Genomic DNA, 57671 nt, shown 5'->3' with positions numbered 1-57671 from the left:
TCCGGTGGGATCGCCGGCCAGCACGAGGCGATCGACACCCCGCAGCTGCTCGACGACGAGATGGCGGCTGTCATCCGCGTCGCGCACGACTGGGGGCGCAAGGTCACCGCGCACGCCGGCCCGGCCGACTCGGTCCGCCGTGCCGTCGAGCTGGGCCTCGACTGCGTCGAGCACGGGTACGAGCTGACCGACGACGTCACCCGCCTGATGGCCGAGCGGGGTGTCTGGTACGTGCCGACGATCGTGGTGAGCCGCTGCGAGCAGTTCTTCCGCGACTCCGGGGTGCCCGGCTGGCTGATGGACCGGGCCCTCGCGGCCGGCCCCCGACACTGGGAGAGCCTCCAGCACGCCATCCGCAACGGCGTGCCGATCGCCCTGGGCAGCGACATGCCCCCGCACGCCGGCTACGACGAGACCACAGCGACCATCCGCGAACTGGAGTTCATGGTGGACGCGGGGATGCCCGTCGCGGACGCGCTCAAGGCCGCCACCACCCGCCCCGCGCAGTGGCTGGGCCGTGCCGACACCCTCGGCACCGTCGAGGCCGGTAAGCACGCCGACCTGCTGGTGCTGCGCGACGACCCGACCCGTTCGGTCTCCGCGTTGCGCACCCTGCACGCGGTGCTGAAGGGCGGGGTGGCGTACCGCGACGACCACGGCCGGCTCGGCGTACCGCGATGAGCAGCATCACCCAGGTCGCCGACGGGTACCTCGACGCGCTCGCCGAGCTGGACCCGCAGGCGGCCGAGGCGGTGGGGCGTACACCGGTGTCGCACGTCCCGGATCTCTCGCCGGAGGGTTTCAACGCCCGCGCCGAGCTGGCGCGACGCACCGCGACGGCCGCCGCCGCGGCGACCACGCACGACCCCGGCGAGCGGTCTCTGGCCGACGCCCTGCTCGACCGGCTGGCCAGTGAGGTCGACCTGTACGACGCGGGCTTCACCACCCGACTGCTCGCCCCGCTGGCCACGCCTGTGCACCTGCTCCGGCAGCTCTTCGACAACCTGCCCCGGCACAGCGAGGACGACTGGGCGGTGGTCGCCGACCACCTGCACCAGGTGCCCGACGCCCTCGACCGGTACGCCGCGACGCTGCGCCGATCGGCACAACAAGGACAACTGGTCGCCCGCCGTCAGGTGCTGGTGGTCGCCGACCAATGCACCTCCTGGGTCACCGCCGACTTCTACGGGCGGTTGGTCGACGGCTGTCCCGACGACCCGCTCGCCGCCCGGCTGCACCGGGGCGCACGGCTGGCGACCGCCGCCACCGCCGGTTTCGCCGCGTTCCTCCGCGCCGAGCTGGCACCCGCCGCGTCCGCCGTGGACGGTGTGGGCGACGACCTGTACCGGGTCACCGCCCGCAGCTTTCTCGGCGCGACGGTCGACCTCGACGAGGTGTACGCGTACGGCTGGGCGGAGTTGGCCCGCACCGCCGCCGAGCTGCGGACCGTCGCGGGCGAGTTGGGCCACTCGCGGGTGGCCGCCGCGCGGGCGGCCCTGGACGCCGACCCGGCCGGTCGGGTGGCGGCCGGGCCCGCCCTGGAGGAGTGGCTGCGCCAGCGCACCGAGCAGCTGACCGATGCCCTCGACGGCACCCACTTCGACATCCCGTCCGCCACCCGCCGGGTGGTGTGCCGGATCAGCCCCGCCACGTCCGGGGTCATGTACTACACGCCTCCCGACCCGGCGTTGACGCGTCCCGGCGCGATCTGGTGGTCGGTGCCCACTGGCGAGTCGACAGTGCCGGTGTGGCGGCACGTCGGCACGCTCTGCCACGAAGGGCTGCCCGGCCACCACCTGCAGCACGCCGTCACCCTCACCACCGCCGCCCTGCACCCGTGGCAGCGCACCCTCTGCCAGGTGCACGGGTACGCCGAGGGGTGGGCGCACTACGCCGAGCGCCTCGCCGACGAGATCGGCCTGTACGCCGGCCCGGCCGAGCGGCTCGGCATGCTCGACGGCCAGATGTGGCGGGCCGCCCGGGTGGTCATCGACCTGGGTCTGCACCTCGGGCTGCCGATCCCGGCCGGCAACGGTTTCACCGAGGAGCGCCACTGGACGCCCGCGCTCGCGGTGGACGTCCTCACCCGCGTCGCCGGCCTGGACGCCGAGACAGCGCGCTTCGAGGTCGACAGGTATCTCGGCTGGCCGGCGCAGGCCCTGGCCTTCAAGGTCGGCGCGCGGCTGTGGCAGCAGGCCCGCCGGGACGCCGAGCGCCGCGAGGGTGCGGCCTTCGACCGGAAACGCTTCCACCACACCGCGTTGGCGCTCGGACCCATGGGACTGGATCCGCTCCGCGCCCGCCTGGCCGACCTGCCCTGACCCCCGCACCGCCGTACCCGATCGGAAGTGACAGCCGATGAGCGATGAGCTCCGCACCACAATCACCGACCTGTACCGGTCCCTCGGCGACCGGCAGGCCTTCGACGCGCACCTGCACCCCTACCTGACGTTCTGGGAGTCCGACGCCGACGGCCTGCTGTCCGGCCTGCCGGCGCTCGACGACCTGCGGGACCGGCGGGCGACCCGTGCGACGGGGTCGGCGCCGACCTCGGTGGCGCCGGAACACCTGCGTGCCGACGCCTGGGGCGACACCGGTCTGGTCCGCTACGTGCTGCGGGCCCGCTTCGCCGACACCCGGCCGGACGAGTGCTTCCGGGTGACCGACGTCCTGCGCCGCGAGGACGGCTCCTGGCGCATCGTGCACCACCACGCGGAGGCCGTGCGATGAGCACCGAGGAACCCACCACCGACCTGTACGACCTGCGGGTCGTTGTGGAGCGGATCGAGGGCCGCTCGGTGTGCGGCCTGAAACCGGGCGACCACATCGACCTGACCGGCTCCAACCGGCTCACCATCCCCGCCGGGGGGCACTTCTGCCTCTACGCCCTGGCGGCGTGTTTGCCGTTGCTGCCGGCGAAGCAGCGGGCGCTGGCCGAGGGCGACTGGATGGCCCGGGACAGCCACGTCGCCTGCCCGGACCCGGACGAGCGGCTCATCATGCGCATCGAGCGGACCGGCCTTCAGCGCATCCCCACCGAGGAGCTGACGTGAGCGCTGGGCTGGTCGGCATCGGCCTACAGTCCGACAAGTCCGCCGACGAGTACGCGGAGCTGGCCGAACTGACCGAGCGGCACGGCTTCGACGTGCTGTCGGTATTCGGCGACCTGATGTACCAACCGCCGATCTTCCCGCTGCTGGTGGCGGCCCGACATACCCGGCGGATCCGCCTGGGCGCGGCGTGCCTCAACCCGTTCACCATGCACCCGGTGGAGGTCGCCGGTCAGGTGGCCGCACTGGACCTGGCCTCGCAAGGTCGGGCCTACCTGGGCCTGGCCCGGGGCACCTGGCTCAACGAGATCGGCGTGCCGCAGGTCCGTCCGATCCGGCGCATCGTCGAGACGGTCGCCGTCGTGCGGCTGCTGCTCGCCGGCGACGACAGCGGTTTCCAGGGCGGGGAGTTCACAGTCGCGCCGGGCACGTCACTGCGGTACACGCCGGCCCGTGCCGACGTTCCGGTCCTCGTCGGCACCTGGGGGCGGCAGACCGCCCGGGCAGCGGCGGGCTTCGCCGGCGAGGTCAAGGTCGGCGGGTCGGCAAACCCGGCGATGGCCCGGATGATGCGCGCGTGGCTGGACGACGCGGCGGTCGCCGACCGGGACGGCACGGGTGTCGTGCTCGGCGCGGTCACCGTCGTCGACGAGGACGGCGCGCTGGCGCGTCGGGTGGCCCGCCGGGAGGTGGCCATGTACCTGGCGGTGGTCGCCGCCCTCGACCCGACGATCGAGGTGGACCCGGAGCTGCTGACCCGGATCCAGCAGCACGTCGGCCGCCGGGAGGACGACCTCGCCGGCGCGCTGATCGGCGACGACCTGCTCGATCTGTTCGCCTTTTCCGGCACGCCCGAGCACGTCGCGGGGCAGGCCGCGGCGGTGTTCGACGCCGGGGCGAGCCGGGTGGAGTTCGGCACCCCGCACGGGTTGACGCCGCGCGGCGGCATCGACCTGCTCGGCAGGCGGGTGCTCACACTGTTACGGGCGTGAAAACCTCCTCGTCGAAGGCTCCCCGTGGATCGTTCACCTGCATATGATCTTGGCGGAGCCGCCCGAAGAGGCGGTTTCGTCCACATTAGACGAGGAGCAACATGCTCAGGAAAACGCGATGGCTGTTGGCCGTCGCCGTCACGGCCACGACGCTGACCGCCCTACCGGGCGGCGCCGCCACGGCCGGACCCAGCGACATCGGTCAGACCGGCACACCCGCAGCCACTGCCGACGGCAAGACGCACACGGTCACCCTGCTGACCGGGGACGTGGTGACCGTACGAGACACCGGATCCGGCTGCCCACAGGCCACGATCCGGCCGGCCGACGAGAACGCGGTGATCCACCAGAGCTGCGGCCCCGACGGTCACCTGCACGTCATCCCCGCCCGCGTCGCGTCCCAGCTCGGCTCGGTGCTCGACCCCGACCTGTTCGACGTCACCACGCTGATCGCCGACGGCTACGACGACGACAACGCAGCCGAGCTGCCGCTCATCGTGCAGCCCGCCACCGCGTCCGCGCGGGTGGCAGCGCTCGGTGACGTGCTGTCGCTGCCCAGCATCGGTGCGGTCGCCGGCCGCGTACCCAAGAAGAGCCCGGCCACGGCGAAGCTCGCCACCAACTCACTGCTCGCCGGCGCGAAGAAGGTCTGGCTCGACCGCAAGGTCCGGGCCACCGCCCTGACCGGCGGTGGGCGACCGGCCGGCCTGGACCGCAACCTGGGCCAGATCGCCGCGCCGGACGCCTGGAAGGCCGGCTACACCGGCAAGGGCGTCCGGGTAGCGGTGCTCGACACCGGTGCCGACTTCACCCACCCGGACCTGGTCGGCCGGGTCGCCGACCGGGCCGACTTCACAGTCGAGGGCGGTGACGCCGTCGACCACAACGGCCACGGTACGCACGTCGCCTCGACCATCGCCGGCACCGGCGCGGCCGCCCACGGTCAGCGTCGCGGCGTGGCGCCGGACGCCAAGCTGGTGGTCGGCAAGGTTCTCGACGACAACGGCTTCGGCGACGACTCCGGCATCATCGCCGCCATGGAGTGGGCCGCCACCCGGGCCGACGTCATCAACATGAGCCTCGGCGGCAGCGACCCGGACGACGGCAGCGACCCGCTGTCGCTCGCCGTCGACGCGCTGAGCAAGTCCACCGGCGCGCTCTTCGTCATCGCCGCCGGCAACAGCGGCGGCGCCATCTCCTCGCCGGGCTCGGCCGCCAGCGCGCTGACAGTCGGCGCTGTCGACCGCAACGACAAGCTCGCCGACTTCTCCAGCCGCGGCCCGCTGGTCACCAGCAACGTGGCCAAGCCGGAACTGGTCGCCCCCGGTGTCGACATCGTCGCCGCCCGAGCCGCCGGCACCAACCTTCAGGACCCGATCGACAGGTACTACGAGGCGATCAGCGGCACCTCGATGGCGAGCCCGCACGCGGCGGGCGCCGCCGCGCTGCTCGTCCAGCGCCACCCGGACTGGACCGGTGAGCGACTCAAGGCCGCCCTCGTCGGCGCCGCCGACCCACTCAGCGGCATCGGCCCGTACGCCGTCGGCGCCGGCCGGCTCAACGCGGCCCGGGCCCTCGGCGGCCCCACCAGCAACCAGCCGGTGGTCAATCTCGGCACCTTCGCCCACCCGCAGTCCGGGACCAGCGAGACGAAGCTGGGCTGGACCGGTGAGTCGACGGCCGTTCTCGACCTCGACGTGTCGGTCGTCAACCACGACGGCCAACCGGTGCCGCGTGGCGCGGCGTCGCTGTCGACGAGCCGGCTGACACTCAAGCGCGGCGCCACCGCCGCGGCGACCCTGCGGGTCAACCGTGCGGCGCTGGCCGCCCGACCGGGCTTCTACCTGGCCACCGTCACCGCCCGTTCCGGCCGCAAGCTGGTCGCGACGACCCCGGTGAGTTTCTACGTCGAGCAGCCTAGCTACGACCTGACGATCCAGACGAAGCCGCTGCCGGGCCTGAAGGACGGCGCGGAGAGCTGGATCAACCTGATGGTCACCAACCTCACCGACCCGGTGATCTACTACGGCGGTGCGGGCGGCACGCCCGGAGACACCTTCACGCTGCGGGTGCCGGCCGGCCGGTACGCGATCCTCGGCTCGTCCGTCGCCTACTACGTCGACAGCGACGTGCTGGAGACGACGCTCGCCGCCGAGACCGACCTGGAGGTGCGCGCTGCCCGAAGCGTGATTCTCGACCCGGCGCGGGCCAAGCCGGTGACGGCGACTGTCGACGGAGTGCCCACCACGCCCACCCGGACCGACCTCACCAACGTCCAGACCGCGCCGAACGGCCTGTCCTGGTGGCACCAGATCAGCGGGTACGGGGCCAAGACGACGGTCCGCACCACGGCGCTGCCCAAGCCCACCGTCGGCTCCCGGCGCACCTGGGCGGCGGTCAACCTGGACTCGCCCGCCGGCACCGCCACGCCGTACCGCTACAACCTGGTGCACGAGTACGCGGGCGGCGTGCCGGCCGACCCCGCCTTCCGGGTGAACAAGGCCGAGCAGGCCAAGCTCGCCCGGATCGAGGAGCGCTTCCACCAGATGGACTCGGAGGGGATGGTCACCCAACTGATCCGCGGCGGCTTCACAGCGGACGGGGTGCCGGTGACGCAGACCCACGAGGGGAACCTGCCGCCGTACCGCACCGACTACCTCTCGGCCGGCTACCGCTGGGCCGACGAGGGTGTCTACGGTGGCCTGTCGGCCCAGGAGGCCCCCCGCACCTACCAGCCGGGCAGCCGTCAGACCAAGGTCTGGGCGCGGCAGCCGCTGCACTCCGGCTGGTACGACGACCCGGCCGGCGTGGACCACAGCTGCGCCACCGCGCCGTCGCGGACCCGGGGCAACCTGCACATCGACCTGGTGTCGCTGACCGACCAGCACCAGCGGGCCGACTGCCTCCAGGGCTCCGCGATCGGGGTGAACCGCAAGCTGTCGTTGTACCGCAACGGGAAACTGGTCGAGGAGCGGGACCGCCCGCTGGCCGACTTCACAGTGCCGCAGCAGGTGGCCGACTACCGGCTGACCCTCGACGTCGACACGAGCCTGATCCTGCCGATCTCCACCACTGTCAACACGTCGTGGACGTTCCGGTCGGCCGGACCTGACGGCACCGGGAGCGTGCCGCTGCCGCTGCTCGCTGTGGACTACGCGCTGCCGATGGACACCAACAACCACGCCACTGGCGGAACTGCGGAACTGGCCGTGCGGCAGATGCGGGGCATCAAGGCGCAGAAGGTGACGTCGTTCCAGGTGTGGACCTCGACTGACGACGGTGCCACCTGGAAGTCGGCCCGGGTCACCGGCAGCGGCGACAGCTACCGGGTCGCTCTGCCGACGGCCGTCGCCGGGCAGCCCGTGTCGTTGCGGGTGAAGGCCGCCGCCAACGGCGGTAGCGGAATCGACCAGACCATCATCCGGGCGTACCACGCCGGCTGACAGTCGACGCTGTGGTGCGGCCCGGCTCCGGCCGGGTCGCACCACAGTGCCGTCGGAGCGGTGCTCATCTCGGGGTGGCTCGTGGCGCTCTCCTGGCGAACACGCGACGAGGTTGCCTGACCGTTGAGGCGGTTCTCGTCGTAGGCAGGTGACAGCATCACGTCATGGCCACAGCGAAGCAGCCAGCAACCGTTCCGACCGCGATCAGCGTCGACGACTTCCTGGCCGCCAACCCCGACGAACGTAGGCGGGCCGACACGGGGCGGCTCCGCGCGATCATGGGTGAGCTGACCGGGGAGCCGGCGGTGATGTGGGGCCCGAGCATCGTCGGCTTCGGCAGCTACCACTACACCTACGCGAGCGGGCGTAGTGGCGACGCGGCCCTGGTGGGGTTCTCGCCGCGCAAACAACACCTCGTCCTCTACCTCACCGGCGACGGTCTCGAGGAGCGGGACGCCGCGCTCCTTGCCCGGCTCGGCCCGCACCGCGCCGGAAAGGGGTGCATCTACCTGAAGCGGCTCGACGACGTCGACGAGAGCGTGCTGCGGCAGCTGGTCGAGCGGACCGTCCAGGCGCACAGGGGCGTCGACCGGGCCAGCCGCCGATGAACCGCCGACGTCACTGGCCCTCCCAGACCGCCTTCGCCCCGGAGTCGCCGGTGCGCACCACGTAATACACGGTGACGGCGGCGGCCACCAGCGACAACACCTGCAACGCCAGGGTCAGCGGCCGACCCTGCCGTCCGTCCGCGCTGGCGTCGGCGGCCCTCGGCGGGACGAGCCGGACCAGCGCCAGGGCCACCACCCCCAACCCGATGCTGGCGTAGAGCGTGATGTCACCGAACTCCTGGTGTGCCTCCAGCTTCGGCAGGAACTCGGGGGTGACCCGGTTGGCGGCGCGCAGCCGCTCGAGGAAGGCGTCGCCGGAAAGCTTCGTCAGCAGGGCGGCGACCGGCGCGCCCACGGCGAGCAGCCCCAGCACCCACCGGGTGTGCGGCCGGATCGGCGGGACGAACGCGTAACCGACAGTCAGCAGGGCCAGCAGCGGCACGAACGCGACAGCGGCGTGCAACAGCAGAGGGTGGGCCGGGATGCCCATGAACTCCTCGAACATCGGCGTCTCCTCAGGTGACATCGGCCTGGACGTTGATCGTCCACAGAGGGACGCTATCGGTACCACGCGGGCGTGTCATCCCCGTCGATCGCTCAGGTCGCCGCCGCGCGTACGCCGAGGCCGACCAGGAGCACGCCGGTCAGCCGATCGAGCAGTCGTCGCACCGATGCGGTGCGCAGCAACCGGGCGGCGGCACCAGAGACGACCGTCCAGCCGGCGAGCCAACAGGTGGCCAGCGCGGCGTGCGCCGTGGCGAGAAGCACCATCGGCACCAGCACCGGTCGGCCCGGTTCGAGGAACTGTGGTGCCAACGTGAGGTAGATGGCGGCGGCCTTGGGGTTCAGCACGTTGCCGAGCAACCCTTGCAGGTACGGGTGGTCCACGCGCCAGGGCAGCCTTCGGGCGGAAACCGTCGGTCGCCGTCCCGCCTCCGTGCGACGGCGCGACGCGGACCAGAGCATCCAGAGCCCGAGCCCGACCAGATAACCGGCCCCGACCAGCTTGACCACCCAGAACGCCTGCGACGAGCGAAGCACCAGCGCGGCCAGGCCGACAGCGGCCAGTGTGGCGTGCACGTAGAGCCCGGTCACCGTACCCAGGATCACCCACCAGCCCTGCCGCCGCCCGCCGCTGGCGACCCGCGAGACGACCAGGGTCAGGCTCGCGCCCGGTGTGGCGGTGATCGGCGCGACGGCGAGCAGGAAGCCGAGCACAGCGACCCCTCGCATGCTCAGACCACCACCCGGTAGTGGGTGGTGAGCAGCCCGGCGTCGTCGTACACGTGGAACGCGACGCCGGGCGGTTGGGTCTGGGTGGTCAACAGGCCCTCGCCCTCCCACGGCATCCGCAGCGTGGAGACCACACCGGGGGCGATCCGCAGTGGACAGCCCGCGAAGGTGCTCGCGGCGGCGGTGTGGACAGCTCGTCGGTGAGCCAGGCCATCGTCTCCTCGTCCAGGTGACCGTCGTCCGCGCCGGGCACTGAGGAGTCGGCGAGGAGGAAGACCGCCCCGGCCACGTCGTGGCGGGCGTTGATCGGGCCGGTGCCGCCGCGGTCGTCACCGAGTAGACCCTTGCGGTACGCGTCGCGCACATCATGGTTGCCTGGACAGAGCATGACCGGCAGCGGGGAGTCGAAGAGCTTCGCGGCGGTCTCGTACTCGGCCACCTCGCCGTGGTCGGCGATGTCCCCGGTGATCAGGATGGCGTCGACAGGTCGAGGTAGGCCGTGCAGGTAGTCCATCACCCGGGCGGTCCGCTCGGCCGACCGGGGATGGCTGTCGAGGTGGGTGTCACTGAGATGCGCGATGACCAGCACGAAGGATCTCCTAACGGCTATCAGTGTCGAAGCCGTTAGGGACGCTACTCCGGGCCGGGTCGGCCACCGCAGCGTGACAGCCGCCGCGGTCAGCTCCGCGAGCGCGGCAGGCAGTCTTTCTTGTACTTGAGGCCCGACCCACACCAGCAGGCGTCGTTGCGCTCCGGCGGCCAGGCGATCCGTGCGCTGGGCCGCGCCGACACCTCGGCCGCGTAGCCGGCCCGGACCGCCGCGTCGGCCGGATCGCCGCCGCGTCGACCGGCGAACGCGGTCAACCCGGCCACTGTCGCACCGAACACGCCCAACCCCGCCTGACCGGCACCCCGCAACCGAACCAACTCCGTCTCCAACCGGCCCCGGTGAGCGTCCCAGTCCGGCCCGTACACCTCGGTGAGGGCGGGGTGCTCGGCGAGCAGGCGATCGAACTCGGCCCTTGGCCAGAAGAGCAGATCCGACTCGGCGTCCCGACGCTCCCCGGCCCGACGCACGAGCTGGGTCTCCAACCGGTCCGCCAGGTCGTCCTGCCGGTCGTGCGGCAGGTTCAGATTCCGGCGTACCCGATGCCGTTGTTGCAACAGGAAGAAGGTGACACCGGGCGCGTCCGGCGGACCGAGATCGACGACCGGGTCGATCGCGGTGCTGGCCGGTCCGGACGCGGCGGTCGCGCGTTCGTCGAGCACTCTGTCGGCCGCCTCGCTCAGCCACGTCTCAGCGGTCGCCGAACGCCCACCGGCGTCCAACGCGGCACTGACGTAGGCGGGGGCGTCGGGCTGCACGAGCAGCAACGGGCGCAACGCGGTCAACTCCGCCATCGCCTCGTCGTCGCGCCCACCGGCCCGGAACAGGGCGCGGGCCCGCAGCGCGCGGGCGAACCCGGCCCGAGGGTCGTCGCCGGACGGGTACGCCGCCAGGGCCTGCTCCGCGTACCGCAGCGCGGCCTCGGGCCTGGCCCGGATCTCCGCGATCTCGGCGGCCAGCGTGAACGCGTCCCCGGCGTCGTCCGGATCCTCCAACCGGCCCTGCTCGGCGGCCTCCGCGAGGTTGGCGGCGACACCGAGCGGATCGGCCGTCCCGAGCGCCGAACGGCGAAGTTCGGCGAGGTCAGCCTTGGTGAGTATCTCTCTCGTCGGCACGATCTCACGGTACGTCGGGGTGCTGATGGTATGCGGGCAGATCACCTGTTACGCCGCTCTCATGCCGCCTCTCATGCCGCCCGCGGGCGGACTACGACCACGCGCCGGCCGCCGCAGCCTGGACGGCGTAGCTGTCGAAGTCGAGCGGGTCCCGTCCGAGAACCCGACGTACCCCGTCGGTCGGTTCGGCGAGATGGCCCGCCCGCATCCCGGCGAACAGAGCGTTCAGCGCCGTGGCCGTCTCCTCCGGATAACCCTCAGCGAGCAGTTCCGCGTGGTACTGCTCCGGGGTGAGCTCCAGGTAGCGGATCGAACGGCCGCTCACCCGGGCGATCGTCGCCACCGCCGCGGCGAAGGTGAGCGCACGAGGACCGGACAGGTCGTACACCTGTTCGTGGTGACCGGGCGACGTCAACAGCGTCGCGGCCACGTCGGCGACGTCCTGAGCGTCGACGAACGGCTCCGGCGTGGTGCCCATCGGCAGGGCCAGCCGACCGTCGAGCAGTGGTTGGCGCCAGAGATCCTCGCTGAAGTTCTGACTGAAGTTGTTCGCCCGGATGATCGTCCACTCGATGCCGGATTTCCGCACCGCCTCCTCGGCGGCGAGCATGCCGGGGGAGAAGTCGCCGATCTGGTCGATCCCGCGCCCGGACAGCGCCACGAACCGGCCGACACCCGAGTCGACCGCCTGGGTCACGAAGTCGGTGGCCAGCGCGGGGTCCTCCGGCGCCAGCAGGTAGACGGCCGAGGCGCCCGCCAGGGCAGGTCGCCAGGTGTCCCGCCGCGACCAGTCGAACCGCACCTCACCGGAGCGAGAGGCAGCCCGGGCGTGCCGACCCGCCGCCCGCAGCGTCTGGACCAGCCGACGACCGGTCTTGCCGGTGCCGGCCATCACGAGTATCGAAGGTGCGTCAGTCGTCATGACCACGAGTCAACGCGCCCGGTCGAGGGCGGGACATGTCCTGTCGTACGCCAGGCATGTCCGATCGTCCGCGGTCCATCCTCCGCGATCTATCGTCGGTGACATGGACCCGTTCGACAGTCTGCTGCGCGGTTTGCACGCCAACGGCGCTGCCTTCGGCCGGTCGGTGCTGACGCCGCCGTCGGCGCTGCGGTTCACCGACGGCGCCCCGCTGACGCTCTGCGTCCCGATGCGCGGCGAAGGCTGGATCTCCCACCCGGAGAGCGACAAGCCTCGCCTGGTCCGGGTCGGCGAGGCGGCCACCGTGCGTGGGCCCGCGCCGTTCGTGTTCTCCGCCGAGCCCCGGTCGAGCTTCGAGCCCGGGGAACTGCGAGACGTCCGGCGCGGCCAGACCGGGGTGGCCGACCCGGTCGGCGCGGACCTCACCGAGCGCCTCGTGCTGCTGGTCGGGGTCTACCACGTCCGGCGTCGGGTGCCCCAGCGGTTGCTGGGCGCGCTGCCGCCGGTGCTCGTCGTGCCGGAGGACCAGGACTGCGCCGCGCTGCGCGACTACCTGGACGCCCAACTCGACGCGGGTCGGCCCGGACGCCAGGTCGTGCTGGACCGCCTCCTGGACTGGCTGTTGGTGTGCACGGTGCGCGACTGGTTCGACCAGCCGGAGGCCGCGGCCCCCGGCTGGTACCGCGCGCTGAGCGACGACACTGTCGGCCCGGTGCTGCGCGCCATGCACGACGCGCCGGGCCGGCCGTGGACCCTGGCCAGCCTGGCCGCGCAGGCCGGGGTGTCCCGGTCCACACTTGCCAAACGGTTCACCGCGATGGTGGGCGAACCGCCGCTCACCTACCTGACCGACTGGCGCATGACACTGGCCGCCGACATGCTCGCCGAATCGACTGCGACCGTCGCCGCCGTGGCACGTCACCTCGGGTACGCGGACGCGTTCGGCTTCAGCGCGGCCTTCAAACGCGTGCACGGCATGAGCCCGAGCGGGCATCGACGGGTCACCCGGGTCGACGCCACGGCGGCCTGAGCGGCTGCTCTTTCAGGCCCAGAGCCGGTCGACGAGTGGTCGCAAAACCAACTAACTACTGTCATCTGCCGTCAACCCGTCGTCGGTAGCGTCCGGTCGCCAGTTTCCCGACCAGATCGCACAAAGGCGGAGTTATGGGCACAGTGGATCGCCGTACGTTCCTCAAGGCGATGGGAGTTCCCGCGATCGGCGCGGCGCTCCCGTTGGACCTCAGCAAGGCGCTCGCCATCCCGGCGAACAACCGGACCGGCACGATCACTGACGTCGAGCACGTCATCATCCTGATGCAGGAGAACCGCTCCTTCGACCACTACTTCGGCACCATGCGCGGCGTACGCGGATTCGGTGATCCCCATCCGGCGACACTGCCGTCCGGCAAGGACGTGTGGCACCAGCCCAACGGGGCCGACGAGCTGCTGCCCTTCCGCCCCGAGGTGAAGGATCTCGGCCAGACCTTCCTGCCGGACCCGCCGCACGGCTGGAACGACGGGCACGCCGCCTGGAACGACGGCCGGTTCGACAAGTGGGTGCCGAACAAGGGCGTCACGGCGATGACCTACCACACCCGCCAGGACCTGCCGTACCACTACGCGCTCGCCGACGCCTTCACAGTCTGCGACAGTTACCACTGCTCGCTGATGGGCCCGACCGACCCGAACCGTTACCACATGTGGAGCGGCTGGGTCGGCAACGACGGCAAGGGCGGCGGCCCGGTCATCACCAACGCCGAGGCCGGCTACGACTGGTCCACGTACCCGGAGCGGCTGGAGCGCAACGGCATCTCCTGGAAGATCTACCAGGACGTCGGCACCGGCCTCAACGCCGCCGGGTCCTGGGGCTGGACGAACGACCCGTACATCGGCAACTACGGCGACAACTCGCTGCTCTACTTCCACCAGTACCAGAACGCGCAGCCCGGGACGCCGCTGGCCGACAGGGCCAAGACCGGCACCGAGGTCAGGACCCAGGGTCGCGACCCGGAGGCGCTGCTTGCCGACTTCCGCGCCGACGTCGAGGCGGGACGCCTGCCGGAGGTCTCCTGGATCACCGCGCCCGAGGCGTACACCGAGCACCCGAACTGGGAGCCGGCGTACGGCTCCTGGTACATCTCGCAGGTCATCGACATCCTCGCCTCGAACCCCGAGGTGTGGAGCAAGATGGCGCTCTTCATCACCTACGACGAGGAGGGCGGCTTCTTCGACCACGTGGTCCCGCCGACGCCCCCGCAGACCCGCGAGCACGGTCAGTCGACGGTGCCGACCACCAACGAGATCTTCCCCGGCGACGCCGACCACCCGGCCGGGCCGTACGGCCTCGGCATCCGGGTGCCGATGGTCATCGTCTCGCCGTGGACGCGCGGCGGGTACGTCAACTCGCAGGTCTTCGACCACACCTCACTGATCAAGTTCCTGGAGGCGCGGTTCGGGCACGGCCGGCCGGACCTGATCGAGAAGAACATCACCCCGTGGCGGCGGGCCGTCGTCGGCGACCTGACCACCGCGTTCGACTTCCGGCACCCGAACCGCTCGCGCGAGGTCAGGTTGCCCGACACCGAGGACTTCAAGCCCGAGGACTTGGTCCGGCACCCCGACGAGGTGCCGGTCCCGCCGGCGGACCAGCGACTGCCGAAGCAGGAGCACGGAGTACGCCCGGCGCGGCCGATCCCGTACACCCTGCACGCCGACGGGCGCCGCGGTGACGACTCGTTCCGGATCGACTTCCGCAACTCCGGCGGGGTCGCCGCTGTCTTCCAGGTCCGCGAGGCGGGCAGCGCGGACGCCCCACGCAGCTACACCGTCGAGCCGGGCAAGCACCTGACCGACACCTGGCCGGTCACCCCCGATTACGACCTGTCGGTACACGGACCGAACGGGTTCTTCCGCCGGTTCACCGCCGGTCGGTCCCAGCTCGACGTCACCCCCGCCTACGACGAGCACGACTACAAAGTGGCCCTGACCCTCAAGAACCGAGGTTCGAAGCGGGTCGAGGTGACCGTCCGGGACGGGTACAACACCCGGCCGGTCAAGCTGTCGCTGCGCCCCGGCGAGACCGAGCGCGTCACGTGGGCGCTCGCCCGCACCCACGGCTGGTACGACCTGACGGTCTCCGTCGCCGGTGACGCCGACTTCGCGTACCGCTGCTCGGGTCACGTCGAGAACGGCAAGGACAGCATCAGCGACCCGGCCCTCGGCGGGCTCGTCTAGGGCGCTCCGACCCGGCGCGGGATGACGCGCGCGGTGGTCGGCGGGGCCATGGTGGTGAGCGTCATGACTCAGCGGTATGTCTATACCCCAGAGTCATAACGCTCATCACGGCCTCCGCCCGTCGGGACGTCCACTGCCGGTGCGGCTACGGCGCGGGCGACGCGGTCGCCGAGCCGACGTAGATGGTCGACCAGCTCCACCGGCTCGTGAACGGTGAAGTCGCACCCGAGCAGCGTGAGCCGGAAGGCGAGCCAGTCGACCGTGTCTTCCGGGCTGTGCCATCGGCACGACGCGTCGTCGAGCGGCTCCAACTCGCCGGCGTGGTCGCCCAGCCGGGCAGTCGCCTGCCCAGCCGGCATCGCGAGCGTCGCCACCGCCCGGAACACCGGTGCCAGGCTGTAGAGCTGGTCGGTCACGAACGCGGACGCGTCGTCGGTTGGCAGCTCGCGGGGCGCCACCCGTACCCCGGTTGTGGTGGCGTGTTCGATGCGGTCGACGCGGAACGTGCGCCAGTCCTCGCGCTCGTTGTCGTAGGAGACGACGTACCATCGATGGCCCACCACGACGAGCCGGTGCGGTTCGACGAGCCGCCGGCTGACGCCGCCATCGCCGTCGCGGTAGTCGAAGCGGACCCGCTCGTGTGCCGAGGCCGCTGCCGCGAGGACGATGAGCTGCGTCGGATCGACAAGCGACACCGCCGCCGCGGTCGACGACACGGTGGCCGCGGCGAGGGTGCCGACGTGGCGGCGCAGGCGCGGCGGCAGCACCTGCTGCAGTTTGGTGAGCGCCCGCACCGACGCCTCGGCGATGCCGGCGACCGGTTGCCGGGCTGCTGTGTGCAGGCCGACGGCGATCGCCACTGCCTCCTCGTCATCGAGCAGCAGCGGAGGCATCGCCTTACCCGCGACCAGTCGGTAGCCGCCCAGTACGCCCAGGCTGGCCTGGACCGGATAGCCCAGCTCACGCAGCCGGTCGATGTCGCGGCGCACGGTCCGCGGGGTGACCGCGAGACGCTCGGCGAGTTCGCTGCCGGGCCATTCGCGGGGCGTCTGCAGAAGGGAGAGCAGTCGTAACAGGCGGGCCGGTGTGTCGCGCATGCTCCCATGATGCGTGTCGATCTAGGACAGGTACCAGCCTAGATCGGGTCTACCGTCGTCCATCTCAGTGCGCCAAAGCCGCACCTGAAGAAGGAGACAAACCGATGAAGGTCGTTCCCGACGGATACCACACCGTGACCCCCTGGATCATCTCGCCGGGGAGGACGGGCGCACTGATCGATTTCATAGTCGGCGTCTTCGACGCCACCGAACTGGCCCGCATGGAGGTGGACGGTGTGATCGGCCACGCCGAGGTCCGTATCGGGGACTCGGTCGTGATGATGTTCGACAAACCTCAGTGGCCGGCCACACCCGCCTTCCTGCGTCTCTACGTCGCCGACGACGCCGAGGTGCTCAGCCGGGCCGTCGAACGCGGAGCGAACGTCGTCACCGAGCCGACCGAGCTCTTCTGGGGCGACCGGGTCAGCCGCTTCCGCGACCCGCTCGGCAACCTGTGGTGGATCCACCAGCGCGTCGCGGAGCCCACCGAGGAGGAGATGGGTCGACGGCTCGACGACCCCGAGTTCGCCAAGGCAATGGAGTACGTCCAGAGTGCCGAGTTCGCTCCCCACGGCTGACGTTGCTGTAGAGGTCACCAGGGCCTCGCCCCGGATGGCCGGGTCGGGTCCGTCAGAACTCCTCGTACACCGCCGGGTCCTGATCCGAGAGCCGCCCGTCCGAGCGGCCCAGCGCGGTGATGGCCTCGACCTGCGCGTCGGTGAGCTTGATGCCGAAGACATCCAGGTTCTCGACCTGCCGCTGCGGGGAGGCGGCCTTGGGCAGCGGGATCACCTGACGGGCCACGTGCCAGGCGAGGATCGCCTGCGCCGGGCTGACGCCGAGCGCGGTCGCGATCTCCACGACGACGGGGTGCTGCTGCAGGTCGTTGCCATGGCCGAGCGGGCTCCAACCCTGCACCAGGATGCCGTTCTCCCGGTGGTAGTCGATCGCCTCCTGCTGCGGAAAGTACGGGTGCACCTCGATCTGGTTGACCACCGGGGCGACCCCGGTCTCGGCCACCAGCCGCTCGATGTGCTCGGGCAGGAAGTTGGAGAGCCCGATGTGCCGAACCAGCCCACGCTCACGCGCCTCGATCAGCGCCCGCCACGCCTGCACGTACAGGTCGACCTTCGGGTTCGGCCAGTGGATCAGGTACAGGTCGATGCGGTCGAGGCCGGTGCGGAACACACTCTCCTCGATGGTGGTCAGCGCCTCGTCGTAGCGGTGGTGCCGTCCCGGCAGCTTCGAGGTGACGACCAGCTCGTCCCGCACGTCACCGGCCGCACGGGCCGCCCGGCCGACAGCGCCCTCGTTCTCGTAGTTCACCGCCGAGTCGATCAACCGGTAGCCCGCCCGGATCGCCTGACCGATCGCGTCGACACCCGCCGAGCCGTTGAGCCGGTACGTGCCGAGCCCGATCGCCGGCAGGGTGGTGCCGTCGGCTGCCGCAAGATGGGGAATCGTCATGATTGGGACCCTACCTGCACGAGCTGCGCGCCGACGGTGGCTCAATGTCGAGCGCACGCGACGGAACGAGCAACCCGGAAGGCAGAAGACGGCGGGATTCAGCAGACGCGCGTCCGCCAGCTCACCTTCGTCACGGTCATGGGGACGTAGAAGAATCCGTCACCAGGAGGAGCGCAGTCCGTGCCGGTGAGAGTCATTCCTTGGGTAGTGAACGACCAGCTTATCTCGGCGTTCCGGTTCGTGTAGTTGTAGTAGTTGAAGCCCGTGATGTTGCCGCTCCACTCCGTCGTGGTCACCAGGGACGGAGTCGCCGTAGGAACCCCGTTCGGGTGATCCCAGTGGGGCCAGACGCAGAATGTGCCCGGCTGGCAGTTCCCGGGCGGGTAGACGCCGGCCCCCGACTGGGGTGCCGCCGAGGCAGGGGGGGCAACAGCCAGCACACCTGCGATGACGCCGGCGATGGCGAAGGGTTTCAACAGCACGGCTACCCACTTCCATTGATAAAAATGAATTAACTCAAGCTACCGGCGGAAATTTGCACCGTCAAGTACCTGCGCTGCCGCCCAGGCGGACGGCCGCATCGTTCGCGTGTGGACAGTGCGTCACGACCGCCGCAGCTTGCGACGACAGCAGGACTGCCGGTCGGCAGCCAGGGGTCAGGGCGACGAGCTGCTCCCGCACCGCAGGCCGTGGCGCCTACGGCCACTGACGGCAGGGCGCCAGCAGGGGGACCGGCCGCCGGCCGATCCGGCCACCTCCGAGCGCCCCCGCGACTCGGGTGGCAGGCGACCAGCTCGCAGCCAGCTCTGCGTTCGGGCCGCTCGGCGATCAGCGGCGGGTTGGTTGACACGGGGAACATAATCGATGCAAGTAAATATATGCCTGGGCTGAACGAGCTCCGGTCCCGTCCCTGAACACCGTTAGGAAGGGAAGCTCATGCGCAGATTTACCAGCCGAATCGCTGCGGGTCTCGCCGCCGCCCTGGTCACCACACTGGCCGTGACGACACCGGCGTCGCCCGCAGCCGCTGTCGAGACGCTCAAGGTTCCCGACACCGGCCTCGTCTTCTACCAGGCCTACACGCAGATCATCGTAGGCAGGCAGGCCACGCCCGACGGTATCTGCCGCCCGGTCCCGGCCGAGGCGATCTGGGCGATCGGCTGGAACGGCTTCGGTTCCGTCTCTGGCTACCGGACCTCCGACTGCACCGGCGCTGCGTCCGAGCTCAACAACTTCCACAGCTGGCCGTACGAGGGCTACTACCTCTCCTACCGGGCCGGTTGACCAGCTTTCCCGGTGGTCGTTCGCGAACGGCCACCGGGAAAGCACCGAGCCGGAATTGCCCGGATCGCCCCGCCGGTCGAGCAGGCGACGCCGGGACGTTGCCGGGCCGGCCAGAGTGGCATACGTCTGGCCGGCGATGGTGCCGCTAGTTAGGAGGCCTCGTCGGGGTCGTAGTGCTCCGGGTCGGGGATCCGGGTTCGGCCAGTGGCCAGATACAGATCGATCCGGTCGCGGCCGGTTACCGGGTGATCGCCCGCTCAGTCGAGGAACCGCCGCCCAGCAGCGGGTCGGTACGCCGCTCGGTCTCGGGCAGATTCATCGCGGCGGTCAGGAGATTGGCGAGCCGACGGCTGTCGTCCAACCCTTGCCCCTTGCCGGCCCAGTCGTCGAAGGTGAGCCTGATGTTCTCGTCCGTCGTGATGATGTCCAGGACTGGGCCTCGCTTGTCGCGTTCGCAGAACCGCACGTAGCGAACGTCCGCTAGAGGGAACTCGCGCTCGATCGTGCCTTGTTTGCGAACCGAACTCTGTGCCGAGATGAAGAGACGTGCGGGTGTCACTCCCAGGTAGGCGTCCTCGCCGACGAGGCGGTCGAGGTTGACATCGGCGATGGCTAGCAGGGGTTCCTCGCCAGGCACGACCCATCGGAGGATTCGCAGCACCTCATCTGGCACAGCCTCGGCGAAGACGGTGAGAGGCGGATCCAGCGGAGCGGTCTGGGTGTGCACACGGTTGCGAAGAATTGCCACCCGCTCGGCCAACGCCTCGGCCATGTCGACAGCGGATTTGATGTCCTGGCGCTTCGCGGTGAACGGCAGACTGAACTCGGCCGGAAGCTCGGCGATCAGACGACATTGACGTTCAAGACCGGCAAGCAGATCCGCCACGTCCTCCATGACTTGGGTGTGCTCACGCTGAGTCTCGGCGACCAACTCGGCCAGCAGGCCCTCGTTCTCGGCGGCATGGGCCTCGTCGCGGCTGATGTGTCCCGCGCGCAACACCTGGAAGCGATACCAGGACCACTCCGCCATGAGCATGCCGTGAGCGTCGGCGAGAATCTGGTCGACGTTCTTCTGAACGTAGGTGCGACGGCTCTGCCCGTCAGTATCGAGCGCCGTGATGTGCCGGCGGACGAGCGACGTGAAGAGGTGCCGTTGCTTGCGTAGGTCCGCGTCCCTGGTCGCGATGGAGGCGAAGACGTGGTCGTTGACGCCGCTGGCCGCCTGGGCCTCACGTACGGCGCGCAGCGTCGTCTCATGCAGGCCGAGCAGCGTCGCCCACTGATCCTCGTGCAGCGCCCGAAGAACGTCGCGAGTCAGTTGGACGTTCTCGTCAAGTCGACGTGAGATCGACGCCAGTTGCACCTGCAGTGCCAGGAGTGCGGCGGCCGGCCCGAGAGCGCTGAGGATGGAGGCGGTCTGCGCCCCTGTCACGGGTGCCCAGCGCACCAGGTTGGCGATCTTCCCGTTGGTCGTGACGAGAGCACCCAGGTTCCAGCCGCCTGACGTCATCGGTTGCGCGGTCTTGAGCGCCTCCAACGTCTCGGGCGCCAAACGCACGAGCCCCTGCACCGTGGTCGCACCCTGTGCACCCTGCGCCGCGAGATTGCCGATGCCCGAGGCCATCGCGAGCTTGTCGGTAAGGCCTTGCTTTGCGTGAGCGCTCATCATTTCGAAAGGGATCACGTCGAAGCCGATGGGCGGCTGGTCCCCGAAGAGCACGGCCAATCCCGGCTCGATCTCGACGAGGCTGACGGTCGGCTCGTCGTCGGGGAGAACCGTGGCGTCGAGGGTGCCGTTGTCAACGAGTGTGGAGAGTTCGTTCTCGGATGCCTCGGCTTCGGGTGCCATCCCACGTCCTTCATGATCGACAGCAAGAGCATCACATTACGTGTCAACGTGGTCACCCTGGCTCATCCGGAGCGGTACCTCATTTCGCGTAAGGTCCACACGCGAGTGACTGAACAGATCACCTGCGGGTCGTGGGCTCCAGTTGTGCGAGCAGGGTGCTCACCTCGGTGTGTAGGCGCCGCAGCTCTGCTGCGCCAGGGGCAAGCTCGTAGCAGTGGTGGTGCGTGGCGGCGGAAAGCGTCACCCAGGCGAACGCCACGCGACGAGCGGTCTCGCGGCCCGGACCGAGCCGGCCGCGCAGCATCAACTGCTTCGCGCGGCCCTGCCGGCACGCCGCCACGGCCGGCTGCACCCGCCGCCAGTAGCCGTCGACACCGCCTTCGAGGGCGAGCCGGATCAGGCAGGCGCAGGCCCGCGGCCACCAGCCCGCGGTCACCGCCGTGGTGCCGAGCAGCCCGGCCCCGCGCAGCAGCTGATCGGCCGCCGCCAGGCAGCGCTGTGGCGTCGGCGCGGTCACGACAGCGCCGCCACGAGGAGGCGGGCGTCCGCGACCAGGCCGGGCAGGTCGGCCAGGTACGCGCCGTGCACACCCTCCCGACATGCCTGGTACGCGTTCACCGCACGTCGTCCGTGCCGGCGGCCCAGCCAGCCGAGCACGTCACCACCCTTCTCGGCGTCGTCGAACACCGCCAACGCGACGGTGGTGGCGACCCGTCGGGATGCCTCCTCGATCGCCTCCTCGATGTCGGTGTGCCGAACGCCTCGGGCCACCCGGTTCCGCCAGACCGAGCGATGGCATGCCGCCTCGACGGCAGAGCGGCACAGCTCCGCGACCACCGGCCCGCGCACGTCGGCGGGGATCTCCTCGTTACGCGCCAACGCGTACGCGTCGTCCAGGTAGCGGGTCACCGGGTCGGAGCCGGGCCGCAGCGTCACCACCGACTTCTCCGCGCGGGTCACCTCGATGATCCGCGCCTTGCCGAGACCGAGACGGCGGACCGCGTCCGGCAGCCGGGTGTCGTGGGTGAAGACGACCACCTGCCGCTGCTCGGCCAGCTCGGCGAGCACCCGCGCGAGACCGTCCACCTTCGACGGGTCCATGCTCTGCACCGGGTCGTCGACCACGATGAACCGGAACGGGCTCTCCGGGGCGCAGCTTCGGGGCAGGAACGTCGCCAGCCCGAGCGCCTGCATCTCACCCTGGCTCATCACACCCAGCGCCGTGCCGTTGTCGACCCCGTCCACGCTGACCGGGAAGACCACCCGCCGCCGGGTGTTCGCGCCTTCCAACGTCATCGACCCCAGCTCGACGTTGCTCTCCTGCCGCAGCTGCGCCCAGATCCGCTGCGAGTGCCCGGCAAACGGCGCGACCCGCTCGCTGCGAATCTGCGCACCGGCGTCCTTCAACCACGCGCGTGCGGCCTTCAACCGGGCCAGGGCCGCCTCCCGCGCCGGCAGACCGCCGACGGTGGCCACCCACTCGCGCACGTCGGCCGCCGCCGCCCGCCAGCCAGTGTCGCGCTGCCGCAGAAACCCCTCGGCGTACGCGCGGGCCGCGTCGACCGCCGCCACCACCGCCGGGTACCGGGCGGCCAGGTGGTCGGCCAGCTCGGCCGGCTCTCCGGGTACGCGCCGCAGCGCGGCAACGGCGTCACGCAGCACCCCGGCCGTCGGCTCCGACCCGGCGCCCCCGGGCACAACGAGGTCGTCGATCAGGTGGTGCGTCTGTCGCAGCAGAGCCGTCAGCCGGGTCGTCGCCGTCTGGGCAGCGACGCTGCGCTCTCGAAGCTCGCTGAGCGACTCTGCGGCGGCGGCACGCCAGCCACCGTCGAGGGAGCCGGTGGCGCAGACCGGGCACGACCCGTCGCCCTCGTCCTCGTGATGTTCGAGGGCGAGACGGAGCAGTTCGGCGCTCCGTAGCGCGGCCCGGGACCGACCACCGTCGTACCGCCGGGCCTCGACCGCCGCGTCCCGCAGCTGATCGGCGAGCCTTGTCACCTCGTCGACCGGCGGCGGGGCGAGGGCGGCGAGCTCCCGACAGAGCAGCACCTCCCGGTCAGTGGTCGCCTCGTCCGGTTCGTCGAGGATCGCCGTCACCGCGCCGAGGTCGACAACGCCCCGGCCACGCAGCAGCACGGCGGCCCGCCGGGCCCGCTCGTCCGCGATCCCGTCGAGCGTGGCGACCAGGGTGGCACGCTGTGCGCGTACCTCCTTGATGCTGGTGTCGTGCGGCCGGGCGGCGCGCAGCAGACGCTGGTCGGCGTCGGTGAGCGCGTCCAGCCCGAGAATCGCGAAGAGCGCGTCGAAGAGCTGACTCTGTGTTCCGGCGGCGAGCTTGCCCAGCTCGGCGGCAGTGAGGAACGGCCGGTACAGCTCCAGCGAGCGGGCCAGACCCAGCTCGGAGAGGTCCGCGTGCCGGCCCCGTGCGCTGGTGACGGTCACCTCGGCGTCGGCCAGTTCCGCCCCGACCGGCCAGGCGCGGTTCACCCGGGTCGGCGTGGCCACCCCGTCGACGCGCAGCTCCACACCCACCCAGCACGGGTCCGGGTTGTGCAGGTTGCGCCACCCGGTACGCCAGACGCTGGTCTTGTCGGCCCACCGGGCGCTGTCCCCGGTGAGGGCGAGTTCGGCAGCCTCGGCGAAGCTGGACTTGCCGGAGCCGTTGCGGCCGACGACCAGTGTGAAACCCGGCCCGGGGCCGATCTGGATGGTCCGTTCCGGGCCGACGCCACGGAACCCGGCGACGGTCACCGACTTCAACCAGATCCGTTCCGCCGGACCGTCGTCGGTGGGGGAGCGGGGGTCGAGCCGGGTGGGAGTGCCGGCGAGTGCCGCGGCCAGGTCGTCCTCGCTGGTCAGCGCGGCAAGGACCAGTTCGGCGGTCTCGGTGGGTACGTCGCCTGCGTCGGCGAGGCGGTCGAAGATCAGGTCGATCAGGGGCGCGGTGGTCTGTGCGGGCTGGGTCATTGTCGTCTCCAGGCGTGTGGTGTCCGCGGGCCGACGGCGCGTCGGCCCGCCCGGGGTGAGCGGTGGATGTCGGTGCTGCGGCTCAGCGCGCGGGGCGCCACTCGCCGCAGTTCTGGGAGCTGAAGGCGTAGTCGGAGGAGCGGATCGTCACCTGCACTCGGCGGGCGCTATTGGTGAAGTAGTTGTCGATCGTGTGGCCGGAGCTGTCCTGCCGTTCCCAATAGCAGCCGTCGACATCCGTGGTGACGTACGTGCCGGGCTTGATCTCCTTACCGACGCGGAACGTGCCCTCGCCGAAGATCCGACCCTGGGCTGCCAGGTCCGCGTCGACCTGCCCGCGCTTCACCGTCTCGCGCCACTTCTTCGCGTACGGGTAGCTGGGACAGAGCAGGAGGGCTGCGTTGATCTCGGGGATCTGCTCGCTGCTGGCGGCGAAGCCAGCTTCCAAGTACGTGTCCTCGGGGTCGACGGCGGCACACATCTCGTACAGGGTCGCGATATCCCCGTCGTCGTACTTGGACGTCGTCAGCGCGGCCTTTTCGGTGTCGGTTACGGGCTGGATCTCTGTCTGGGCATCACAGGACGTCGGCTTCGCCGCCCACACCTCGCTGAAGTCCGGCCGGCCGTCCTTGCCGGGCCGCACCGTGAGCAGCGCATCCCAGTCGTTACCCGTGTCGCACTCAAAGCTGACCGGCGGCTGCTGCGGGGTGTTCTTCGGGTCGTCCGGATAGGAGTCGCTGGAGTCGGGGATAGCGTCGCCGTCCCGGTCGGAAGGAGGAAGCGTTGGCGACGTACTGGAGGAGGCGGACATGCTCGGCGTGGCGGTCACCGGCGTGGCGGTGGAGCGCTTCTCGTCGCCGCAGCCGGTCAGCATCATGGCCAGTAGGGCAGTGGTGAGCAGCGCGCCGGACGCGCGGACAGCTCGGTGCAGGCGGATGGTGCAGGCGAGCGCGTCGTACGGCTCAGAACGGGCCATTGTCGTCTCCGCAGGGAGGAAGGTCCGCGGCCTGGAACCAGGCGGACTGAGTGACGGGGAAGTCAGACGCTTTCGAGCTGATGACGTAGACGAATCAGTAGGCAGGGGTCAGCACCAATCGGCGTTCTGTCCTCCGCAGAGGGCTAGGTGCCCCGACCGGCGCTGTGAACAGGCGGGCTGTGAACAGCCGGGGCGGGCGTGGGTTGCCCGCCCCGATCGGTGGGGGGAGAGGTCAGCCGAGGGCGACGTCGACGCCGCCGGAGAACATCGAGTCGTGCAGCTCGAGCTTGGTGAGCTTGACGTTCTTCGGGATGTCGAAGACCACGACGCCGTTGACCTGGTTGCCGGGGTTGATGTCGTTGAGGAACGTCTCGGCGTTCTTGTTCGCGTAGATCGCCGCGCCGGTGTCGGCGGAGTACTCGGTGCCGTCGGCCGCGTACGCCTTCTGGCTGCTGCCGTCGAGCATCTGCGCTTCCTTGCCGATGTTCTTCACGATGAGCGTGACCAGGCAGAACTGGCCCTGCGCCTTCGCGCCGAGCAGGTCGCTGCCGATCTTGGCGACGCCGCACTTGGACGACTTCACAGTGAACTCGAACTTGCCGTCCCGGGCCGGTTCGCCCACCTTCGCGGTCTTCGCCGGAGCGTCCTCACCCTTGTCGTTGGCGCTGGAGCTCGTGGGCTTGTCGGCGGCGCCGGAGCCGCAGCCCAGGGCGATGAGGCCGGTGGCGAGCAGAGCGAGAGTGGTGGTCTTGCGCATCGTTGTCCTCCTGAAGTGAGTGTTGCGGGGTCAATGAGAGCATCGTCCGACAACACTGTCAACAGACAATCTCGTGCTTGACAGGTGTGCGAGACTTTCGGCGTGGAGAACCCGACCATCACGGCAGCGGAGATCGCCCGGCTCGCCGGTGTCGGTCGCGCTGCGGTCAGTAACTGGCGTAAACGGCATCCCGACTTCCCCGCCCCCGTGGGCGGAACGACGGCGAGCCCCGAGTTCGACCTGATCCAGGTCGAGCAGTGGTTACGCACCCAGGGCAAGCTCCCCGAGCTCGCCACCGTCGACCGGCTCTGGCGACACCTCGCCGCGGCCAGCGACTCCCCGGCTGCCGGCCTCGCCGCCGTCGGCGCCCTGCTGCTGGCCCGTCAACGCGGCTCCCGCAGCGCCAGCATCGACGCCCAACTCACGCCGCTGCTGCCCGACGTCGACGCCCTTGCCGACGAGTTGGGTCCGCAGGGCGCGTTCGACGAGCTGTGGCAGCGGTTCTCCGCACCAGGGCCCGGCCGCCCCTTCGCCACCCCCGACGATCTCGCCGACCTGATGATCGGGCTCGCCAACGTCGGCGGCGGCTCAGTGCTCGACCCGGCCGCCGGCTCCGGCGCCATCCTGCGAGCCGCCGTCCGCGCCGGCAGCACCTCGATGTACGGGCAGGAACTCGACGACGAGTTGGCCCGGCTCGCCGGCCTGTGGCTGGCCCTGCACGACGTACCCGGGGAGGTCAGCGGCGGTGACTCGCTGCGCGCCGATGCCTTCGCCGGCCGCGCCGTCGACGCCGTCGTCTGCCACCCACCGTTCGGCGCGACCAACTGGGGCGACGAGGAACTCGGCCACGACCCTCGCTGGATCGTCGGCACCACACCCCGTACCGAACCCGAGCTGGCCTGGGTGCAACACGCCCTCGCCCACCTGCGGGTCGGCGGGCACGCCGTCCTGCTGATGCCACCCACTGTCGCCAGCCGCCGCGCCGGCAAACGCATCCGCGGCGAGCTGCTGCGCCGAGGTCACCTGCGCGCCGTCATCGCGCTCCCACCGGGGGTGGCGGCGCCACACGGCGTACCCCTGCACCTGTGGGTGCTGCGGCGGGCCGCGACCGACGCGCCGCCACCACCGCGGGCGCTGCTGATCGACGCCGCAACCGGCGACCTGGCCGACACCGCACCGCGCGTGCTGGCCGCGTGGCGGGAGTTCGTTGCCGCCCCCGACGGCGACGTCGAGGAGGCCGGCTTCGCCCGCGCGGTCCCGGTCATCGAACTGCTCGACGAGGAAGTCGACCTCACCCCCGCACGCCGGCAGCCCGCCGTCGTGGGCGAGGCCTCCGGAGAGCATCTGGTACGCACCAGAGAACGACTGGCCGCCATCGTCGGCGAGCTGCCGGCGCTGCTGCCGCAGGTCACACCCGCGCCCGACGGGCCGGACGGCCTCTTCCTCACCGTTGGAGAGTTGGCGAAGACCGGGGCGCTGCAACTGATCGGTCCGGTCCGCGCCGGCACCTCCGCACCCGCACCCGACGGGCCGCCGGTGCTCACCGTGCCGGACGTGCTCGCCGGGTCGGAGGCGTCCGGTCGGGGCGACGACCGGTTCGGGCAGGAGATCCCTCTGGCCGTGGGCGACGTGGTGGTGCCGATGATCGCGCGGCAGCTCACCGCACGGGTGGTCACCACCGAGGGGATGCTGTTGGGGCGCAACCTGTACCTGCTGCGACCCAACCCGGCGGCGCTGGATTCGTGGTTCCTGGCCGGGCAACTGCGGACGTCGGCGAACGAGAAACAGTCGTCGAGTCTCTCGGGCACGATGCGGTTCGACATCCGACGGGCGCAGGTGCGGAGGCTGTCGCTGGACGAGCAGCGGGCGCACGGGGACGCGTTCCGGCGTCTTGACGCCTTCGAGTCAGCTATCCGGCAGGCCGCCTCACTGGGGGCGGAGCTGGCGCAACTCACCGCCGACGGCCTGGCACGCGGGTCAATCCGTCCGGACAACCCACGGTGACCCCACACTGCGGGTTGTCGCCTCCAGCGCTGCCCGCACGTCGTCGGATATCCGACGACGGCGCAGTGCTTCGGTGACATAGGCGGAAACCTGGCGGGCCGGGAGTGCATAGCGATGCTCGGCCACGTCATCAGGGACGGAGATCGTTACACGCCGCTCATGCTCGCGAACCTAGCGAGACAGGAACGCTCCGTCAGCGACCGTCCGCTGACAGTCGGTTGATCATCTCCACCGAGTGGGGGACCCCGACGGCGCCGGCCAGCAGCAATACTCCTGACTTAAGGCAATCGAAAGGAACCTGGTGAGTACCAAGCACCAAGAGCTCGCGAAATTCATCTGGGATGTGGCCGAGCTGCTCCGCGGCGACTACAAGCAGTCCGAGTACGGCCGGGTGATCCTGCCGCTGACCGTGCTGCGTCGGCTCGACTGCGTGTTGGAGCCGACGAAGGACGCGGTGCTTGCCCGGCATGCGCAGCTCAAGGACATGGGCGTGCAGAACATGGACCCGGTGCTGCGCAAGGTCGCTGGGCTGTCGTTCTACAACACGAGCGAGATGTCCTTCCGCAAGCTGCTCGGAGACCAGGACCACGTGGCGCTGAACCTGCGCGCCTACATCGGCGGCTTCTCGCCCGGTGCGGTCGACGTGCTGGAGAAGTACGGCTTCGATACCCAGATCAGCCGCCTGGCCGAAGCCGGCCTGCTCTACCAGGTGGTCGCGAAGTTCGCCGACATCGACCTGCACCCGGACGTGGTCTCCAACCATCAGATGGGCTACGTCTTTGAGGAGCTGATCCGCCGCTTTTCCGAAATCAGCAATGAGACCGCCGGAGAGCACTTCACCCCGCGCGAGGTCATCAAGTTGATGGTCAACCTGCTGCTCGCTCCGGACGAGGACGACCTGGTTACCCCGGGCATCGTCCGCAAAATTTACGATCCGGCCTGCGGCACCGGCGGCATGCTCAGCGAGGCCCAGGACCACATCCAGGCCCATAACCCGCAAGCCACCGTCGAGGTGTACGGGCAGGAGCTCAACGGCGAGACGTACGCGATTTGCCGCTCCGACATGATGCTCAAGGGCGGCGATCCGACGAAGATTGCCTTCGGGAACTCGTTCAATCAGGACGGTCACGACGACGAGCGCTTCGACTACATGCTCGCCAACCCGCCGTTCGGCGTGGAGTGGAAGAAGGTCGAGGCGTTCATCAAGGCCGAGCACGCCCGCGGCCACGCTGGCCGGTTCGGGGCCGGGCTGCCCCGGATCAACGACGGTTCGCTGCTCTTCCTCCAGCACATGATCTCGAAGATGAAGCGCCCCGAGGACGGCGGCAGCCGGCTGGCGATCGTCTTCAACGGCTCACCGCTTTTCACCGGCGCGGCCGGGTCGGGGGAGTCGGAGATCCGCCGCTGGATTCTGGAGAACGACCTCTTGGAGGGCATTGTCGCGCTGCCCGACCAGCTCTTCTACAACACCGGCATCTCCACCTACTTCTGGATCCTCACCAATCGGAAGAATCCTGCCCGCCGACGCAAGGTCGTGCTGCTCGACGGCCGCGACTACTGGACCAAGATGCGCAAGAGCCTCGGCGACAAGCGCAAGATACTCACCGACGAGCACATCGCCGACCTGACGCGCGCCTACGTGGATGCGCTGTCCATCGCGGACGACCCGGAGCACCCGCAGCACGCCAAGGTGAAGGTCTTCAGGACCACCGACTTCGGCTACCAGCGCATCACCGTGGAGCGGCCATTACGGCTGCGCTTCGAAGTCACGGAGGAGACGGTCGCGTTGCTCGCGGAGGCGCGGGCGGTGCTTAAGTACGCAGAGCGGGAGTCGCTGCTGGCGGCGGCGAAGTCGCTGATCGGGTTGAAGGCGGCGACCCGTGCGGTGTTCGCGATGAAGCTGGTCGGGCTCGGCAAGTTGCCGACGGCGGTGGAGAAGGCGGTGTGGGAGGCCTTCTCGGTCAGCGACCCGGAGGGGGAGGTGCAGACGGACCGCAAGGGCAAGTGGCTGCCCGACGCCGACCTGCGCGATAACGAGAACGTGCCGCTGGTCGAGGACATCCACGACTACCTCAAGCGGGAAGTGCTTCCGCACGTCCCCGACGCCTGGATCGATGACACAAAGATTAAGATCGGGTACGAAATCCCCTTTACCCGCCACTTCTACGTCTACGAGCCGCCGCGACCGCTCGCCGAAATCGACGCCGAGATCAAGGCACTCGAGGCGGAGATTCAGGCACTGCTTGCCGAGGTGACGGAGTGAGCGTTGTTCGTCTCCGGCACGTTGTCGATGTTAATCCCGCATGCCCAGGCTTCGACAGGCTTCCCTCGGACGAAGAGTTGACCTTCCTGCCGATGGAGGCGGTCTGGGCTGACTCAAGGCTAGATGTGAGTCGCGTCAGACTGAAGAGCGCCGTCGCTACTGGCTACACTCGCTTCCAAGACGGAGATGTGCTGCTTCCCAAAATCACCCCCACCTTTGAGGCGGGGCGCTCCGTCTTGATTTCAGGTCTCCGGAATGGCGTAGGTGCGGGGACGACAGAGCTTCACGTGCTTAGGCCCACCCGGCAGATCGAGCCTAGGTTCCTAACCTATGTAACACAGAGTCAGCCGTTTCTGAAGCTTGGCGAAGCGGAGCTGTACGGCGTTGCGGGACAGAAGCGAGTCCCTGACGACTTCGTCCGGGACTTCACTGTGGATTTACCATCCATCGAGGAGCAGCGGCGCATTGCCGATTTTTTGGATGCGGAAACAGGACGCATTGATAGGGTCCGTGCAGCACGTAGTCGGACCAAGGCACTCTTCCAGCTGAAGCGCGAACGAATTATAGAGCGCCTCATCGCCCCAGGTGGGGGCACTAGCGATGGACTCATCCCCTTGAAGCACCTAGTCGAAACTGTCACCGTTGGAATCGTGGTGACACCGGCTGCATGGTATGTGGAGAACGGTGGCGTACCAGCGCTACGGGGTACCAACGTCAAGCCAGGAAGGATTGACGCAAAAAATCTTGTCCAAATCAGCCCGGAGGGGCACCTCGCGCACCATAAGAGTCGGCTGAGATTAGGCGATTTGGTTGTAGTGCGTACCGGTCAGGCGGGCACCGCCGCGGTCGTGACCCCCGAGTTCAATGGCGCTAACTGCATCGACCTAGTTATCGTAAGGCCCGGGCCTTCCCTCGTTCCCAGGTTTGCCGAGTACCTGCTGAATTCCAGTTACGCGAAGCGGCGAGTGGCGGAGTTTTCGGTCGGCACCATTCAGTCCCACTTTAACGTCGCTGCCATGAAAGCGATGCCCATACCCCGACACTCGGTGGTCCAGCAGCGGCGCATTGTTGCGGAAATAGACAAGGCCCTGCAGCCGATCGACAAGACAATAAACCGCATGGAGGAACAGGACCGACTGCTGGCTGAGCGGCGTCGGGCGCTGATCACGGAAGCAGTAACTGAGCGGATCGGCCTCACAACGGTATAAGGGGGTCTCGCATGAGCGCTTGTGACGTCAGCGGGGTTGGCGCTGATTCCATGGTGGCGGGTCTACAGGAGAGGCGACTTCTATCGCAAGGATGGGGAGGAAATCGTGAGTTTTAGTGCCGCTCGGCTTACCTGCTTCGCCCTAATCTCTGCTCTTGAGGAGGACCTGCGCCTGGAGATCGAGAGTCTTCATGGGGGCCAAGGAGTAGACGCGATCTTGCCGCCCGTGATTGCTTCTAAGGCCCAAGAGCGGCGAGCTAGGGATCATGGGAAGGCGGCTGCTCGATCGGAAGTTGCACTCCTGCCATATCTTGACTTCGCTGACAGTTATGAAGTCCTGCTTGGACGAAGAAGTGACTTAGCGCCGGCCGTTTCGGAGAATCTGGCCCATCTTGCGCCTGCCCTTGGCCGTATTGCGGCGATCCGAAATCGAGTCGCGCACACTCGACCAATGGAGATTGACGACCTTCCAGCTCTGCTTGATGTAATTGGCAGGCTGGCTGATCGGAGTGGGAACCACTGGACGACCATTGCGGAGACCCGTCAGAGACTCCAACAGGATCCTGCCTACGTCCTTGGACTGAAGATCGACTTGCCCATCGATCCGACACGGAGTCCTCAGCACAATTTGCCTGTGCCGGATTTCGACGAGACGGGGTTCTTCGGTCGCCAGCAGCAGCTGATCCGAATTAAAAGAGCCATTAAGGGCGCGTACCCTGTCGTTTCCGTTCTTGGTGAAGGAGGGATTGGGAAGACTTCTCTTGCGCTGAAGGCTGCCTATGATCTCCTTGACGACGAAGCCGTGCAATTTGACGCATTCGTTTGGGTCAGCGCCAAGGCGACCGTCCTGACGCCGAATGAGATTCGACGTATCAGTGGTGCGATCAAGGACTCATTGGGGCTATTTACTCGAGCAGCAGAAGAGCTTGGTGTTCTCGCGCCTGGCACTGATCCCGTCGAGGAGGTGCTCAACTACCTTGAGAACTTCCGCATCTTACTTATTCTCGACAATCTTGAGACGGTGCTGGACCAACGACTCCGAAACTTTCTTCTAGATTTGCCGCTTGGCAGTAAGGTCATAATCACAAGCAGGATCGGACTCGGTATCGAGAATCCTGTGAGTTTGGGAGCTCTGTCTGAGGATGAAGGTGCCCGCCTCCTGCGTGCTGTTGCAGGAATCCGCGGAGCGCGCGTCCTTACCGAAATGCCGAACGAAATGATTCAGGCTTTCGTGAAGAAGATGGGCGGGCACCCTGCCTATCTTAAATGGTTTGTTGCCGGGGTCCAAGCAGGCAAAAGGCCGGAGGATCTTGTCTCCGACAATGCGTTACTTTTGGATTTCTGCATGTCAAACGTCTACGGCTACCTGAAGGCGGACGCGCAAAACGTACTCCGCTGTATGCAGGTCCTGCCAGGTGCTCGCAATCAGGGCGAACTCGCATTCTTAACCGAGTTTTCGGCCACTCGTATGCAGGCAGCGTTGCTCGAGCTAATCACGACGAACTTTGTCCAGATGCGAAGCCAGAGCACGAACGCTTCTGAGATCGTTGACACGACTTACCAGCTAACGGACTTCGGTAAGCAATATCTGGATAGTCGGCACCCTGTGTCTGGGCGCGACAGGGCCGAGCTTATTCGGCGTCACCAACAGCTCCACAGCGTTGGTGCCGACCTCCGTGCGGAAGGCTCGGCTAGCCCTTATTCGCCGGAAACAGTTGATGTTCGGGGGACCGGTGACTTCAACGTTGCCCGCTTGCTACGGGACGCGCTCCTGGCGGCGGCCCGTGGGAACACGGATGAGGGCTTGTCGAACTGCCGCGAAGCGCAACTCCTCGCTCCTACGTATCACGAGGCGTGGCGGGTAGAAGCCCATATTCAGGTACTTCGCAGTGACTTCGGTGCGGCGCGAGCCGCCTATGAAAGGGCCCACGAGCTGGCTCCACTGTCGCCGACCCTCAACTACTTCTTTGGCAGCTTTCTCCTCGACCAAGGGGATAATCCCGCTCGAGGGCTTGAGCTCCTCCAAGCTGCAGCACGCGTAGATAACGCCCATACCGCGATCATTAATCAGATCGCGTGGGCGCATCTCCGGTTGGAGGACTATGCCTCTGCGATTCAAGTTACCGAGCACGCTCTCTCGACCGGTTCGCCGTACCAACCTGACTTGGTGCCGTCCGTCATAACCGCTTTCCGGGCCGCAGTCTATTGGGCAAACTCTGACCGCGATAAGGGAGACCTCGATAGCTCGCTGCATGCGTTGGAGGTGGGCGCCGAGTTGGCCAAGGTTGCGCCCGCTGGCCTTTTGGTGGACGAATCGCGTGATCGTATGGTTCAACTAGGATTGATTGGGGCTGAAATAGCAAGACTGTCCGATGAAAACTTCGTCGTGCGAAAGGCTAAGGATTTTCAAAACCAACTGTACGACAAGCTGAGTGTTGTCGACCAAGGCTGGCTTGAGCGGCGTGTCGGAACGGTTAAGTTCATTTCGGATAAATACTTCGGCTTCGTCACCTATGCTGGCCATGACTATTTCTATCATCTTAGGGACCTCGCTGATTCTGCCGAATGGGAGTATATTGGTGAGGGTACGCCAGTGGCGTTCAGTCCGAATAGGAGTCATCCAAGGGGCTACAGAGCTGAAGGCGTTCGCTGGCTCGGCTAAGTAGTTGGTGCGAAGTGTTGGCGGTGGGTTTCAGGGTGACGGGGTGAGGTCTTGTGGCAGTCGGAGACGAGCGATCGTTCGAGGCGACGATCGAGAATGCATTGATGAACGCCGGGTGGCTTGGCGGTGTGGCTGAAAGTTACAGCCCGGAGCTTGCGATCGATACCGCCGAGCTCTTCGCGTTTGTCCAAGCCACGCAGCCGGACGAGTGGACCAAGCTGCTGGCCTACCACAGGAACAACCTGAACGAGGCGCAGCGGCACTTCGCTCAGTACCTCGCCAAGCAGATCGACGACCGTGGTCCCCTCGACGTCCTTCGCCGAGGCGTCAAGGACAAGGGCGTCCTCATCCGGCTCGCCTACTTCAAGCCAGCTCACGCCATCACCGACCACGCGCTTAAGTTCTACCGTGCTAACCGCCTCACCGTCACCCGCCAGCTCGCCTACTCGACCAGCAACAACAACACCCTGGACCTGGTTCTCTCCGTCAACGGCATCCCACTAGCGACGGTCGAGCTGAAGAACCCCCTCACCGGCCAGACCGTCGAGGACGCCAAGCGGCAGTACCGCGAGACCCGCGACCCGAAGGAATTGCTTTTCGCGAGGCGTACCCTCGTGCACTTCGCCGTGGATCCGGACCTGGTCTTCGTCACGACCAAGCTTGCCGGCGACAAGACCCGGTTCCTGCCCTTCAACACTGGCTCCGACGGGCCGGGCGTTTCCGGCGGCGCCGGCAACCCGCCCGCCGGCGAAAAGGGCTACCGCAGCTCCTACCTTTGGGAGCAGATCTGGCACCCGGACACCTGGATGGATCTGGTCCGGCGGTTCCTGCACACTGACAAGGAATCCAAGGATCTGATCTTTCCGCGTTACCACCAGTGGCACGCGGTGACCAACCTCGCCGACCACGCCGCCTGCAACGGCTCCGGCCACAATTACCTGGTCATGCACTCGGCCGGATCGGGCAAGTCGAACACCATCGCATGGCTGGCGCACCGGCTCTCCAGCCTGCACACCGCGCCGACCCTTGACGAGGATGCCCGGGTCAAGCGGCTGCGCCCCAACGAGCCGGTCTTCGACAAGGTCATCATCATCACCGACCGGGTGGTGCTCGACCGACAGTTGCAGGACACGGTCTTCCAGTTCGAGCACGTGCCGGGCGTGGTGCAGCGGATCGACAAGGACTCTGCCCAGCTCGCCGCCGCCCTCCAGGGCGAGACCGCCAAGGTTGTCATCACCACCATGCAGAAGTTCCCCTACATCCTCAATCAGGTGCAGGGGCTGCGCGGTAAACGGTTCGCGGTCATCGTCGACGAGGCGCACTCGTCGCAGTCCGGTGACTCGGCCGCCGCGTTGAAGAAGGTGCTGTTGAAGCTCGGCAGCGACGACGTCGACGAGTCGGGTGACCTGCTCACCGCGTCGGCGCTGGCGCGGGGTCGGCACGAGACGCTGTCGTACTTCGCGTTCACCGCCACACCCAAGCCGAAGACCCTGGAGCTGTTCGGAACGCCGCATCCGGTCACCGGCAACCCGCAGCCGTTCCACACGTACTCGATGCGGCAGGCCATCGACGAGGGCTTCATCCTGGATGTGTTGCGGAATTATCTGACCTACAAGTCGTACTGGAAGTTGGCCAACGCCAACCCGGACGACCCTGAGGTCGACCCGAAGAAGGCCGGGGCCCAGCTTGCCCGCTTCGCCAGCCTGCACCCCACCATGCAGGCGCAGAAGGCCGAGATCATCGTCGAGCACTTCCGCAAGCACACCGCGCTGCGCCTGGGCAATCGCGCCAAGGCAATGGTGGTCACCGGATCCCGCGAGGCCGCCGTGCGCCTGCACACCGCCATCAAGAAGTACGTCGAGATGCAGGGCTACGTCGGCTGCGACTCGCTGGTCGCGTTCTCTGGCGACCTGGAGGTCGACGGCGTCGAGCACACCGAAGCGCGGAGCAACGGCTTTAGCGAAGGCGAGCTGCCCGAGCGGTTCGCCTACACCGCCGCCGACGACAAGCACGCTGGCACGGCCAAGGCCAAGCAGACGACCGAATATCGGATCCTGGTCGTCGCCGAGAAGTACCAGACCGGCTTTGACCAGCCGCTGCTCACCACGATGTACGTCGACAAGCTGCTCAAGAACGTCGCCGCGGTGCAGACCCTGTCCCGGCTCAACCGCACCCACCCGCTCAAGGCCCAGGGTGACGTCTTCGTCCTCGACTTCGTCAACGAGGCCGGCGACATTGCCGAGCACTTCAAGCCGTACTTCGAGACTGCCGCCACCACCCCCACCGACCCGAACCTGCTCTACACCGCCCAGAACGCGGTGACGGCCTACCCGGTCCTGATCAACTCAGAGATGCAGGCGTACGTCGACGCTCTGCTCGCCGCCGAGCAGAAGGCAACCAGCGACACCGCGCTTCAGCGGGCACACGGCGCCCTCTACCGCTTCACCGAGCCAGCGGTCCAGCGCTTCAACGCTCTGGCTGCCGACGATCCGGAGGCCGCGGACGCCTTCCGGTCGGCACTGCGTGACTACACCCGGATGTACGCGTTCCTCAGCCAGGTAGTGCCCTACCACGACGAGGACCTGGAACGGCTCTACCTGTACGGGCGGGCACTGCTCAACCGTCTGCCCCGGCGGCAGGATCCTAGTGTCGACATTGGTGAGGTGGAGCTGACCCACCTTCGGGTCAGCAAGACCGGCGAGCATGACGCGTCGCTGTCGCCCGAAGGTGAGCAGATGCTGCCGGGCTTTCTCGGCGGGGCAGCAGGCCAGCAGCGCGACCTGGAGAAAGTCGTGTTGTCTGAGCTGATCGACGCGTTCAACGACAGGTTCGGCATCGGGCTGGGCGAGTCGGACAAGGTCTGGGTCGAGCAGCAGATCGTCGCGCTGGCCGAGGACGGCACCCTCGAAGCCGCCGCGATGGTCAACGACGAAAGCAACTTCGGCGTGGTCTGTGACAAGCGCATCGAGGACGTGATCCTGTCCCGCCACGACGACAACGGCAAGCTGATGCAGCGCTACCTGGACGACGAGAGCCTGCGCTCGCAGCTCAACCAGTTCGCACGCCGACAGGCGTACCAGATGATCCGCAGCCGTAAGGGCATCGCCTAACCCCCCCACCCCTCGCCGAGAGGAGGACGGTTGTCCCCGTCCACCCCCGACTTCCACCTCTGGGTCGCTACCGACGACTCCCGGACGGTTGTCGCGCTCGCGCCACTGAAGATGTCCAGAACACCCCTCAAGCACGAGTGGGGGAGCATCACTTACCTGCAGGCGATGCCAGCGGCTCAAAGCTCTTCCAAGCTGGGCGGCGTCATCGCGCTTTGCACCGCGGTGATGATTGGCACCCTGTTGCTCTGCCTCAGCAGCGCGCCGGTGCTGGTGATCCTCATCCTGATGGCGATGGTGCTGGGATTTGGGTTGCTGGTGATTCTCTCGAAGACGCCGCCACCCCAGGTGGTCGCGCCAGACGAGACGGCGTTCCCGGACCTCCACCACTCGCTCGACAAGCGTGAAGAGCGCGAAGAATTCCTCGACCTCATGGCCCTAACTGAGGAAGCCGGCCGTGGGTTACCAGCCGTGGAGGAAGCAATCGATCCGGCTGAGGGAGGAGAACTCCTCGCTCAGGTGTTGTGGGAGGCTGCCGACGTTCTCAGCCGTCGGCAACAGCTTCGCCCTCAGGTTGCCCGCCAACGGATTCATCCGGCGAGGGCCGGTTCACCCAACAGCACTGCCAGCCGCTCTCTGGCAGAACAGCGGGAGAGGACGAGGATGCTGTGGGAGCAGACCGAGGTGGAGCTGGCCCGCATCCAAACCTCACTTGAGCTCGCGGCTGTCGCCGCCCATAACGCTGCCGACGACCCAAACGCGATCGAGGCGGTTCGTGAGGCATACAACGAGTTGGCCGACGTCTACGGGGAGCGGTATTAGCTGGTTCAACCAGTGGATTGCCGGCTGAGGAACGGGGAGAAGCGGATGCAGGCGCAGGAGCGGGTCGCCGAGCGGTACGAGTTGACGTACCCGCTCGGCCGAGGCGGAATGGGGGAGGTGTGGGCGGGCTTCGACGAGAAGCTCGATCGGCCGGTCGCCATCAAGTTCCTTCGCCAGCTCACCATCCCCGAGAACGAGCGTGAGACTGCGGTCGAGCGCTTTATGCGCGAGGCACGGGTCACCGCCCGACTCGACCACCCCGGGGTACCCAGCGTTCACGACGTCGGATACCACGGCGAGGACATCTACATCGTCATGCAGCTCGTTCCGGGCATGGTCCTCGCCGATTTACTGGCCGAACGCGGTTGGCTCTCGGTACCGTGGGCCGCCGCAATCGGCGCCCAGATCTGCTCGGTGCTCGCCACAGCGCACGCCGCCTCCCTGGTGCACCGCGACCTCAAGCCGCAGAACCTAATGGTCACCCCCGCGGGGTCGGTCAAGGTGCTTGACTTCGGGGTCGCCGCACTGCTGGGAGCGGATGTACCTCGGCTCACCGCTACCAGCCACACCCTCGGCACCCCCACCTACATGGCTCCCGAGCAGGCACTCAATAGCGCGGTCGGTCCCCGAGCAGACCTTTACGCGCTGGGCTGTGTCCTGTTCGAGGTATTAACGGGCAACCCGCCGTACCGCGCGGACAGTGCACTCGGGCTGCTGCACCGCCACATGAACGATCCCATCCCAGTGGTCACTGAACAACGGGCCGGTGCGCCTGACGACCTCGTGCAACTCGTGAAGCGGCTGCTCGCCAAGGATCCTCAGGACCGGCCTGGTTCAGCCGCGGAAGTGTACGAAATCCTGGCGCCCCTCGGCGCGGTCGAGCACGAGTTGGCGGGCCACCTCGCGATCGCCGTTGCCGACGGTCAGCCGATCGACCCGACCATGCCTTACCGGTATCCCTTCGGTCCGATACCGCCTCGGTCACCGCTTGCCCCGACGCGGGTCGACATCGTTCGGCCACGCGCGGCGCCGCAGGTGATCGAACCGCCGACACTCGATGAGCTGACCGAGGTCGAGGAACGAGCCTGGGCACTGGCCGAGGAGGAGCGTTTCACTCAAGCCGCCGCTCTCCTCGAAACGGCACTCCGCCCGATCCTGCACGGCCACGGCGCGAAGCAGCCCCGGGTTCTAGAACTGCGACTCAACCTGGCCAACCTTCACGTCCTTGCCGGCGCTTTCCGGCAAGCGCTGCCAGAGTTCACCCGACTTGTCACCGACCTGGCCGAGCGGCCGGTCCCCGACCAGGAACTGATCTGGCATTGCCGACAACAGGCAGCTACATGCCAGGCCGAGCTTGGCGAGGCACCCGAGGCGTTGCGGGCGTTGCGCGATTTGTTGGCTGACCAGCAGCGCCTCGCAGGCGCCGACGCGCCAGAGCTCTTCGGCCTTCGTCACCAGATCGCGCTGCTCACCGCTGGTGTCGGCGATACCGCGGAGGCCCGTCAAGAGCTTCAAGACTTGCTCGTCGATGTTCGCCGTATGCAAGGTTTGGATTCGCACGATGTGGCGGAGATCGAGGCGCTACTGACCCACCTCATGCGTCTTGGTGAAGGAGCGCGAGAGGAAAACCAGAAGGAGAACGATGGCAATCCCTGATTTCCAATCCTTCATGCGGCCGGTGCTTGATGCCCACGCTGACCAGAAGCCGCACGCCGTGACGGAGATCCGGGAAGCGGTGGTGAGAGCTCTCGCCATCACGGATGAGGACCGGAAGGTGCTGCTGCCGAGCGGGCGACAGCCTCGGTACGCCAACAGAATCGCCTGGGCGATCACCCATCTGGCGCAGGCAGGTCTCCTGCGTAGGCCGACGAGGGGCGTCACTGAGATCACCGGTAGGGGTCAGGAAGTCCTAAGGGAACACCCCGAACGCGTAGACATCAGGATCCTCAAAGGTTTCGCTGAGTATGTCGAGTTCCGTACCCGTGCGCGGGTGCGACCGCCGGGGGCGCCCTCGGAGGAACAGGCCGAGGACTCGAACGTCGAGACGTTGGCGCCTCGGGAGGCAATCGAGGAATTTATCGAGACGGCCCACTCGGCGGTTGCGGCGGAACTACTCAGTCGAGTGATCAGCCAACCGCCGGAGTTCCTCGAACACCTTGTGCTGCGCCTTCTCGTCGCAATGGGTTACGGCGGCTTGGAGCGGATGACCGAGCACATGGGGGGACCAGGCGACGGTGGGCTGGACGGGTTGGTGCGGCTTGATCCGCTAGGTTTGGACGTCGTGTACGTGCAGGCAAAGCGCTACACCGATAAGCCCATCGGCCGTCCCGACATCCAGGCATTCGTCGGAGCGCTGCACGGTGTTCAAGCCAGCAGAGGCATTTTCATCACGACGAGTAGGTTCAGCGCCGACGCGAGAGATTACGCGGACCGGGTGAACGCTCGGCTCATTCTGATCGACGGCCCGGAGCTCGCTCGATTGATGATCGGCCACAGCTGTGGCGTCGTAACCGAAGAGACGTACGTCCTGAAGCAGATCGACGAAAACTTCTTCTCAGAGGAATGATCGAGGTCGCCCTTAGCGCTGCACGCGGCGTCCGTGCAACGCCAGCGTGAGAGTCACGGGCGTGGATCGACCGTCCGTAGCATGTTGACAAGACCGCCGATGGCCTGCAGTTGATCTGCAGTCAGTGGGTCCGTGGAGAAGTGCATAAGGTCGTTGCGAATGTGCCGCACAGCCTTCAGGGCGTTGAGAAAAAGTTGCTGGTCTAGGCGCCACCTGAGCCGACGAAAGACGTCCTCGGGCTTGAGTAGGTGCTCGTAAGCGCCGAGAGTCAGGTCGGCTGCAGAGTTGGTCTTGTTCGGCTTCATCGATGCGCCGCGGATCTCGTCAAGTGTGAAAGCCTCGTCAACGCGGCGTCGGAGGCGACGTTCGATCTCTTCGATCAGGGCCACCGGGCGAGCCATGGTCGCGAACTGTTGCGTTAGGTCGGCTGTGGTGACGATGCCCGTGATGGCTCCGTCGTTTTGACCTCGAACCAGCACATATCCGACCTTGTAGATCTCGTCGACCTGGGCTAACAGGTCGGCGTCGTGATCGACGACGCGGACCGCGACCGTCGCGTCGTGCAGTGTGGCCTCGCGGTTGGCGAGGTGTGCCTTGGCGATGGACTCCCAGCTGACCGCGCGCACCCCGCCAAAGGCGTCAAACACGGCCAGCTGTGAGTAGTCGTGGGCGAGCATGTGCGTTATCGCCGCCGCGAGCGTGTCGTCCGTGCTCACGCTGAGGACCGGCCGGTTCGCCGATTCGAGATCGCCGATCCGGAGCGACACGGGTGGAAGATCCTCGGCGGCCACCGCTTCGGCGGGCGCTGGGACTCGGGAATCCTCGATCGGTCGGACGACGTCCGGCTCCGGCTCCACGCTGACCGGAACCAGCTCGATCGTATTGTCGATCCAGCCTTCGGTGAATGGAGGGCGAGTGGTGAGGCCTCGATCCGAAAGGTCCGCTTCGATCTCCGCCACCACACCTGCGGTTCGACGGCCGGCGTTCCACATCGCCAGGAAGTCTCGGATGCTCAGGCGAGGAGCGGACGGTGCGCTCTCGTCGCCGGCGCGATCGAGAAGCTCATCGCGAGTAGCGAAAGTGTTCTCGCCCGCCTCGCCAGGATCCCGACCGGGATCGGCGCCGTGCTCGGCGAGGTGTGTGATTCGGCGAACGGCGTCATGCCTCCGCAGTTCAAACACCGTCAACAGCGAGCCCATCGAGCTGTGCAGGTCAGGAAGGATGGCGCTACGTGATACATCGGTACGTAGCCAGGTCATGGGTCGGACGTGGCGGAAGCCCAGAGGCGCGTCGGCACGATATTCGTATCCGCCGGTTACTTTGCCTATCGCAAGCTGCTCGCGTCGACGCAGTGGGACGACCAGCAGGTCGTTGACCTTGATTCGGTTGATGAAGCGCCAGAGCTGGCCGGTCCAGTTGGCTACGACGGCGCTGTTGCGGTCCGGATAAGCATTGCTCACGAGATCCCGAAGCTCGGCGCGGGTCTCAACGGTCGAAAGGTCTCCGAGTTCGGGCCAACCTGCGATGGCCAGACCTTCGCGGAGTGCCGCGTCCTCACGTTCGCCGTCCCGCCCGGCTCGAACCATCCACGCCGCAGTCATAGTTGATCCCGTCCGTTTCGGAGACCCTGCGCAGCGATGGTAGTCCGACGCGGCCGGAGGCGATGCCCCTGTTTTGCCGCTAGCCAGCCAGCTCGTGCCCTGGGATGGAAGTGATGATCGCTCGAATCGGATCTTGACTTAGCCTGCCCGACCAGTGGCGGTGGAGAGCAATCGTCGCCAAGCATCACGCGAGAACGACAGGGTTGGTCCGGCCGGGTCCTTCGAATCGCGGACCGCGACGACGCCGGGGAGGTTGGTGGCGACCTCGACGCAGTTGCCGCCGTTGTCACCGCTGCGGGTGCTCTTACGCCAGACGGCGCCAGTCAGATCAGTCATGCCGCATCTCCCCGGTGATCCTCTTGATCATGTCTCTTGATTCTGCCGCGCCAAGCGCGAGGGCCGCCAGTCCTCTCCAGGTGTCCTCGTAGGCCATCAGCTCATCTGGCTTGTCCAGGTAGAGCGCCCCGGTCAGCGACTCGCTGTAGACCACCGAGGGCTCGGGCGCACTCCGGCCACCGTTGGTTGTCGGGAAGTCGAGGATCACAAACGAGCCAGCGACCGCTCCAGGGTGCGGCCCGGCAGCGAGCGGCACCACCTGCACTGAGACGTTCGGCTGCTCGGAGACTTCGAGCAGATGTTTGAGCTGGTCGGACATTACGCCGTGGCTACCGACCACTCGGCGGAGTGCCGCCTCGGAGAGCACTGCGTCCAAGCGTGGGGGCTTTGGCAGTCGACGCCTCAGCAACGCCTGTCGTTGTAACCGCACCTCGACTGCTTGCTCACGCTCCTCGGGGCTTAGCCGACTCCCAGGTTGAAAGAGTCCAAGGGCGTAGGAGCGCGTCTGGAGCAAGCCGGGAACTAGTGTCTCGCCGTACTCCCGCAGTCGGGCCGCAGCGGACTCTAGACCCACGTACAGCTCGAACCAGTTCGGCACCGCATCGCCGTACGCGTGCCACCAGCCCTTCGACTTCGTCTCCACGGCCAGCCCGCGCATCGCCTCGGTCATCTCGGGCGACACCCCGTACAGCTCGCACATCGCCTTGACGTCGAGCACCCGGACCGAGCCCTGGCCGCATTCGAGGCGCCAGATCTTCTGCCGGCTGTATTCGAGGGCCTCGGCGGCGGCGTCGAGCGTCACGCCGGCCTCGTTTCGGAACTGCCGCAGCAGCCGGCCGAGTTGCCGGCGCGGCACGGTCGATCCGATGTCGTCGGGCATCCGCACACTCCCTGGTTCCAGCACGCAACACTGCGTGACCTGCTCCTGCAACTCCTACGGGTTTCGGCAAAGAAAGTCAATGCACAACAGCGAAATCGCGGTTTAGAACGTTGCGTTTCCACTGCGGACTGTCGCAGGCTGGTCACAGCACGGCGGCCGGCCGGTCCCCCCGAACGGCCGCCGTGTTCCCCGAACACCCCTCGCCCCTCGGCATCAGGAAAGCAGGCAGACATGAACGCCAACAACCAGCGGCCAGGGGCGGCGAGCGGCGGCGCGACCTATCGCTCCGCTGCGTACACAAGTCTGCTGCCGTGGCAGGTGCGTGAGCGTCGATTCATGCCGACCGGGCTCGGGCGTCGCGGTTTGAACCCCGACAACGTGTACGCCTTCCTCGACCGGGTCGCCGTCGACATGGCCGCCGTCTACGCCGCTCTCGCCGAGAGCCGCCGCGAGACGGCCCGGATCAAGGCGGCGTTACGTCGCTGGCAGACCGATCAGGCCGGCGCCCGCAACGAACGGGACCAGATCCGATGAGTCAGCGGTACGTCATCCACCTGCCCATCGTTGCCACCGACCTGCCCGCCGCGCAGCGCCTGGCCCGGGTCATCGGCCGTTGGATGCTGGTGCTGCCGATGACCGATCCGGGGGAGACCACCGTCTCCAAAGAGGACCATCAGCTCGTCCGGCACCGGGTCTTCTGTGACCTGCGGCTGCCCGGCGGTCGGCGTTGCCTGCTCCGCGCCGACCACGACGGGCCCTGCTCCCGCCGCCTGCGCCGTTGATAGCCGGTCCAACCCGAGATACCTGCGGCGCGGGTGCGCGTGCTTTTACTACTGGTCAGGGCATAGGCGGTACCGATCCTACGAGTTGTAGTCACGCATGGCTATCGATCGATTGCAGGATGTGCTCGGCGTGAAGCGCCGGTAATCCTGAGGGGCCAGCCCACGGCAGCAGGGGGATTCATGGGTAGTCCCGCACGTCGCCGTCATACGCCTTCCAGTGAGCGTCAGCTACGCCTGGTGCCAGATCCCACCGCCGAAGCGGTGGCTGCCTTCGGTGCCCGAGTCGCGAGAAGACCGGTCGAGGCGGTGATCCCGAGGATCAGTTGCGCAGTCCTCTGGAAGAGTTGCTTCGTCGCATGGGCCGGCACCTGGGAGTCGACGCGGTTCCCTACGGAGAGGTCCGGCTCGACGTGGTGCGTGCGCGCCCCGACTTCGCCGTGGACGTTGGGGGAGTCCGCGTCGGGTACGTCGAGCTGAAAGCCGATGGGCGCGGGATCCCCTCGACCTGGCATCGCCCCACGAAACGTGAGCGCCTGCAGTGGGAGAAGCTCAAGGCCCTACCGAACGTCCTCTACTCCGACGGCACTGCCTGGGCGAGATACACCTACGGAGAACTGGCTGGCTCCGTTGTTCACCTGGAGGGCGACCTCTCGGGCGGTCGGCGCCCGCTGCGGGCGAATGGGTCCGAGTTCGAAGCCCTCATCCAGGAGTTCCTGCTGTGGCAACCCGAACAGCCGCGAACCCTGGCCCAGCTCATCCGGATCGTCGCCGGGCTGTGTCGGCTGCTGCGCGACGAGGTTGGTGCGATCCTCGCGGACCCCACCCGTGATCTGGCCCACGAGGAGTTGTCGCTGCTCGCCGATGACTGGCGTGACCTGCTGTTTCCCGATCTGGATGACGCCGGCTTCGCGGACGCCTACGCCCAGACCGTCACCTTCGCACTGCTCCTTGCCCGCATCGACGGAATCGTCTTCGACGAGACCCCGATGCACGAGATCGCCCGTCTGCTCGGCAAAAAGCACTCCCTCATGGGCCGGGCTTTGGCGGTGCTGACCGACAACGACGCCGCCTACGAGCTTCGGATGATCGATACCTTGTTGAGGGTCATCGGTTGTGTGGACTGGAGCACCATCGACAACGGGCGGGGCGATATCCACGCCGACTTGTACGAGCGCTTCTTGTCCATCTACGACCCCACGCTGCGGCGGCGCAGCGGGTCCTTCTACACGCCACAGCCCGTGGCGGGTGCGGTCGTCGACTTTGTGGACGAGATTCTGCGTGACCGGTTCGTTCGTTCGTGGGGGTTCGCCGCCCATGATGTCACTGTCGTGGATCCCGCCATGGGTACCGGAACCTTCCTAGTCGAGGTGTTACGAGCGGTCTCGGCGACGATCGACGCCAAGCAGGGTGCGGGCGCGCGGGGGCCACGGTTGCGGCAGTTCTTCCAACAGCGTCTCGTCGGCTTCGAGATCCAGGCCGCGCCCTACGCCGTCACCGAACTTCGGCTGCACCAGGCGATGAAGGCGCAGTTTCGTACCGAGCTTCCCCCGTCCGAGTACCGGTTCCTCACCGACGCGTTGGAGGATCCCGATACTCAGCAGGGTCGGCTGCGGGCGGCGTACCGGGTCATCGAACGCTCTCGCCTGGAGGCAAACCGGATCAAGCGTGAGGTGCCGGTCATGGTCGTGGTGGGCAATCCCCCGCACGTGGAGAACACGCGGGGGCGGGCACCGTGGATCGAAGAGCGGCGGAAGGCGCCCCTTCTTCCGGGGACCCGTCCGGATCGGCCCTCGCTTGACGAGTTCCGGGTGCCCGGCGGAGGCCGCTACGAGTCGGACCTCTACGGGCTGCCGTGGTGCTTCTGGCGCTGGGCGTTGTGGAAGGCCTTCGAGGCTCACCCCGGCGAGCCGCAGGGGGTCGTAGCTTTCGTGACGCCGTCGAGCTTCGTCAAGGGCAAGTCCTTCGAGGGCATGCGGGAGTACCTCCGGCGGACTTGCGACGAAGGGTGGATCATCGAGCTTTCTCCTGAGGGGAACCGGCCGCAGCAGCACACCCGCCTCTTCGGGCCTGAGGTCGGGCGGCAGCTGTGCGTTGCGGTGTTCGCCCGCTACGGCCAGGGCGACCGGACCACGCCGGCGACGGTTAGGACCGTGTCACTGAACGGCGCGAGGGAAGACAAGCTCCTGCGGTTGCAGGAGCTGCGCCTCGCCGATCCGGGGTGGCAGCGGTGCCGCGCGGACTGGCGGGCACCGTTTCTGCCGGATTCCGACACCGACTGGCAGCGCTACCCGGGACTGAAGCAGCTCTTTCCGGAGTCGTCCCGCGGTGTGACGGCAGGACGGACCTGGATCTACTCCCCGGACGCCGACACCCTGCGCCGTCGCTGGCGCAGATTTATCCAAGCTGGGGAGGGCCTGCGCCGACGGATGCTGCCCGAGTCCCGGGACCGCAAGCTCGACAGCGTCGTGCGTCCGCTGCCCGGGATGCCGGCCCCCGTCGGTCCGCTCGTTGCGGAGACGGGCCCGCCGCCGGCGGCGGTGCGAGTCGCCTACCGCTCGTTCGACCGACAGTGGGTGCTGCCGGACAGCCGGCTCATGGTGATGCCACGACCACCGCTGTGGGCAGTCCGGTCGCCACACCAGGTCTACCTGACCGAGCAGAACAGCCATCCAATCGAGAGCGGCCCGGGCGTCACCTTCACCCAGCTGATACCCGACCTGGATCACTACAACGGCCGCAGCGGGCGGGTCTTTCCGCTCTACTGCGACACCTCGACAGAGCGACCGAACGTCACACCAGGGCTGTGCGCAATGCTGGCCGAGACGCTCGGTACCGAGGTGGCGGCCCGCCGATGTGATGGCCTACGTCGCCGCAGTCACCGCCCACCCCGGCTACACCGAGCGGTTTCGGCAGGAGCTGCAGCACCCCGGCGTTCGGGTGCCGCTGACAGCGGATGCCAACAACTGGGCCGAGGCGGTGTCGATCGGTCGCGAGGTGTTGTGGCAGCACACCTTCGGGCAGATCAGCCTGGGCGAGCGCCCGATCTCGTTCCGCGACTTCGTTGACGAGGCGGCGCCAAGGGTGCAGGCGGCGATACCGGACGAGCCGGGAGCCCTCCCCGACAGCATCTCCTGGGAGGCGGACAGCGAGACGTTGCTGGTCGGCAGCGGGCGCATCGCTCCCGTTCACCGTCGAGTCTGGGAGTACGACGTCGGTGGGATGAGAGTTCTTCGGCACTGGTTCAACTATCGCTGCGCACACCAACGCCACCGACGTCGCTCCACTCCGCTGGATGACGAGGAGCTGAACCGGTGGGGCAGCGACCTGACCGACGAGCTGCTGGAGATCCTCGCGGTACTCGGCGGTTGCGTGGCTGTGGAACAGCGGCAGGCGGACCTACTGGATCGCATCTGCGCCGGTCGGCTGATCTCCGTGGCAGACTTGGCGGCCGGTGGCGTCCTGCCGATACAGGGAGCCGCCAAGCTCACCACGGTTGACGAAGGGCGCAGCCCGAGATTGTTCTGACGGCTTCCCGTCGATGCACCCTTCCGATCGCTTGCGGAACCTCAACAGGCGTAGCAGTGCCCGCAGAGCAGCCGTCGTACCGTCTCCGGATTGGGGCCCTCACCGCCCCAGCGCCTCGTCGCAGGTGACGGCGTATCCGCTCTGGTGCAGCTTCGCCAACAGCTCGCGCCCGTGCCGATATATCGGGATCGAGGATGTCGCCGTAGCGCGCCGTGTTGATTCGCCGTCTGCTCCGCGCTGAACACCGCGGCCCCAGCACCCGCCGCCTGCGCCGCTGACAAGACAAGCATGTCGGCTATCCGTCACTTCGCTGGCCGCGTCGGATTGGTCTGCTTCCGTAGCGCGGTGGATCTCATGGACCAGCCGAGCGTGGGGAAGCGCTGGTGACCGCGATGCTTGGTCCGGCGTGGACGCTCAAACCCGACACCCCGGAGGACACCGGCCGCCAGCCGCTCGCCGTGGAGACTGTGATCGGCACGCACGCGGCGGCGCTGATTCCCGGCGTCATCACCACCACCCCCCACGCCCGTTACCTGGCCCTGCACGCCCGCCTCGCGATCGAGGCACAGCGGCGCGGCTGGACCGACAAGACGGACCTGGAACGGTTCCGTGCGCTGGTCCGCCGCGCCGAGGTCGTGCTGGGCGCGGTGTCCGTCGCGCACGGTGAGGCGGACGACGACCACCACCTACGGGCGGGCTCCTTCGGGTCACACGGCGTGAACACGATTCGGCCGGAACTGGACCGGCGGCGTGCCGTCGATGTCGGTCGGGTGGCCGACGCGTACAGCCGAGTGCCTAGCGGTTACCTGCAGACGTACGCGGGGATCGAGGTGGTGCTCGGCCTCACCGATGGGGGGCGGATTCCCCTGCCCGGGCCGGCGGCCGACGCCGACCAGCTCGCTGCCCTCGATGAGGCGCTGAGCGTGGCGGAACGGAGGAGGCCGCTTTCCGTGGCGGACCTCGACGCCCTGCGCCACTTGTGCGTGTGCGCCATCGGCGACGCCCCCGACGGAGCGTGCGTGCGGAACGCCTACTTCGGCGACCGCGGCCACCTCGACTACGCCGGAACCCATCGGCGCAGCGCCGCGCTGTTGGTCGGGGCGCTCACCGGCGAGCAGATCGATGCGGAGTCGATCGACATGTCCATGGACCGGTGGTGCTGCTTCCGGCCGGGGCTGCTGGAGTTGGTGGGCGAGGACCTGCACCCTCATGCCCTCGTTTGGCGTGGTGCGCTGCTGCGCAATTGGTCGGTCTGGGCGTGGCGGCTGATCTGGGCGCGGTTGGTGTCGCCGTTGTCCAGCACCGGCACCCTTGAGCAGGCGATCGCCGAATTCGTCCGCGCTCTTCCGGACGCAACCGTCCGTGAGGTGCTCGTCGACGGACTTCCTCCAGTGGTCGACCACGTCGGTAACCCATTGCCGGTCGAGCACGACCTGTACCGCGACGCGCTCGACGTTGATGACTGGACGGTGCTGGGAATGCTGCGGCTGCTCGCCGTCGGCGCCCGACGTCTGGACCATCTCGACCCGGTCACCCGGGACGCCTTCGTCGGCGCATTCGCCGACGACCTGGGACCCGGCTACGTCGCCGCGTGGCTCGACCGCGACGCCGACCGCCCGCTGGCCGAGGCCGTCTCCGGCCTTGCGGCCGCGCTGTTCCACCGCGCCGAATCGGTGAGCCGGCAGAAGATGCAGTGGACCCGGTACGGCCTGCGCCTGCCCACCCGCCTGCGGCGCGTCGGCGATCGGTGGCGGCTGGAGGGCCGGGAGGGCCGGGGGGCGGTCTCCCTCCGGCTGCCGACCTTCACCAACGTCATGCAGCAACTGGATGTGGTCGCCCACGACGGCGGGATCTGGCGTCCCGGCCGGCACGCCCGGGAGGTAACGTCGTGACGCCGTGGGAGGACCTGCGAGGAGCCGCTCCGCCGGCGCTGCTGCGCGGCCGGCCGCTCGCCGACGCCGAAGAGGTCCTCGTCCTTACGTACACCTGTGACCTGTCCTTCTTCGAGGACGTCTGCCTGCGGGAAGCGCAGGCCGTCCGCGCCCGTACCACCATCCTGTACGACGCCGAACAGCTCACCCAGGGGCCCCGCCGGGCCGATTACCTGGCCTTGCCGGTCGTCTGCAAGGGAGGCGGGGCCTTCCACCCGAAGCTCGTCGTGATCGCCTCCGAGACGGACGCCGTGGTTGCGATCGGGTCCGGCAATGCCACTCCGTCTGGCTGGCACCACAACGCCGAGGTCTGGACGCTGCTGCGCGGCGCAGGCCAGACGGTGCCGCAGCTGTTCCATGACCTCGCTGCCTGGCTGCGTCGACTGCCCACCGCGGTCTGGGTGGAGAACCTCGGTCGCGAACGCCTCGACCGAGTCGCGGCGCTGCTTACCGCCCGTCCGGCGGGGCAGGCGCCCGGCCAGCCGGTGCTGGTGACGACGGCGGTACGGCCGATCGTCGAGCAGCTTCCGGTGCCGAAGACGCACGTCACGTCGCTCGCGGTCGCCGCCCCGTTCTTCGACCCGCGGGCGGAGGCGCTACGCCGGCTGCTCGACCGCTTCGGACCCGACGAACTTCACCTCCTCCTCACCCGGGACGTCCAGTGCGACCCAGACGCCCTCGGCCGAGTGGTCAAACGTGCGCCGACGGGCGTGGTCGCCACCCCGAGAAGCAGCCGCTATCACCACGCGAAGATCGTGGAGTGGAGAACGGCCGACCAGTCGTGGGCGCTGACCGGCAGCGCAAACTGCAGCATGGCCGCCCTGGTCAGGACCATGGCCACGGGTGGCAACTGCGAGCTCGGCCTGCTCACCGAGACGGCCCCGTTGATCGACACCGGAGCCGCCCACGAGGTGGACCTGGCGCAGCCGGCGATTCTGCACGTACGGGAACCCGGCGAACGCGTCCCGTCGGAGGCGGCCCTGCGCGTGCTCGGGGTCCGGGTCGACGCCGAGCGGGTGGAGGCCACGGTTTTGGTCGACACGGAGTTGGCCCCGGCATGGCTCATGGTCGACGGGCTGAGGCTCGACCACCACCACAGCGACGGCAAACTCCACCGCTACGTCGGTGTCCCGGCTGCCGACCGGTCCCTCGTATCCGGTGGGCGAGCGACCGTGAACGTAGAGACGGACATGGGCGTCGAAGTCCGCGACGTGGTGGTGACCGACGTGACTGCCGCGCTGTCGCGCATCGACCGCCCGTCCCCGCTGGAACACACGTCGCTGCCGCTCGTCATCGCCGACCAGGCGCACCTGGCCGCGCTCGTCGAGGCGCTCGCCTATCTGGCCTCGGTCCGCCCGGACGGCATCGCCACCCCGCCCGGCATCAACCGGCGGCGCCAGGTGGAAGGTCGCATCACCGCGGCCGTCGGGCCGGCGCTGCTGCGTTTTACCCTCGGCGTGGACGGCCGGAGCCGGTCGACGCCAGCCGACGAAGAGATCTTCGACGACGCGGACGAGGACAATGGCGCTTCGCCCCGGGTCGGGCAGGAGGAGCAGAGAACGACGGCGGAGAGGCCGCCGGCCCGGGCGGAGACTGTCGCGACGGTGCTGGACGCGCTCACGCCGGGCCAGCGCACCCGACTACGACGTGAGATCGAAGGACTGGTCGACGCGTCGGAGGGATGGTCGCTACCGGCGAAGCTGGCCGTCAGCCGACTGGTGCTGACCTTGGTCGCCGGCGGGCTCTGGCTGGATCCGAGCGACTGGTCCGACCTTCTCTACTGGGTCGTGCTGCAACTATGGATGACCGACCAGGAGGAGTGCCTGGACGACGAGCAGGCGGCCCTCGCCACCATCGGGCTCGTGGCACTGCATAGCGGTCTTCACCGCCGGATTGAGTCGGACAGCGAACTCGTCGAGCAGTTCGAGGAGCTACGGCAGGCGTATGTGGAGTGGACCGAATGGCTCGCGGCGGTGCCGGTGGAGACGGTCCGCCGGTACGCGGCCGGCCTGGGCGGACACACCTTCGGTCTGCTGTTCGGGCAGAACGACTTCGTGGCCGAGCTCGGCTGGATCCTGGGACGCTCGGCGTTGCACGACGCGGTGGACCGGCTCATCGGTGCCTGGCTCGACAGTGGTTCCGTCGTGCGCGTCACCGGCGGCCGGACCACCCGTCAAGCCGTCATCTCCGCCCTCGACGCCCTGCGCGACTTCCCCGACGTGCAGGTGGCGTCGGAGGGTGAGCCGGCGGTGCACGGCTGGTGGAACGGGCGACGCCTGCTGCTGGTCACCCGGACGGGTGCCACGTGGCGGGCCGAGACCTGGTCGAACCTGATGACCGGTATCGCCGCCTACTCGCGCGGCACGCCGTTGCGCCCGCCTGACCGGCGCTTAACGGCGTCCGGGCCGGACGACGCCTTCGGAAGTCAGAGGACCAGCCCATGAGCGAGCCGGACGAAGGGAACCAGACTTCGATGAGGGGCCTCACGATCGCGGAGCGGGTCATGCAGGAGTTGCTGCGTACCAGGACGCCGCTCGACGACGACGAACTCGCCCGACGGCTCGACGTGCAACCGCGGCAGACCATCAACCAGGTGTGCCGCCGGTTGGAGCAGAGCCGTCGGATATGCAGATACGCTGGGCCCACCGGCAAGATTGTGAACGAACTCCCGAGGGAGGGCGGTACGGCGGCCCCGATCGTGCGGCAGGAGACCCGGCCGGCACCGGCCGCCGGCGACAGCGCGGTGCAACGGCACGCCGAGAGCGTGATGCTCGGGCTGCTCGGCGTACGGTTGCGCTGCGCGCTCAGCCCTCGGCGATTCGTGCTGGAGGATGGGTCCCGGGTCGAGGTCGACGGGGCGGATGAGAACCTGACCGTCCTCGTCGAGGCGTGGGCGCACCAGGGGCCGCCGAAGTCCGCGCAGAAGCATAAGGTGCTCGCCGACGCGTTCCGCCTGATTTTCGTGGCGTCGTCGCTGCCGACCTCGCCGCGCCTGGTGCTCTGCCTCTCCGACCCGGAGGCGGCCCACCACTTCACGACCGCGCGCTCCTGGGCTGCCGCGGCGCTGCGCGGGTTCGGGCTGGAAGTCGAGGTGGTCGAGCTGCCCATGAAGGTGAGGTCGGAGATCCTCGCTGCCCAGCAGCGTCAGTACCGTTGAGCTCGGGCATCGGACTTCGCGCGCTCAGGGGAGCCTTCGCCGAATAGGTCGCGTCCACCACTTCCTTGAACAACGCTTGACGTGGACCCCGACGGGAGTTGGGCAGCCCGACCGGGTTCAGCTTGCGAAGAGCATTCTCGTCGGGAACTCGCCGCTGGACCGCCAAGCCTTCACGATCTTTGCCGTTATCGCACCTGCCGCCGAGTTGAAATCACCATCTTCGACACTGGCATCCAGGGTGCGTGGATCGATTGTCAGGATCCGGTCGAACTTGTCATCCAGCCCGAACTCGTATCGGACCTCACCCCCTGTTGCTTCCACGCGCCGGGCGGTCACCATCATCCCCATGTTCTAGCCCCCAACGCTTGAGTGGTCCTCATAGGTCGGCCCTGGTACGGACGTCTCCCAGTCGGACACCTGGTTGGCGGCAAGATGTGCTTCCCGGTATGCCGCCTGGGGATGTTCCCGGTAGTAGCGCAATTCCGCCAATTCGTGCTCCAGTAGTGCGTAATCCTCGGGCAACGGACTGCCTCGCCGCAAGCGTAACCATGCTTCAGCCATGGGTGGGCTCGGATCGTATCGTTGTTGGATCATCCCGCCCGCGTAGTCATCCATCGGGTGCTCGTCAAAGAAGATGTGTCGGCGGATCTGCTCGATCTCCTCCTGCGAGAACCCTCGGGATCCGTCGAGACGGGGGGCGTCCGTGACATGGCGAGCGATGACGCCGGCATCGGCCCGTTGACGGATCGCCTCGTACGCCTCCTCCGCCCAATGATCCTGTCGTCCGTAGTCCGCCAGATTGCGAGGCCGAGTGGTATGACCGCCATGGACCCACCGTGCCCCATCAGTTGCGCTGCCGGGGCCCGCATCCGGCGCGTTCCGACTGCGCCCCAACGCCTGCTTGAGTTTGTCGATGAGGTCGCCGAGCCGGCGCATCTCCGGTATCAGCCGCCGCAGGCTGGCCAGCAACCCGCGCAACAACCGTGCGATCCGCGCCCCCCACGACGCCACCAAGGTCGTCACCTGCTCCACCACCAGCGGCGCGGCCAGCCCACCGGTGATGAGGAGCTCGCCCGCGTACACGATGATGCGGGATACGCAGGTGGCGATGGCGTCGCGGACCAGGAGCCGGACGGCGGCCACCAGGCCGGCGGCGCCCTCGGTGATCGCGGCCATGGTGTCGGCGCCCTGGGCGAGGCCGGTGATGGCCTGTTGCTGTTCGTTGGCCCAGGCCCGGTAGGCGGGGCCGGCACTGCCGCCCCAACCGGCGACGTCGCTGCGGATGGCGCGAGCCAACTCGGTGGCGTCGTCGCGGAGCGACCCGGCGACGTTGCGCCAGGTCTGGGCGTGCGCGGTGATCTGCGCCGGGTCGCCGGCGAGCCAGTCCAGCGCCTCGCTGAGCGGCTTGACGTGTTCGATGAGCCAGGCGATCCCGTACTGGAGCAGGGCGCCGACCGGGTCGGAGACGAGGGCGAGGGCGTCCAGGCTCGCGCTCACGACACCGAGGCTGCCGTCGATCCAACTGCCGGTCCGGACGCCCTGGGCGATGAGTTCGATGTCCTCGCAGATCCACACGCCCGCCCAGGCGCTGGGCGGGGTGTCCGCAGCGGCGGCGACGAGCGGGTTCGACGTCACGGGCGCCGCCGCACCTCATCGAGCTGGCGCTGCCGCACCCCGTCGAGTAGCTGTTTGGCGTGGGTGTCGGAGCTTCGGTAGCGGTCGGCGCCGACCCGCAGCTTGCCGGCGGTGTCCCGCACAGACTCGGCGGCCGCGCCAATGCTGTCGACCAGGGTTCGCTGCAGGCCGTCGAGCAGCACCGGCATCATCGCGCAGAGCTGCCCGTAGGCGTCGGCGCCCAATCGGACGTGCTGGCCTGCCTGCTGGGCGGTGTCGAGGCTGCTGGCACAGCGATCGAGGCGTGCGGCGTGGGCGGTCAGGTCGTCCGGGTCGACCTGGATGCCGTCACCGACGGGCATCGTTTGATCCCTGGTCGGGGAGGAGCCGGCTGCGGTACGAGTCGATGATGGCCTGGACGCTCGGGTCGTCACCCGATGATTGGGTAGCTGCGTCGCTGACCTGTCGGAGCAGGTCGGCGCGCGCGGCAGTGGTGGTCTCCAGGATCTGCCGAGCGGTGTGGGCGGCGGGCTGTTGCCGGATGCGCTCGTCGAGCCGTAGGTCGATCAGTAGGCCGGCCGAGTCGACTGTGACGTCGACGGTCCGATCGGGGTTGCGGGCGGTGCCGGTCAGGCCCCGCATCGCCGCCGACAGAGTCTTGGCGCGTTCCGCCCGCTCGGCGAGCGACGTCTCCCACTCGTCGAGCCGGCGCTCCGCCGCGTCGAGCGCAGCGTCGTCCGCCCACACGTCGACCCTCCCCAGGGGACCCCTGCCGGCGGCAACCGCCGACATCACCGGCACGCTACCAACCAGTGGCGCTGCGTGTATGCCCTCAGTGTGAACCCTCGCGCCGCCCCGTCGATCATGGAGTTGTGGTGGGCAACAAAGCGCCCGTTGTGCTGCTAAACCGGGCACCACAACTCCATGATCGACCGAGCCGGGCCGCGATCTTGCGCTTACTGTCGCGACAAATGAGTCAGAATCCAGCATTTCGACGACCGCAACTGCAAGATCGGCGCGGTGGGGCGGATCGGCGCGGTGGGGCGGATCGGCGCAGCGGGGGCACCACGGGCATTCGTTCGTATCATTTCCGCATGACGCGGTTCAGTCGGCGGGCGGTGTTGCTGGCTGGCAGTGGGCTGCTTGTCGGTTGTTCACCGCAGCCTGCGGCGGATGAGGTCCACCTGCGACTGGCTACCGGGCCGGCGGGGGCGGTCTACCGGCGGATCGGTGGGGCGCTGGCTGAGCACATCTCCGAGCAGGTGCCGGGTGTCACTGTGACCACGGTGCCGAGCGGGGCGTCCACCGACAACATTCGGATGCTGCGGGCCGGCGAGGTGCACCTGGGGCTGACCAGCCTGGACGCGCTGATCACCAGCGACGGCAGCGCGCCCGGGGGGCTGTCGGCGATCTGCCGGCTCTACGACAGTCATCTGCATCTCGTGGTCATGGCCGGTTCGGCGATCGGCGAGTTTCGGGATCTTGAGGGCAAGCGGGTGTCTCTCGGTGCGCACGACTCGGGCACGGAGTTCACGTCGCGGCGGGTCCTGGAGCTCGGCCCGCTCAAAGCCGACGGCTGGAACCTCAGCCAGGCCGGGTCGGCGGGGGCGCTGCGCGACGGCACGATCGACGCGATGTTCTCGCTGACCGGCGTCCCCACGCCCGCCATCACCGAGTTGGCGCAGCGGCACCCGATCCGGTTGATTCCGTTGGACGCGCAGGCGGACGGGCTCTTCACGGCGTACCCGGGTCCCTACGCCCCGGCGATGATCCACGCGGCCGCCTACGCTGGCGTCCCGGCTACCCGCACCGTCGCAGTGCCGAACGTGCTGCTGGCACGCGACGACCTGCCTGACGACCTGGTCTACGCCATCACCGACACCGTCTTCCGGCACACCGGGGCGATCACCTCCGCTGGTCGTGACGGCGCCGAGGCCCTTCCGGAGGCGTGGCAGATCAACGTGCGTACCGGGATCTCCACCGCGTCGGTCCCGCTCCACCCGGGCGCGGCGGCTTGGTTCCGCGACCGCAAACGCTGACTACGGCGGTTGTCAGGCCGGCGTCGACGCGGGTGCGACTGGCAACACCACCACCGCGGCCAGCCCGTGCCCGGACCCGTCCGGGCGCGGCAGGCCCTCCTCCAGCCGCAGCTCACCGCCGGCCGACCCGATGAGGTCGGCGCAGATCGCCAGGCCCAGGCCGGTCCCGGACACGTTCTGGTGCCGAGGGGAGCGCCAGAACCGTTGCAACGCCTGCGCCCGCTCGGACACGTCGATGCCCTGGCCGTCGTCGCTGACGGCGACCGTGACGGCGCCCGGGCCAGCGGAGACGACCTGCGCGGTCACCTCCACGGCCTGCGCGTCGGACAGCCGCAACGCGTTGCTGATCAGCTCGTCCAGGATGCTGCCCAGGCCGCCCGGTGGCTCCAGCAACCACAACCCCGGGGGTACGTCGACAGTCAGCGTCTGCCCGGCCGTGGCGGTCAGGGCCCGCCACCGGTCCACCCGGGTCGCCAGCACCTCGTCGAGGTCCACCGGTGACGCCGTCCGGAGGCTCTCCATCCGCGCGCTGGCCTGCAGCGAGTTCAGCATCCGCTGCATCGCCTTGAGTTCGTCGACGGCGACGTCGTACACCTGCTGTCCGTCGCCGTCGGACCGCAGGTGTGGCGCGAGGCTCTCCACGGCGAGCCGGAGGCTGGTCAACGGGTTGCGTAACTGGTGTGACGCGTCGGAGACGAAGGCGCGCTGTCGCTGGGCGGCGTTCTCGACGGCGTCCATCATGGTGTTGAACGACCGCGCCAGCCGCCGCAGCTCGATGGGGCCGGCCTCGGCGTCGGCGCGGATGGTCAGGTCGCCCTCGGAGATCCGTGAGGTCGCCGCGTCGAGTTTGCGCACCGGCCGCAGCACCCACGCCGACACCGGCCACGCGACGGCCGTCAACGCGAGCAACGGCAGCAGCCCGAGCCCGGCCAGCCGGGCCCAGCGTACGAGGATGAGCTCGCGCGTCCGGGACAGGTCGGAGATCGTCACGACGGCGCCGACGACCTCACTGTCCCGGCCGACCGGCTCCGCCACGACGAGTGCGGAGTCGTCCCACGGCGCCCACTCCCAGGACGGTTCGGAGCGCGCGCCGGCAAGCGCTGCGGTCACAATCCGGGGCAAGCCCGCCTCGGCGCGCGCCGCCTTCTGGTACGCGTCGGTCGGTCCGAGCAGCACCGCGCCCGACGTGTCGATCAGCGCGACCGGGATGCCGTAGAGCTCGTGGTACCGCGTCAGCTCCTGCTGTAACGCCTCGGTGCGGCCTGTCGACAGCGCGGTCTCGGCCAGCGAGGCGAACCGGCCGACGTCGTTGAGACGGTTGACGTACGTCTCCTGCATCTCGCGTTCGGCCACTGTGATGCTGAGCGGCACCCCGAGCGCCGCGACGAGCAGCACCGCGAGGGGAACCAGGACGACGAGCAGCCGGCGGTGCACGCGGTCAGCCGATCAGCTCCGGCTGGTCGGCCAGCAGCCGATAGCCGACGCCGTGGACGGTCCGGATGACCACGCCCGGCCCGAGCTTGTGTCGCAGCGCCGCGATGTGGGTGTCCAGGGTGCGGCTCGACGACTCCCAG

General features: G+C 68.3%; 47 protein-coding genes and 2 pseudogenes (2 of these 49 cut by a window edge). 27 read left to right on the top strand and 22 right to left on the bottom strand.

Annotation, left to right across the window (positions count from 1 at the left end; all coding sequences use genetic code 11):
- The 7 genes from AB0C20_RS01120 to AB0C20_RS01090 all read left to right on the top strand — a co-directional run.
- On the top strand, nt 1-681 hold the 3' portion of the coding sequence (locus tag AB0C20_RS01120; protein WP_357566974.1) for an amidohydrolase family protein. The gene continues 558 nt to the left of window position 1, outside the view; 681 of the gene's 1239 nt are visible here — the last part of the coding sequence; its start codon lies off the left edge, out of view; it ends in the stop codon at nt 679-681.
- Nucleotides 678-2321, top strand: coding sequence for a DUF885 domain-containing protein (locus AB0C20_RS01115; protein ID WP_357566973.1), 1644 nt, complete (start codon nt 678-680; stop codon nt 2319-2321). The genes AB0C20_RS01120 and AB0C20_RS01115 overlap by 4 nt, the downstream gene beginning before the upstream one ends.
- Nucleotides 2322-2358: 37 nt before the next feature.
- Nucleotides 2359-2730, top strand: coding sequence for a nuclear transport factor 2 family protein (locus AB0C20_RS01110; RefSeq protein ID WP_357566972.1), 372 nt, complete (start codon nt 2359-2361; stop codon nt 2728-2730).
- The gene (locus AB0C20_RS01105) at nt 2727-3053 is read left to right on the top strand and encodes a TIGR04076 family protein (protein ID WP_357179750.1); all 327 of its coding nucleotides are present in this window, start codon (nt 2727-2729) and stop codon (nt 3051-3053) included. The genes AB0C20_RS01110 and AB0C20_RS01105 overlap by 4 nt, the downstream gene beginning before the upstream one ends.
- The gene (locus AB0C20_RS01100; RefSeq protein WP_357566971.1) at nt 3050-4042 is read left to right on the top strand and encodes an LLM class flavin-dependent oxidoreductase; all 993 of its coding nucleotides are present in this window, start codon (nt 3050-3052) and stop codon (nt 4040-4042) included. The genes AB0C20_RS01105 and AB0C20_RS01100 overlap by 4 nt, the downstream gene beginning before the upstream one ends.
- A gap of 101 nt (nt 4043-4143) precedes the next feature.
- The gene (locus AB0C20_RS01095) at nt 4144-7485 is read left to right on the top strand and encodes a S8 family serine peptidase (RefSeq protein WP_357566970.1); all 3342 of its coding nucleotides are present in this window, start codon (nt 4144-4146) and stop codon (nt 7483-7485) included.
- 164 nt (nt 7486-7649) lie between these two features.
- The gene (locus AB0C20_RS01090; protein WP_357179759.1) at nt 7650-8093 is read left to right on the top strand and encodes a DUF1801 domain-containing protein; all 444 of its coding nucleotides are present in this window, start codon (nt 7650-7652) and stop codon (nt 8091-8093) included.
- Between the two features lie 10 nt (nt 8094-8103).
- Here AB0C20_RS01090 and AB0C20_RS01085 read toward each other — a convergent pair whose 3' ends face one another.
- The 5 genes and pseudogenes from AB0C20_RS01085 to AB0C20_RS01065 all read right to left on the bottom strand — a co-directional run bounded on the left by AB0C20_RS01085 (nt 8104) and on the right by AB0C20_RS01065 (nt 11970).
- Nucleotides 8104-8619: a DUF2231 domain-containing protein gene (locus AB0C20_RS01085; protein WP_357566969.1), complete on the bottom strand. Its 516-nt coding sequence runs from the start codon at nt 8617-8619 to the stop codon at nt 8104-8106.
- Nucleotides 8620-8690: 71 nt separating this feature from the next.
- Entirely contained in the window at nt 8691-9326 is a 636-nt protein-coding gene (locus AB0C20_RS01080; RefSeq protein WP_357566968.1) for a LysE family translocator, read from the bottom strand.
- Between the two features lie 2 nt (nt 9327-9328).
- Nucleotides 9329-9915, bottom strand: a pseudogene (locus AB0C20_RS01075) (metallophosphoesterase).
- Nucleotides 9916-10004: 89 nt separating this feature from the next.
- Nucleotides 10005-11048, bottom strand: coding sequence for an SEC-C domain-containing protein (locus tag AB0C20_RS01070; protein ID WP_357566967.1), 1044 nt, complete (start codon nt 11046-11048; stop codon nt 10005-10007).
- Nucleotides 11049-11139: 91 nt separating this feature from the next.
- Nucleotides 11140-11970: an NAD(P)H-binding protein gene (locus AB0C20_RS01065; RefSeq protein WP_357566966.1), complete on the bottom strand. Its 831-nt coding sequence runs from the start codon at nt 11968-11970 to the stop codon at nt 11140-11142.
- 103 nt (nt 11971-12073) lie between these two features.
- On the opposite strand from AB0C20_RS01065, the gene AB0C20_RS01060 reads away from it, so the two are divergent.
- Together AB0C20_RS01060 and AB0C20_RS01055 are read left to right on the top strand one after the other, a co-directional pair.
- Nucleotides 12074-13000: an AraC family transcriptional regulator gene (locus AB0C20_RS01060; RefSeq protein ID WP_357566965.1), complete on the top strand. Its 927-nt coding sequence runs from the start codon at nt 12074-12076 to the stop codon at nt 12998-13000.
- A gap of 134 nt (nt 13001-13134) precedes the next feature.
- Nucleotides 13135-15204 (top strand): phosphocholine-specific phospholipase C, encoded by a 2070-nt coding sequence (locus tag AB0C20_RS01055; protein WP_357566964.1) that lies wholly within the window; start codon nt 13135-13137, stop codon nt 15202-15204.
- An 80-nt stretch (nt 15205-15284) separates the two neighbouring features.
- Here AB0C20_RS01055 and AB0C20_RS01050 read toward each other — a convergent pair whose 3' ends face one another.
- The gene (locus AB0C20_RS01050) at nt 15285-16301 is read right to left on the bottom strand and encodes a YafY family protein (RefSeq protein ID WP_357566963.1); all 1017 of its coding nucleotides are present in this window, start codon (nt 16299-16301) and stop codon (nt 15285-15287) included.
- A 104-nt stretch (nt 16302-16405) separates the two neighbouring features.
- On the opposite strand from AB0C20_RS01050, the gene AB0C20_RS01045 reads away from it, so the two are divergent.
- Nucleotides 16406-16879, top strand: coding sequence for a VOC family protein (locus tag AB0C20_RS01045; protein WP_357179783.1), 474 nt, complete (start codon nt 16406-16408; stop codon nt 16877-16879).
- Nucleotides 16880-16931: 52 nt separating this feature from the next.
- Here AB0C20_RS01045 and AB0C20_RS01040 read toward each other — a convergent pair whose 3' ends face one another.
- Both AB0C20_RS01040 and AB0C20_RS01035 read right to left on the bottom strand, forming a co-directional pair.
- A complete protein-coding gene (locus tag AB0C20_RS01040) occupies nt 16932-17768 on the bottom strand; it encodes an aldo/keto reductase (protein WP_357566962.1) in 837 nt (278 codons plus the stop codon).
- 98 nt (nt 17769-17866) lie between these two features.
- Complete coding sequence (locus AB0C20_RS01035; RefSeq protein ID WP_357566961.1) at nt 17867-18250, bottom strand: hypothetical protein; 384 nt, start codon at nt 18248-18250, stop codon at nt 17867-17869.
- 454 nt (nt 18251-18704) lie between these two features.
- Between AB0C20_RS01035 and AB0C20_RS01030 the strand changes: the two genes are divergently transcribed.
- Nucleotides 18705-19052: a hypothetical protein gene (locus AB0C20_RS01030; protein ID WP_357179789.1), complete on the top strand. Its 348-nt coding sequence runs from the start codon at nt 18705-18707 to the stop codon at nt 19050-19052.
- Nucleotides 19053-19290: 238 nt separating this feature from the next.
- Here AB0C20_RS01030 and AB0C20_RS01025 read toward each other — a convergent pair whose 3' ends face one another.
- The 5 genes from AB0C20_RS01025 to AB0C20_RS01005 all read right to left on the bottom strand — a co-directional run bounded on the left by AB0C20_RS01025 (nt 19291) and on the right by AB0C20_RS01005 (nt 25601).
- The gene (locus tag AB0C20_RS01025; protein ID WP_357179792.1) at nt 19291-20901 is read right to left on the bottom strand and encodes a hypothetical protein; all 1611 of its coding nucleotides are present in this window, start codon (nt 20899-20901) and stop codon (nt 19291-19293) included.
- Nucleotides 20902-21019: 118 nt separating this feature from the next.
- A complete protein-coding gene (locus AB0C20_RS01020) occupies nt 21020-21418 on the bottom strand; it encodes a hypothetical protein (protein ID WP_357179795.1) in 399 nt (132 codons plus the stop codon).
- Nucleotides 21415-23868 (bottom strand): AAA family ATPase, encoded by a 2454-nt coding sequence (locus AB0C20_RS01015; RefSeq protein WP_357566960.1) that lies wholly within the window; start codon nt 23866-23868, stop codon nt 21415-21417. The genes AB0C20_RS01020 and AB0C20_RS01015 overlap by 4 nt, the downstream gene beginning before the upstream one ends.
- 82 nt (nt 23869-23950) lie before the next feature.
- Complete coding sequence (locus AB0C20_RS01010; protein ID WP_357179801.1) at nt 23951-24844, bottom strand: hypothetical protein; 894 nt, start codon at nt 24842-24844, stop codon at nt 23951-23953.
- A 232-nt stretch (nt 24845-25076) separates the two neighbouring features.
- Nucleotides 25077-25601: a DUF4352 domain-containing protein gene (locus tag AB0C20_RS01005; RefSeq protein ID WP_357566959.1), complete on the bottom strand. Its 525-nt coding sequence runs from the start codon at nt 25599-25601 to the stop codon at nt 25077-25079.
- 102 nt (nt 25602-25703) lie between these two features.
- On the opposite strand from AB0C20_RS01005, the gene AB0C20_RS01000 reads away from it, so the two are divergent.
- The 8 genes from AB0C20_RS01000 to AB0C20_RS00965 all read left to right on the top strand — a co-directional run bounded on the left by AB0C20_RS01000 (nt 25704) and on the right by AB0C20_RS00965 (nt 40232).
- A complete protein-coding gene (locus AB0C20_RS01000; protein WP_357566958.1) occupies nt 25704-27605 on the top strand; it encodes an N-6 DNA methylase in 1902 nt (633 codons plus the stop codon).
- Between the two features lie 301 nt (nt 27606-27906).
- On the top strand, nt 27907-29868 hold the full coding sequence (locus AB0C20_RS00995; protein ID WP_357566957.1) for a class I SAM-dependent DNA methyltransferase: 1962 nt from the start codon (nt 27907-27909) through the stop codon (nt 29866-29868).
- Nucleotides 29865-31076: a hypothetical protein gene (locus AB0C20_RS00990; protein WP_357566956.1), complete on the top strand. Its 1212-nt coding sequence runs from the start codon at nt 29865-29867 to the stop codon at nt 31074-31076. Before AB0C20_RS00995 ends, AB0C20_RS00990 begins: the two co-directional genes overlap by 4 nt.
- A 450-nt stretch (nt 31077-31526) precedes the next feature.
- Nucleotides 31527-33737 (top strand): NB-ARC domain-containing protein, encoded by a 2211-nt coding sequence (locus tag AB0C20_RS00985; protein WP_357566955.1) that lies wholly within the window; start codon nt 31527-31529, stop codon nt 33735-33737.
- A 104-nt stretch (nt 33738-33841) separates the two neighbouring features.
- Nucleotides 33842-36847: a type I restriction endonuclease gene (locus tag AB0C20_RS00980; protein ID WP_357566954.1), complete on the top strand. Its 3006-nt coding sequence runs from the start codon at nt 33842-33844 to the stop codon at nt 36845-36847.
- A gap of 30 nt (nt 36848-36877) precedes the next feature.
- Nucleotides 36878-37666, top strand: a complete 789-nt coding sequence (locus tag AB0C20_RS00975; protein WP_357566953.1) for a hypothetical protein — start codon at nt 36878-36880, stop codon at nt 37664-37666.
- A 45-nt stretch (nt 37667-37711) separates the two neighbouring features.
- Entirely contained in the window at nt 37712-39322 is a 1611-nt protein-coding gene (locus AB0C20_RS00970) for a protein kinase (protein WP_357566952.1), read from the top strand.
- Nucleotides 39273-40232, top strand: coding sequence for a restriction endonuclease (locus tag AB0C20_RS00965; RefSeq protein ID WP_357566951.1), 960 nt, complete (start codon nt 39273-39275; stop codon nt 40230-40232). The genes AB0C20_RS00970 and AB0C20_RS00965 overlap by 50 nt, the downstream gene beginning before the upstream one ends.
- 53 nt (nt 40233-40285) lie before the next feature.
- Here AB0C20_RS00965 and AB0C20_RS00960 read toward each other — a convergent pair whose 3' ends face one another.
- The 3 genes from AB0C20_RS00960 to AB0C20_RS00950 form a co-directional block, all read right to left on the bottom strand.
- Complete coding sequence (locus AB0C20_RS00960; protein WP_357566950.1) at nt 40286-41833, bottom strand: CBS domain-containing protein; 1548 nt, start codon at nt 41831-41833, stop codon at nt 40286-40288.
- A gap of 138 nt (nt 41834-41971) precedes the next feature.
- Nucleotides 41972-42169 carry a DUF397 domain-containing protein gene (locus tag AB0C20_RS00955; protein ID WP_357566949.1) on the bottom strand — a complete coding sequence of 66 codons (198 nt, stop codon included), beginning with the start codon at nt 42167-42169 and terminating at the stop codon, nt 41972-41974.
- Nucleotides 42162-43049, bottom strand: coding sequence for a helix-turn-helix transcriptional regulator (locus tag AB0C20_RS00950; RefSeq protein WP_357566948.1), 888 nt, complete (start codon nt 43047-43049; stop codon nt 42162-42164). The genes AB0C20_RS00955 and AB0C20_RS00950 overlap by 8 nt, the downstream gene beginning before the upstream one ends.
- 231 nt (nt 43050-43280) lie before the next feature.
- On the opposite strand from AB0C20_RS00950, the gene AB0C20_RS00945 reads away from it, so the two are divergent.
- The 7 genes and pseudogenes from AB0C20_RS00945 to AB0C20_RS00915 all read left to right on the top strand — a co-directional run bounded on the left by AB0C20_RS00945 (nt 43281) and on the right by AB0C20_RS00915 (nt 52444).
- A complete protein-coding gene (locus AB0C20_RS00945) occupies nt 43281-43583 on the top strand; it encodes a DivIVA domain-containing protein (protein ID WP_357566947.1) in 303 nt (100 codons plus the stop codon).
- Nucleotides 43580-43831 (top strand): hypothetical protein, encoded by a 252-nt coding sequence (locus AB0C20_RS00940; protein WP_357566946.1) that lies wholly within the window; start codon nt 43580-43582, stop codon nt 43829-43831. The genes AB0C20_RS00945 and AB0C20_RS00940 overlap by 4 nt, the downstream gene beginning before the upstream one ends.
- 356 nt (nt 43832-44187) lie before the next feature.
- Nucleotides 44188-46659: pseudogene (locus AB0C20_RS00935) on the top strand (type ISP restriction/modification enzyme); the annotation flags it as partial.
- 28 nt (nt 46660-46687) lie between these two features.
- Nucleotides 46688-47356, top strand: a complete 669-nt coding sequence (locus AB0C20_RS00930; protein WP_357566945.1) for a type ISP restriction/modification enzyme — start codon at nt 46688-46690, stop codon at nt 47354-47356.
- Between the two features lie 383 nt (nt 47357-47739).
- Nucleotides 47740-49248 carry a hypothetical protein gene (locus tag AB0C20_RS00925; protein ID WP_357566944.1) on the top strand — a complete coding sequence of 503 codons (1509 nt, stop codon included), beginning with the start codon at nt 47740-47742 and terminating at the stop codon, nt 49246-49248.
- Nucleotides 49245-51731 carry a hypothetical protein gene (locus tag AB0C20_RS00920; RefSeq protein WP_357566943.1) on the top strand — a complete coding sequence of 829 codons (2487 nt, stop codon included), beginning with the start codon at nt 49245-49247 and terminating at the stop codon, nt 51729-51731. Before AB0C20_RS00925 ends, AB0C20_RS00920 begins: the two co-directional genes overlap by 4 nt.
- A gap of 29 nt (nt 51732-51760) precedes the next feature.
- Entirely contained in the window at nt 51761-52444 is a 684-nt protein-coding gene (locus AB0C20_RS00915) for a hypothetical protein (RefSeq protein ID WP_357566942.1), read from the top strand.
- Between the two features lie 117 nt (nt 52445-52561).
- On the opposite strand, the gene AB0C20_RS00910 is transcribed toward AB0C20_RS00915, so the two are convergent.
- Genes AB0C20_RS00910 through AB0C20_RS00895 form a run of 4 tightly spaced genes read right to left on the bottom strand, consistent with a single transcriptional unit; the run spans nt 52562 to nt 54805 of the window.
- Nucleotides 52562-52786 carry a hypothetical protein gene (locus AB0C20_RS00910; protein ID WP_357566941.1) on the bottom strand — a complete coding sequence of 75 codons (225 nt, stop codon included), beginning with the start codon at nt 52784-52786 and terminating at the stop codon, nt 52562-52564.
- 9 nt (nt 52787-52795) lie between these two features.
- Entirely contained in the window at nt 52796-54079 is a 1284-nt protein-coding gene (locus tag AB0C20_RS00905; protein ID WP_357566940.1) for a WXG100 family type VII secretion target, read from the bottom strand.
- A complete protein-coding gene (locus AB0C20_RS00900) occupies nt 54076-54420 on the bottom strand; it encodes a type VII secretion target (protein WP_357566939.1) in 345 nt (114 codons plus the stop codon). Before AB0C20_RS00900 ends, AB0C20_RS00905 begins: the two co-directional genes overlap by 4 nt.
- The gene (locus tag AB0C20_RS00895) at nt 54407-54805 is read right to left on the bottom strand and encodes a YbaB/EbfC family DNA-binding protein (protein WP_357566938.1); all 399 of its coding nucleotides are present in this window, start codon (nt 54803-54805) and stop codon (nt 54407-54409) included. Before AB0C20_RS00895 ends, AB0C20_RS00900 begins: the two co-directional genes overlap by 14 nt.
- A gap of 347 nt (nt 54806-55152) precedes the next feature.
- On the opposite strand from AB0C20_RS00895, the gene AB0C20_RS00890 reads away from it, so the two are divergent.
- Nucleotides 55153-56097 carry a TAXI family TRAP transporter solute-binding subunit gene (locus AB0C20_RS00890; protein WP_357566937.1) on the top strand — a complete coding sequence of 315 codons (945 nt, stop codon included), beginning with the start codon at nt 55153-55155 and terminating at the stop codon, nt 56095-56097.
- A 12-nt stretch (nt 56098-56109) separates the two neighbouring features.
- Here AB0C20_RS00890 and AB0C20_RS00885 read toward each other — a convergent pair whose 3' ends face one another.
- Complete coding sequence (locus AB0C20_RS00885) at nt 56110-57531, bottom strand: HAMP domain-containing sensor histidine kinase (RefSeq protein ID WP_357179911.1); 1422 nt, start codon at nt 57529-57531, stop codon at nt 56110-56112.
- A 4-nt stretch (nt 57532-57535) separates the two neighbouring features.
- Nucleotides 57536-57671: the 3' end of a response regulator transcription factor gene (locus tag AB0C20_RS00880; RefSeq protein WP_357179914.1), read on the bottom strand. The gene runs 548 nt beyond the window's last position; 136 of the gene's 684 nt are visible here — the last part of the coding sequence; its start codon lies off the right edge, out of view — the gene reads right to left on this strand; it ends in the stop codon at nt 57536-57538.

It is taken from the genome of Micromonospora sp. NPDC048843, assembly GCF_040649965.1.
In the GTDB taxonomy this organism is placed as follows: Bacteria; Actinomycetota; Actinomycetes; order Mycobacteriales; family Micromonosporaceae; genus Micromonospora; species Micromonospora hortensis.
Note: the sequence above shows the minus strand (reverse complement) of the source record. Positions and strands in the feature narration are given on the sequence as shown.

Coding starts and splice junctions, on each gene's coding strand:
- AB0C20_RS01115 (WP_357566973.1), top strand. CDS start 678: ATGAGCAGCATCACCCAGGTCGCCGACGGGTACCTCGACGCGCTCGCC.
- AB0C20_RS01110 (WP_357566972.1), top strand. CDS start 2,359: ATGAGCGATGAGCTCCGCACCACAATCACCGACCTGTACCGGTCCCTC.
- AB0C20_RS01105 (WP_357179750.1), top strand. CDS start 2,727: ATGAGCACCGAGGAACCCACCACCGACCTGTACGACCTGCGGGTCGTT.
- AB0C20_RS01095 (WP_357566970.1), top strand. CDS start 4,144: ATGCTCAGGAAAACGCGATGGCTGTTGGCCGTCGCCGTCACGGCCACG.
- AB0C20_RS01090 (WP_357179759.1), top strand. CDS start 7,650: ATGGCCACAGCGAAGCAGCCAGCAACCGTTCCGACCGCGATCAGCGTC.
- AB0C20_RS01085 (WP_357566969.1), bottom strand. CDS start 8,619: ATGTCACCTGAGGAGACGCCGATGTTCGAGGAGTTCATGGGCATCCCG.
- AB0C20_RS01080 (WP_357566968.1), bottom strand. CDS start 9,326: ATGCGAGGGGTCGCTGTGCTCGGCTTCCTGCTCGCCGTCGCGCCGATC.
- AB0C20_RS01065 (WP_357566966.1), bottom strand. CDS start 11,970: ATGACGACTGACGCACCTTCGATACTCGTGATGGCCGGCACCGGCAAG.
- AB0C20_RS01060 (WP_357566965.1), top strand. CDS start 12,074: ATGGACCCGTTCGACAGTCTGCTGCGCGGTTTGCACGCCAACGGCGCT.
- AB0C20_RS01055 (WP_357566964.1), top strand. CDS start 13,135: ATGGGCACAGTGGATCGCCGTACGTTCCTCAAGGCGATGGGAGTTCCC.
- AB0C20_RS01050 (WP_357566963.1), bottom strand. CDS start 16,301: ATGCGCGACACACCGGCCCGCCTGTTACGACTGCTCTCCCTTCTGCAG.
- AB0C20_RS01045 (WP_357179783.1), top strand. CDS start 16,406: ATGAAGGTCGTTCCCGACGGATACCACACCGTGACCCCCTGGATCATC.
- AB0C20_RS01040 (WP_357566962.1), bottom strand. CDS start 17,768: ATGACGATTCCCCATCTTGCGGCAGCCGACGGCACCACCCTGCCGGCG.
- AB0C20_RS01030 (WP_357179789.1), top strand. CDS start 18,705: ATGCGCAGATTTACCAGCCGAATCGCTGCGGGTCTCGCCGCCGCCCTG.
- AB0C20_RS01025 (WP_357179792.1), bottom strand. CDS start 20,901: ATGGCACCCGAAGCCGAGGCATCCGAGAACGAACTCTCCACACTCGTT.
- AB0C20_RS01015 (WP_357566960.1), bottom strand. CDS start 23,868: ATGACCCAGCCCGCACAGACCACCGCGCCCCTGATCGACCTGATCTTC.
- AB0C20_RS01010 (WP_357179801.1), bottom strand. CDS start 24,844: ATGGCCCGTTCTGAGCCGTACGACGCGCTCGCCTGCACCATCCGCCTG.
- AB0C20_RS01005 (WP_357566959.1), bottom strand. CDS start 25,601: ATGCGCAAGACCACCACTCTCGCTCTGCTCGCCACCGGCCTCATCGCC.
- AB0C20_RS00985 (WP_357566955.1), top strand. CDS start 31,527: ATGGAGATTGACGACCTTCCAGCTCTGCTTGATGTAATTGGCAGGCTG.
- AB0C20_RS00980 (WP_357566954.1), top strand. CDS start 33,842: ATGAACGCCGGGTGGCTTGGCGGTGTGGCTGAAAGTTACAGCCCGGAG.
- AB0C20_RS00970 (WP_357566952.1), top strand. CDS start 37,712: ATGCAGGCGCAGGAGCGGGTCGCCGAGCGGTACGAGTTGACGTACCCG.
- AB0C20_RS00960 (WP_357566950.1), bottom strand. CDS start 41,833: ATGACTGCGGCGTGGATGGTTCGAGCCGGGCGGGACGGCGAACGTGAG.
- AB0C20_RS00955 (WP_357566949.1), bottom strand. CDS start 42,169: ATGACTGATCTGACTGGCGCCGTCTGGCGTAAGAGCACCCGCAGCGGT.
- AB0C20_RS00950 (WP_357566948.1), bottom strand. CDS start 43,049: ATGCCCGACGACATCGGATCGACCGTGCCGCGCCGGCAACTCGGCCGG.
- AB0C20_RS00945 (WP_357566947.1), top strand. CDS start 43,281: ATGAACGCCAACAACCAGCGGCCAGGGGCGGCGAGCGGCGGCGCGACC.
- AB0C20_RS00940 (WP_357566946.1), top strand. CDS start 43,580: ATGAGTCAGCGGTACGTCATCCACCTGCCCATCGTTGCCACCGACCTG.
- AB0C20_RS00930 (WP_357566945.1), top strand. CDS start 46,688: ATGGCCTACGTCGCCGCAGTCACCGCCCACCCCGGCTACACCGAGCGG.
- AB0C20_RS00915 (WP_357566942.1), top strand. CDS start 51,761: ATGAGGGGCCTCACGATCGCGGAGCGGGTCATGCAGGAGTTGCTGCGT.
- AB0C20_RS00910 (WP_357566941.1), bottom strand. CDS start 52,786: ATGATGGTGACCGCCCGGCGCGTGGAAGCAACAGGGGGTGAGGTCCGA.
- AB0C20_RS00900 (WP_357566939.1), bottom strand. CDS start 54,420: ATGCCCGTCGGTGACGGCATCCAGGTCGACCCGGACGACCTGACCGCC.
- AB0C20_RS00890 (WP_357566937.1), top strand. CDS start 55,153: ATGACGCGGTTCAGTCGGCGGGCGGTGTTGCTGGCTGGCAGTGGGCTG.